A 57,671-nucleotide genomic window follows, 5' to 3' on the forward strand; every position below is an offset into this window, starting at 1 on the left:
CCCTTTGTAGTAGTTTTTGGTTCATTCTTTCTACTACTTCGAAAGGGTTACAAAAAATTCATTGAGCCCAGACGAAAAAACAAACAACAATCAAAACCACCAAAACCACCACTAGAATAAATAAAAAATCTTCGGATAAGATCCGAAGAATTTTTGTTCTATCTATTGACTAATACGTGCAGCTGTTAAAAATCGAGGTCCCCAGTAAGAGGGGTCCTCTACATCATCAAAGGAAACTGTGGTCCCAGCAGATGGAGCATGAATAAATTGACCATCGCCGGCATAGAACCCAACATGGGATGGACCTGCTTGATATGCTGTAAAGAAAACCAGGTCTCCTGGTTGCATTTCATCTTTGGAGATATGTTCCACAGACTGATACATATCTGAGCTGGATCGCGGCAATACAATGCCGTGCTTTGTTAAGACATAAGATACATACCCTGAACAATCAAATCCTATGTCTGGGTTGGAACCACCAAATCGATAGGGGGTGCCTTTTAAAGCCAAGGCTTCTTCCAGAATACTTTCTCGCATATCTTCAATGGCGGCTGCTTCTTCCTGCAGGAGTCTTTCTGCTTCTTTTAGCATTTTGTCCACGGTTTTTTCTGCTTGTTCTCCCATGGATTTTGTCAACATTACAGAAGCTTCAGCTCTGGTGACTGGATGAGTTGGCTTAAAATCACCATCAGGATAGCCAGAAATCCAATTTTTTTCAAAAGCTTTCAGTACATAAGCTTGATACTCTTCAGAAATATCATTATAATCCATGATTTGTTCTATGAAGGATTCGCATCCTTGTGTGTCTTTTGAAAGCTGTGTTCGTATGAGAATCCTTGCGGCTTCTTCCCGAGTAATTTCCTCATCTAAGGCCATACTTTCTGACCCTCCCGCCTCAATGGCACCTATTTCTTCTGCACCACGTATGTAATTCATTGCCCAATGTTCCTCTTCTGCTATCTGATAATGGCGATGACTGGTTTTCATTGCTAAAACAATGAATTCTGCTTTACTAATGGAATCGTTTGGTCGAAAAGTCTGATCATTGTATCCTCTAACCACATTCATATCTGATAACGTTAACACATACCCTACATGCCAATCTCTTAGATCCACATCGGCAAATCCAGATCCGTTATTGGATGCAAAAGCCGAAGTCCTACTTATGCTCATGACTAGGATGACGAGAACTAAAATTTTTGTAAGTCTCACACTGTCACTCCTTTTAATCCTTTATTACGACTTAAACAACAAAACCACTCTCACAGCTTAAGTCCTTCCAATTTAAAGAAAATTATATCATAAAATCATCTTTTGTAAACTGTTTTCCTTGGTTTCTACGTCCTTTCATTTAGGACATTTGCCATGCATAAAGCCACGACTCCTTATGTCTCCCCTTGACACCCAAAGGCCGTATGATTGATAATAGTTCCAAGTATAGGATTTCTATCCTATGAAAAAGAACCGATAGGAATGATGATCATGACAAAAAAACGAGTTGTTTTTTTGGTGGATATGAATGCGTTTTTTATTAGCTGCGAAATGAGCCGCAAAAATGCATTGAAAAAAGTTCCTGCTGCTGTTGCTGGTGATCCTCAAAAACGAACTGGCATCATTTTAGCAGCAAATTATTTGGCCCGAGATTATGGTGTTAAAACGGCGATGACCTTGCATGAAGCCTGGAAAAAATGTCCCCATTTAACAACGGTTCCCCCTGATCATTCTTATTACAGCCAACGATCCAAAGAAGTCATGGATTGTTTGTCTGGCTATACTCCAGTGGTTGAGCAAAACAGTATCGATGAAGCTTGGCTGGATATGACTGGATCAGAAAAACTTTTAGGTCCGCCACATCAAACAGCTCAAAAGATTATGGAGAAGCTAAATACCCAACTGGATTTATGGTGTTCCATAGGTATTTCTGATAATAAATTTTTAGCTAAAATGGCTGCAGATATGAAAAAACCCCTAGGAATCACGGAATTGTGGCCTCAGGATCTCCCTATAAAACTCTGGCCTTTACCTGTACAAGCAATGCATGGAATCGGAAAAAAAACCATGGAAAAACTTCACCAGTTGCACATTTATACCATCCGTGATTTAGCCCATTTTCATCCTGCAGACTTATTAAAACACTTGGGTAGTCAAGGGATGGACCTGCACCAAAAAGCCAATGGGATTCACCCATCTGAAGTAGTTCCACATTTAAAAGAAGATATGAAATCCATTGGTCGGTCTATGACTTTAGTGACAGATGCATGCACAGCAGCATCTGTCCGTTCCATTTTTTTATCCTTAGCGGAAGAGGTAGGAATACGAGCCAGAAAACACCATAAAAAAGGGACGAAGATCCAAATTGTTCTGAAGTTTCATGATTTCAGCACCATTACCCGACAAGCTACAGTCCCTGCCACCTATTATACAAAGGATCTTTTTGATATAGGCTTTCGTTTATTGAAAAACAATTGGCCCAGCAACAAAAGCGTTCGTCTAATTGGCATTAGCCTTTCTGGGTTTACTCTTCAGGAGTCAGGAGAGCAAATGAGTATTTTTGATGCCTTAGAGCATTCTCATCCAAATAAACCAGTAGACAAGACCCATCAACTTGATGAAGTACTGGATCAAATACGAAAAAAGCACGGCTCTCAAACTATCAGCCGTGCTTCTTTGCTCCGTAAGAATCGATGAAATTCTTATAAAATACTATTGAGTGCTTGATCCAGATCCGCTATGATATCTTCCACCTCTTCGAGTCCCACAGATAGCCTGATTAAATCTGGTGAAATCCCTGCCGTTTGGCATTCTTCTGGAGAATAGGTAGAGTGGGTCATACTGGCTGGATGCTGGATTAAGGATTCTGCATCTCCTAAACTCACAGCTAAGCCACATAATTCCACTTTGTTCATCACTTGTTTTCCTTTTTCCAAATCGCCGTGAATCAGAAAAGCAATCATGGCACCTGGCTGTTTCATTTGCTTTTTTACCAATTCAGCTTGTGGAAAATCATCAAATCCTGGGTAATAAACTTCTTTTACTGCTGGATGATTGCGAAGGAACAGAGCCACTTTTCTTGCATTTTCACAGTGTTTATCCATTCGCAATGTAAGGGTTTTTAACCCTCTCTCAATCAAGAAAGAATTGAAAGGACTAATGGCAGCACCAGTCATGTCTTTTAATCCAAAGGTTCTCACTTCTGTCAAAAATTCTGCCTCCCCTACCACAAATCCCGCAATCACATCTCCATGGCCATTAAGATATTTTGTAGCAGAATGCACTACCACATCCGCTCCTAGTTCCAAAGGCTTTTGTAAATAGGGAGTGCAAAAGGTATTATCCACCATCACTAAACAATTATCTTTTTCATGGGCAATATGACTGATGGCTTCAATATCGGCAATTTCCATGGTTGGATTCGCTGGACTTTCCATGTAGACGATTCGCGTATTAGGTTTCATGGCTTTCCGAACATTTTCAGGATCTTTCATATCCACAAAGGTTACTTCGATATTAAACCGACTTAGGCCATGGCTTAACAAGGCAAAGGTGCATCCGTAAAGTGCTTTGCCTGCAATGATATGATCTCCACTTTTGACCGCTGTCCATATGGCAGAGGTAATGGCTCCCATCCCTGAAGCCGTTGCTAAGGCAGCTTCGCCCCCTTCCAATAAAGCCATTTTTTCTTCAATAACTGTATTGGTCGGATTTCCTATTCGTGAGTAAATATATCCTTCTTCTTCCAAAGCAAAGCGTTTTCCACCTTGATCCGCCGAATCAAATAAAAACGTAGCCGTTTGGTAAATCGGTGTTGCTAATGTCCCTTGTTCATTTCTTATGGCTCCGGCATGAATGCTCTGTGTTGCAAAACCTTGCTTCTTTAGCTGTTCTTTTTTCATGGTACACAAACCCTCCTGTTTTCATTCCATAGTAGTGAGAAGTCTCTTTCTATCTTAACTAATTCGACAATTTTTTTGAAACACCTTCTTTTTTGTTGAAATTTTCTTTTGACCTACTGATTAGTCGTTTATAATGATTTCATCTAATAGGTAAAAGCTCTTTAAATCATGGCGTTGAACCTTATGTCTAGAAGTAGTTAACAAAGTATCTCCTACATACATAATTCGATCAATGTTTTTGGAGCTATTGTACCAACGATGACCTGCTTTCTTATAATCCGTTGGGCTTACGTGTGTAATCCTGTTTTTAAGATGAAATCCAGCTTCCAAATCAAGGCTATATAGATGAGCCCCTTGAAATGTAAACTCCCCCCATTGCCATGGATTTTCTTGATTATCGACTGGTTTCTCCATGACGGTAATCGGAAATGCAATGATATCTCTTTCTTTTGAAAAAAGGAGTGCCCTGTGGTTTCTCAGTAACTCCGAGTCTGTGCCTGTATCTCCAATTTCTATCTTAAATGTCTCTATGGGTTCTTCTACATTAGTTACATCAAATACCCCTATCTTGAACCCACCAGGAATGGCATTGCCTTTCACATCATATACTTCTTTGCCAAAGCCTAAAATATGATTTTCATCATAGGGATGTAAGTAGTCGCTGTATCCTGGAATTTTAAGATATCCTAATATTTCAGGTGATGTTGCATCCGTCAAATCAATTACATAGAATGGATCTATTTCTCTAAAAGTCACTAAATAAGCTCGTTCTCCCATGAATCTAGCGGAATAGATTCGTTCTGTCGGAGCAATGTTTTCTATGGAACCAACTTGATGGAGATCGAGATCTAAAACGAAAAGATGATTCTTAGATGTATGTTCATCGGTTCGCCACATTTGACCCGTAGTGGTGGCAATCCGAAAGGTTCCATCGAATTCATCCATAGAAAATTGATTCAACACTCTTCCTGGAACACTGCCCGTTGCCTTATGTTCTATCTCACCTTCCTCTAAGGCAAAACGAAACAAATCTGTTTCAGAATCTCCTGCTCCCCATTTTTCCATGGCCATATAAAGATTGTCTCGGGAAGCATACAGATTATCTCCTCTACCTAAAAACACTTCTGTGTTCACTGGTTCACTTGGTCGACCCAGATTCACACCTGCTACGGTAATATAGTTAGATGCAATGGCCTCTGGAAAATATCCAATTCGATCATATTGGATGGTTTGCAAATCTCCATTTTCCAAGGCTGAATCTATAAAAACCGGCTGCATCAAGCTTTGGGCTTTCTCAGGAAAATGCTGCATAATCCTGTAATAGTCCAAGCTTCTGTTGGTCACAAAATAAATCGCTTGATCAATTTTTCTGGAAGACACGATGCGGCCTTCTAGGATCACTTGTCTCAACAAAGATGGTTTATTAGGTTTTTCCACATCATAGATTAATAAACAAGTTGTTGTTGGCTGGTGCCAGTAGGGCGGTGGATATATCCTTTTTCCCTCCACCTGTGGCAACACATTTGCTATGGGGGCCTCCTGTTCCACGGCAGAATCATAAATCACCGGATCTGGCATAGGCCGAATTGGTTTTCCTGTCCCCAAGACGATTAAATGGTTTTCATCCAAATATATTTCTTCCGTCCCAAATCCTTCCTCTAGCTGGATGACGCTGGTTAATTCCATTGGATGTTCTGGATCTACTTTCAAAATGACAATTCGATTTTCATCCACTCGATAAAGATACTCGCCATCAGTTTTAACCAAATCTCCTTCATCCACTCCTTCTACCTGAAGATTGGTGCTTGAATGATCTGCAGTCTGACTTTCAATGCTTTTGGTAACTGGTGTCGCCTCCATGGCATCTTCCATTAAAATGTTTGGTTCTATGGCGTGTCGGTAGTCCCCATGAGGCTTATGGGCTTCCATTAATTCCTTGAATTCTTCAAACCCCCTAAGCTTTTCAATGCCACCTGTTTTTTCATTCTCTATGCCCATACTGAAATACGGAAACATCCAGATCAAAATCACCATTCCCAAAAGGCTGATTCTCTTTATATTGCTCGGCATCCCAATTCCCCCCTCCATATATTTTTACTCTGCATTCTACTCCTTACCCTTAAAGACGTAAATTCCATCCTTTGGTTTCAACAATTTTAAAGCCACCGAAATTATTCGGTGGCTTGGTCTTCATCATAAATTAATCGATACTGGTTTTCCTCGATACGGTACACTTTTTCTATCTCATCATTTAAAAGGTTATGAATTTCTCCATCATAGGAAATGTGTGCACTAACGCCGCAATTAGAACTCAGCTGTCTGGGTACTGGCATCAACTCACAGGAAAAAGAGTCTTTTTTAGACTTTCGTTTAAATTTCATAGCTCCTGAGTGAGTAAAAAATAACACCATGTAATCATGCATATACTTCTTCCCTTCAATTGGTTTTCGCAATGAGTTGCAGATCTTCTCCCTCTTCTACGATAGAAACAGTATACCCTGAGCTATTAAGAAAACGCAAGACATTATTCTTAGCAGTTTCGTTATCAACAGAAACGGTCAAGGTTTCAGGCTTCTTTTCTACTGCTTTTTTTGTCATCAAGACTGGCTGCGGACATGATAAGCCCCTTGCATCTACATTAACCAACTTTAACGTCCCCTTTCACTTTTGAATCTGCCAGTTCAGAATTTAAATATGCAATTCCAATCAGAATAATCATCCCCACCATGACCACAATTTTCCCACCACTGGTAGCACCAGCAGGGCTGGAGGCCAAACTCATATTATGAGCAAAAGCTGCTCCTACCATCAGACCCATCACTGTAATGGCTGAATCTGTATTGCCTTCGCCAGCCAAAATCAAATGCCTTAGAGGACAGCCACCTAACATGACTGCTGATAGTCCTACTACCACCATTCCCATGAAATTCCATAAGGTTTCTGTATGTGCCACTGGCTGATTTTCAAATCCTAAGGAAAATTGATTGGTAGCCAAGTTTCCTATTAAAGCAACTACAAAAATGCCAATAAAACTCATAAGCAGCAAGTGATCTCGAAACAAAAAAGCATCCCGAACACCACCCATGGTACACATTCTAGTTCTTTGAGCCACAGCTCCTACAATAAGGCCACTCCCAAGAGCTAACACAAGTGGAGCCCTCATAGAACCAGGTCCTGTTTCACTGAAGATAAGCACACCTGGGAAAACAACCAGCACAAACAGCAATATGGCGTTAAGCATCGGAAAAATATACCCTTCTGATGAAACTAAACTATAATTTCGTTTAAGATTGAAGCCACGGTTTAGGAAAAATATTCCAATGCCAATACCTGCTGCGAAACCAGCCGCTGCTGGCAATGCGTTTAAATCTCCTCCTGCTAAACGCAATACCATTCTTAATGGACAACCTAAGAACACCAAAGCCCCTATCATCATCAGTGCTCCCAAGAAAAAACGAATAAAAGGAGCCGATCCGCCTTTTGATGCAAACTCATTTTTTGTTTTAGCCATGATAAATGCTCCTAGCACCAATCCCATTACTTCGGGCCTAGCATACTGTACAACCTCTGCACGATGCATTCCAACTGCTCCGGTTACATCCCGCACAAAGCAGGCAATGCAATAGCCCATATTAGCTGGATTCCCAAAATAGCCGAGAATCACTGATAATAGACCCACCACACCTCCTGCCATAAGCAACTCTTTCTTACGGATCAATGGTAAAACCTCCTCTTCACATAACATTTCTTATGATAATATCGTCTTCATTTTAACAATCTTCTTCCTAAAATAGAAATAAAGATTTTCTATCCCTTTCTTAAATCTCATTCAAAAAATCAATTGTAATTTCAAAAGAAAAGAATCATAATCAAAAGGAGAGGTGATTAAAGATGAAAAACATCTATTTTGATAACGGTGCTACTACCTTTCCAAAGCCAGAAGGCGTGGGAGAGTCGATGATTCATTATTTAAACCAAGTGGGTGGCAATGTAGGACGTGGAAGTTATGAAGCCTGTTTTGATGCTGGTAATATGGTGTTTGAAACCCGAGAAAAATTGGCAGCACTCTTTGATTTTTCTTATCCAGAAAATGTGATTTTTACTCGCAATGTAACAGAAAGCTTAAACTTAATTCTTAAAGGTTTCCTACAGCCTAAGGATCACGTATTGGTTTCTTCCATGGAACACAATGCAGTAATGCGTCCTCTTACCCGTCTGACAAAAGACGGAATTAGCTACACACGAATTCCCTGTAGCCATGAGGGATGGTTGGAAACAGAAACATTGAAGGATTCTTTAACCCCAAATACACGAGCTATCATTATCACCCACGCGTCTAATGTGAGCGGTACCATCATGCCTTTGCAACTTCTATCAGATTTTTGCTGCCAACATGGATTGCGTCTTATTATTGACGCAGCGCAAACAGCTGGTGTCATTCCTCTTTCCATGAAAAAATTAAAAGCAGATGCCATTTGCTTCACTGGACACAAAGGCTTGCTGGGTCCACAGGGTATAGGTGGAGTGGTGTTGACACCAGAGTTTTCAAAATTGGTAGCTCCTTTTACGGAAGGTGGCACGGGAAGTCTTTCCGATGAAGAAGTACATCCAGATTACATGCCTGACAAATTCGAAGCAGGCACCTTGAATCTTCCTGGAATTTATGGTCTTCATGCAGCTCTTGAATATATCGAAAAGATTGGTCTTTCAAAGATTCATGCCATAGAGATGGATTTAACAAGAGTATTTCTTCAAGAGGTTTCTCAGATTGATGGCATAGACATAATCGGCTCAAAAGAGATCTACCAACGAACCGCTGTGGTTTCTTTGGTTTTTAAAAATCAAGATCAGGGACAAATTTGCCACCAATTACAAAAAAAGTACGGTATTATGACTCGCTCTGGAATGCATTGTGCTCCTTCTGCCCATAAAACCCTTGGTACTTTTCCAGAAGGAACGGTCCGATTTAGTTTTGGTCATTACAACACAAAGGATGAAGTTGCCTATGCCATAAAAGCATTGAAAGAAATTCTTTCAACGCCTCTATGATCGGTTTTTACAATACACACCAGAGCAATTCTCCGACAGTCGCCTCTGTTTTTTCTAATATCTCGCCTGCTTCTTGGTGGCTGTCCAGAAAGCTCTGGATCTGTTCTGTTTCTTTTTCCGATAGCGCCTGCTTAATTCGTATTTTCTGAGTATAGTGTCGGAAAGCTTCTTCCACTGGCATTCTCATTTCCCATTTTCGCTGATTGATATGGATCTCTGGATGAATTCCCTTAAGCCTGAGAATATTTTTTATGCATTGAATTTTATCTGTTTGATGGGCTTTCTCCTTCCCCATCCGTTTGTGTATTTCATCTCCCACCAAGTCTTTCCTTTCAATAAAAGCACTGACATAGCAGTACCCTCTGCTGGCTTCCATCATTTTATCAAAGGTATTTCCATCATGAATGGCCGGAGACATGGATGCGATGACCAAATCAAACTGTTGATGCCATCCATATTGCTGCAAATTAATTTCATCCCAGTTTCCTTTGATCGGGGTAATCGTCTCTAGATTTTCTTGAGTCGCCTTTTCCTTTAGATGCTCCAGCATTTTCGAAGAAATATCCATCGCTACCACTTCTTGACATTGTTTAGCAAAGGCCAAGCTATAAGTGCCTGGTCCACAGCCTATGTCCAAAATGCGGCTATTTTTCGAAAGATACCCTCTCGAAACCATGTCTTCAGCCAATTCATTGGCTTTTTCTTGTCGTTTTTCCGATCTCTGGCTAAATTCTTCTGCCCGATCATCCCAAAACGATTCACACGTCTTCATATCTAAATCTTGCTGTAGCATTTCCTTCCAGTAGGTCATCTCTTTTTCCATTTTTTCACTCCTCTATATTTTTCCGATCCCTATTTATCCTTGCCTGATCCGGTGGTCAGCCATTCCTTCCAAATCACGCCCTAACAATGCTAAGGCTGTTACCAATAAGGTGATAAAAATCCATGGAAACAGCAGCCACCACTTCCAAAAGGAAGTGAGGTAAATCCCCTGAAAATTGACGGCATGATGAATAATCATCCCCCAACTTCTAGAAGCCGGATCTCCTAATCCCAGAAAAGCCAAAGAAGCCTCTGTTACAATGGCCATGCTGGCTAATCGAATCATACTGATAGCAAGCAATGGAAACAATTCTGGTATCAAATGCTTTTTTAGAATATACCCGGTTCCAGCACCGTAATGAGCTGCCATTTTAATATACGGCTGTTCTTTCAGAGATAAGGTGCCAGCTCTTAAAATTCTCGCTGGTCTAGACCAAGAAAACAGTGCTAATACTAGGATAATATTTCTTAAACTGGAGCCAAAAAAGGCTGCAATCACAATCATTGAAGGCAAATCAGGTAGTGCCAACATCACATCCATTAATCGCTGGATGAACCCATCAATTCGCCCCCCTTTCCAGCCTGCCACCATGCCCAACATCCCACCGCCAACACCCGCCAATAACGATGTCCCTATTCCAACGGCCAAACTAATGCGAGCACCGTAAGCGATCATGGCCCATATATCTATCCCTAGTTGATCCGTACCCATGATATGGGGCCAACCAGGAGGTTCCAGTGCTGGACCAGAAGAACGATGATGAGGCATTGTTGTAAGGAAAGGCGCAAAGATTGCCATGGTCAGTAGCAGCAATAACACCACTAAGGATATCTTTCCCAATAGCCTTCTTTTCAACCAAAATTCTTGCCAGTTTAACCAGACCGTATTCATCGTTTTTTTCCCTCCTGCCCTATTCTCGGATCCAGTTTATGATAAAGTCGTTCAGCAAAATAGTTCCCTAGAATTACCGATGTCCCCGTCACCAGAAAAATTCCTTGAAGCAGTGGATAATCCCGTTGTGCTACGGCAGTTGTCATCAATGTGCCTAATCCAGGATAAGCAAACACATTTTCTACTAGCACCGCACCACCCACCAGTCCTCCCAATTGTAGGGCAATTCGTGTAATAAGTGGCACTAGTGCATTGCGCAGTGCATGCAGGTATCGAATTCGATATTCCTTCAATCCCTTGGCCTTGGCGGTTCGCATGTAGTCTTTTGTGAGCACTGTACTCAAGCTATTACGAACCATGAGGTAAATACTTCCAGTCCGAGCAATCGTTAAGGTGGCTACTGGCAACACTGCATGGCTTCCTATATCCCACCATGACTCCCATACATTCTGATAAATAGCAAAGTGGGTTTTAGCTCCGGATAGAGGAAACCATCCCAATGTGGATGCAAAAACCACCAACAAGGCAAGTCCAATCAGAAAAGCTGGTATTTCTGATATCACCATCACCAAGGGATACAACATGGAGTCATTCCATTTATTTCTTCTCCAAGCCGAATAACTTCCCAATAGCGTTCCTGCCACCAAGCTAAGGATCATTGATGAAGTAACCAGCAGCATCGTCCATGGAAGCCGATTCAAGATCAGTGTACTCACATTTTCTCTATGGGAATAGCTAAATCCCAAATCCCCACTGGCTATCTCTCTTAAATAATAGAAATACTGAGTTAAGATGGGCTGGTCCAGCCCGTAGTACTCTCTATAGTATTCTAATTGATCCTGTGAGTATTGAACTGTCATATCATTTTCTTCGCCGCTGATATAAAGAAATGGATCTCCTGGCATCATTCTGGGCAAAGCAAAATTAAGGGTTAGAATAACAAAAAAAGTCAGCAGATATTGCCATGGTTTATCCATCAGCAAGCCCGGCTTTCAATAAATCATCGCTGCTTTTTTTACTAGCATTTTCAAAAATACGACTCGCTTTCCCTTCCTCTATCATTTTTCCTTTTTCCATCACGATCAATTGATCCGCCACTTTTCTAGCTAGATTTAAATCATGAGTGATCAACAGCAATGCAAAACCCATCTGATTCTGTAATTGTTTAAGGAGCCTTAACACATTCGCCTGAGTAGAAACATCAAGCATTGAAGTAATCTCATCTGCTATCAGAACTTTTGGTCGCATGACCAAGGCCCGAGCTAGCGCTACCCGTTGTCGCTGCCCACCACTTAGACTGGAAGTATATCGTTTTAGAAAACCATCGTCATAATTAAGTTGGAGGGACTCAAGGGCTTTTCTAATTCGTTGGATGATTTCGTCTTCCGAAGCGAGTCGGTTGATTCGCAGCGGTTCTCCTACTGCTTCTTCTACTGTAAGACGATGGCTTAGGGCACTAAAGGGGTCTTGAAGCACTAGCTGGATCCCCCTTTCGCAGCATGCCACTTGATTGTTTTTCAATGGTTTTTCTTGGTAAAAGAGTGTACCCGTATCTGGTGACAAAAAACCAGCCATTATTTTTGCAAAAGTTGATTTCCCTGATCCAGATGAACCGATTAAAGCCAGGGTTTCTCCATGGCGAATATTCATATATCCTTTACTAAGTGCATGAATTTTTCTATCTCCTACCCAATAGGTTTTTGATACGGCCTCTGCTTTCAGTATGCTAGTGAGGCCCTTTTGATGACAGGCGACTTCTCTTTCAATAGATACTCCTTGCAATGCTGGTACATGAGACTGGCAAGTATCTAAAGACTGGGTGCAGCGTCCTCTAAACACGCACCCCTCCTCTCCATCCTCATTCCTGGTCTCTCCTGGAATCCCCCATAGATCTTTATAGGGAGCCATTTCTACCGAGGCATTCATGAATCCACAGGTATATGGATGCATGGGTTTTTCAAGTACAGCATCCGTCAATCCTTTTTCGATTACTCGCCCTCCATACATAACCATGATTTCTTGTGTCAGTTGACTGACTAATTTCAAGTCGTGAGAAATCACTAACATGGCAAAATCCAGTTTCTTTTGAAGAAACTTTATAGTTTGGATCATTTCCCGTCGAGCAATTCCATCTAAGGAGCTGGTTGGCTCATCCAGAATAAGAAATCGTGGCTTGCAGCCAATTGCCATTGCCAACAACACACGTTGCTGCATTCCTCCAGATAACTGGTGCGGATAAGCACTAGCTTCCCATCCCTCTAATCCTACAAGTTTTAGTAATTCTTCTGCTTCTTCTCTTGCTTCCTTAGATGTAATGAATCCTTTTTCTATCAGTGGCTCCGTTAATTGATTCCCTATGGTCATAACGGGATTCAATACTTCTGACGCATTCTGAAACATCATGGCTATGGTATCCCAGCGATATTTTTTTTGCTCGTCCTTCTGAAGACTCAGATAGGGATTTCCAAATAGCGTTACCTCTCCAGCTGTTTGATGAGGCTTATCCACGAGCCCCATCAACGCCATCCCTAAGGTTGTCTTTCCACTTCCAGACTCACCAACAATTCCAAGGCTCCGTCCTTCCCGAAGTGTAAAAGAAGTGTCCTTTAATGCCTTAAACAGATTTCCTGCTGTATGATATTCCACTTGTATGCAACTGGCTTTTATCCTTCGATCCATGACGTCCTCCTTGCTTATTCTCTTCCCTTTACCGTTCTAAGTAAGATAATTTATTATGCGTCATATTATGATGATCAAACACATGCATCCATCCATCGTATGCTTCCAGATTATATACCGTGTATCCAGTCCGTAGAAATAGAGGAATTTCTGGTATTTCATCTGCCAATATTCCTTGTATTTCCATCATTTGATTCCGGCGCTGCTCTTCATCCATGATTCGAATTTGTTCCTCTAATTTGTCTGTAAGGAGGGCGTTATGATAACCCGGCACGCTATTGACCCAGTCTTGATCTGCATCTGTAAATCGAGCTCTCAAATAGTCAGCATCTCTGGCCCAACCTCCGTGTCCTACAATGACCATTTCATATTGACCATCAGCAATTTGCTGATCTCTAGACTGACTATCCATAGATCGAAGATTAACTACAATACCAATATCTTCTAACTGTTCTCGAATCAATTCGCCCATTCTAGATTCCTGATCTTCTCCGGTTAATAATTCAAAAGATAAAATTCCTTCTGACCACTGACTCTTCTCTAATAATGCCCTCCCTTGATCCAAGGAGTGTTCGTAGGCAGGAAGATCTGGGTGAAACCAACGATGATCTGGAGGAAGAATGCCCATACTTCCTGGAATTGCTCCTCCTCTGGCTATTTTCTCCACCAAAGATTGACGATCAATGGCGTATGCCATGGCTTGCCTTACATTCCGATCCTGTAATTCTGGTCTTTTTTCCATATTAAAACGCAATCGATATCCCCATACGCCAGGCTTCTCTACCAATTTATAATTCGCCTCTTCCATGAATCGATCTAACGAGTCCATGGGAATGTCCGTAAGATGAATCTCACCATTCTGCAATGCCAGTACTGGATCGCTTACGGGTATAAACTCAATTACATCCACCTGTTGCCTGGGGCCCCAAAAGTTTTTTGACGCTACAAATCGGTAGGTACCATGTTCTTGTTCATAATCCGTAAGACGGTAAGGACCTGTTCCCACTAAAGATTCTGGATCCGAGAAGGACTCTGGTGCTTGGACCTCTTCCCATATATGCTTAGGTATTATGTTGATACTATACAATTCTTCGATAAAAATTGGACTAGGCTCCCCTAAAGAAACCCTTAGGGAATGTTCATCAAGAACTTCAACTTCTTTGACAAACTCCTCGTCCATCAAGTGAGCTGAAGACACCACTGGTTTGAATTTTTTAGCGTATTCCAAGGTAAAGGCAACATCTTCTGCTGTAAAAGGGGTTCCATCATGCCATTGGACACCTTCCTGAAGTTTAAATTGGTATTCTTTTCCATCTTCAGAGATTTCCCAGCTTTCTGCTAACCAAGGAATATATCCTTTTTCATCCTTTTCTACCAGTTTGTCAAATATCAGATTCACTTTATAACGACCAGGTCCCCGAGAGTGGGTGGTGTAAGGTTGAGGTAACCCGTAGTCTCCACCTTCTAACCGTATGACCGTTTCTTGAGATGCTTCTTGGTCTGCTTCCTGACTCTCTTGTTGTGATACGGAATTGGTGCAGCCACTTAGAATCATCATCATGATCAATACACCTATCCATAATCCCTTGAACTTTTTTCCATTCATCTTTTTTCTCTCCTTTTTTATTCTATTTGATTCTCTTTCATAGCCATAGACAATCTAATTCCACCCTTTGGAGAGATGAGAAAAATATATCCGTCAAAAAAAGCCCCTTGATTTTATCAAGAGACTTTTCCCATTGTAAGTCTGCTTTTATAACGAATAATGAACATTTTCCCCATGTTCATTGGCTCTCATCCAAAGGCAGGTCTCCTGGCTTACGGTTCTTCCTCTTCCCCGCCTTCCCAAAAAAATTCAGTGGCCTTGTGGGGATTTGTCACCGTTTACAGTGGTGGGTCCGCGCCGGATTTCAACCGGTCTTCCCTATTCTCCCTCTTTTTCAAGGGCACCTTTGATGCATTTTAATCATATGTTATTATATCAAGTTCAGGTTCCTTATACAAGCCCGTAGAAAAAACGACTTCTGCCTATGCAAAAGTCGTTCTAAACAAAGCATAAATATCTTGTTACTCTAATCCTCTTCCAGTATTTCTTTTTTGCGACGTAGAAAAAAGAAGATCGAAAGAATAGTGACAGTCCATAGACCAATAGAAATCGGACTCCCTACAAAATACAGATAGTTTCCTCTGGCAATGGTTAAGGCCTGTCGAAAACTGGCCTCAAAAAGAGGTGTTACCAGAAATGCTAGGATCAATGGACCATCTGGTAGCTTATACCATTTGTAGAAGTACCCAATGAATCCAGATACAATTGCTATGATCGTATGGTAGGGCATATTGCTATAGGCATAGGTTCCTATCACAAGAAAAAGTGCAATGATAGGCCATAGGACTTCCGCAGGTATCTTTGAAAGCTTTGAAAATACAGGAATCAGTATCCATCCAAAAATCAAATTAAGTGGATTCGTCATCAGCATTAAAATAAACAGCGTATAAACTACCTGGGTATGATCAACCACGACCCTGGGTCCTACCGGAACTCCTTCCATAACCAAAGCAGCCATCATTAAAGCTGCAATGGAACTGCCTGGTATCCCGAAGGTTAACATAGGAATAAAGGTCGCTCCACAGGTAGCATTGTTAGCAGCTTCCGCAGCTGCTACCCCATCTAGGGATCCTTTGCCATAGTTTTTATCTTTGGTTATTTGACTATAAACAGAATAAGATGTGTAAGAAGCAAGTGTGGCTCCTGGTCCTGGAAGTGCTCCTAGGAATGTGCCTAGTACAGACCCAATGCCAATAGCCTTACCAGATTTAAATAATTCTTTGAGGGTAAGGCCTTTTTCTTTCTTTTTTGCTTCATCTAGGATGCTATCGCCCAAATCCCCAGATTTATCTGGATCTTTGATAAAACCATGTATTTCTTTCACAATCACCGGCAATGCAAAAAAGCCCATAAGCAGTGGTACCAAAGGAAATCCTGATTGCATTTGTCTTATGCCAAAAGTAAAGCGTAAACCACCAGTAATAATATCCCGTCCAATAATGGCTAAAAAGAAACCAATTCCTGCAGACATAATCCCTTTTCCTGGGTTTTCTGCGGAGAAAACAACGACTAAGGATAGTGCCAACATATAAAGGGCCGTTAATTCTGCTGGCCCGAAACTTGGCGCCATTCTACCTATCGGTACGACTAGGAAAATCAATACAAAGGACCCGAAAAAACCTCCTAAAACAGATGCATAAAGGCCCATTTGAAGGGCTTTTTTGCCTTTTCCCATCTGGGTTAAGGCATAACCATCTGCTACAGTTGCTGCCGCTCCAGAGGTTCCTGGTGTTCCAAAGGCAATGGCCGTTATGGATCCACCGTAGGTCCCGCCCACATATGTACCGATTAGCAATCCCATGGTTTGTGCCAGTGGTAAAATAAATGAAAAAGGCAATACAAGTGCAATAGGGAGGCTGTGTGCAAGGCCTGGAATAGCACCTACCGAAATCCCTACAACGATTCCCATCATAATAAAAAGGATGGTTTGAATCGTAAATACATCCGATACTGCTCCTGTTAATGCGACGGTATCAATAGCCATATTCTATCCCTCCCTTTATGGCAATGGTGTTCTAGGCATATACATGGATAATAACTCGATAAATAAGATGTGTATGACAATAGAAACCACCACTGCTAATGCAGCCATTTTAGCTACTCTTTTTCCCATTTGCTGAAATTCGTTTTTCCGTTTTACATCTCGATATACACACCAAAGCCACCATACAAACAGAAAAACAAAAGTTGATGTTACGAGCCCTATATTTCGGAAGGACCAAGAATATGCCCACATATATACTGCTATACCAAAGGCATATGGAAGTTTTCCAGTAAACTTGAACTCAATCTTAGTTTCTGGTTTCATCACTTCTCTAATCGGAACCAAGATGCCTCCAATAGCCATCAAAATCAAAGAAATACGGGGTACAAATAGCTCCATGGTTCTTAAGGGAGAAGTAAATGTCCATGCATACCCACCTAAGGATATAATAGCAATAAGAATTCCAACTTTTGAGTTTAGAGATAATAGGTGTTTTGAGCTCATGTTTACACGCTCCTGACTCATACTTTTTTAAAGTCCGATATTTCTGTCTTTTCAAAATAGACCAAAGCGATTTCCAATGGCTTTGGTCTATTTTTTCATAGAAAACTAATCTAGTGTTTGAATCCATTCCATGTAATCTGGAACCATGGTTTCTTTAACATCCATATAAAAATCCCAAGTCTCTTCTGCATTTAAATAATGTGCCACTACTCCCATATCTTTAAAACTTTCCTTTAGTTCTGGCTTTTCAGCAATTTCGCCAATTGCATTGGAAATTCGATCTTTTATGGCCTGCTCCGTTCCCTTCACAGCCCATAACGCGATGGGATGTCTTTCCCTTCCATCTTCTATGCCATATTCTGATACATTCGGAACTTCAGGCATCAGTTCATCTCTTTCCGTTAGTGGTTGAGTATTGACCATTACGGTCATATCTCCATCTTGATGCAGCGGAACCGCCGCAGCCAAACTCAAGTGTCCAACATCCACATGCCCGCCTGTTAGATTTAACGCTACATCAGCTCCACCTTCCAGTCCCACAAAAACATAATCAAATTCGTCTGGTGGTAAGATTTTTTCTACGATATAATGACGAACATTACCTTCCCCCTGTCCTCCAAAGGTTACTTCATTGGGGTTTTCTTCCATATAGGCCATTAAATCGTCTAAGGTTTCCCACGGAGCTCCCTTCCGGTTTCCAATAACAAAGGTGGGACTTGCCAAGGTAGCAACTGGCTCAAAATCATCGATGGTATATCCTCTGTCTCCAGCCGCAGGTTCAAATAATAAAGGTCCCGTATGACCCCAAAAAAACATATTAGCATCTGGTGTCTGGTTGGATACGTAGTAAGCCGCTTCTGTACTCATGCCTCCTGGCATGTTTACAACATTAGCGTTAATGCCAAATTCCCTCATATGTTCTGCCATATACCTTGCTGTCAGGTCATTTGAACCCCCAGCACCAAATCCTACCACAATATCAATATCAATTTCTTCTTCCAGTTCTGCTGACGGTTCTGCTGTAGCTTCCGCCGTTTCTTCCGTATCCACTGGTGCTTCCATTTCTTCTGAAGGCTCTTCTCCTCCGCATCCAATTAACATGGTCCCAGCCATTATCAGCACTAGCAGCATAATCAACCTTTTTCTAATCTTCATCTCTTTTCCCCCCTTTTCGCTCTCCACTTATATACAGCCCATTAATCGATTGATCTCTCTACCAATCATAAGGAAGGGTACTGCAATAGTTACATAAGGGGCTTGGCCGGAGCACATATTAAGGCTCCTGTGCTCCGTCACTTCATGCTTTTGGATCCCAGCGTTGACCAAACCTATGCCTCAGATTTCTAATTGAATCTATTTCTGGGATGGTTCAGTTCAACAACTAGTCTTCAAATCCATCTAACCATTCAGTAAATCGAGGGATCATTTCATCTTCAACTTCCATAAAGAAATCCCATTGTTCTTGTGGATTCAAGTAGTGGGCAACCACTCCAATATCTTGGTAGTTTTGAACAAAATTCTCGTCTTTAGAAATCGCTTCCACTGTGCTGCTTACACGATCAATAAGTTCCTGGGGAGCTCCTTTAGGTGCCCATAAACCCAATGGATGCGGCTCTTTTGCATCAATTCCAAACTCTTCGATATTTGGGATATCTGGCATCAACGGATCTCTATCCATTAAAATTTGTGTATTCACCAGTACTGAAAGGTCTCCATCTTCATGGAGCGGTCGTGCTGCAGCCAAACTCATATGTCCTAAATCTACGTGTCCCCCTGTCAGATTTAGTGCCACATCCGCACCGCCCCCAAGACCCACATAGGTGTAATCTAGTTCGTTAGGATCCAGAATCAGTTCTGCTATAAAGTGCATCATATTTCCTTCCCCTTGGCCTCCCAGCACTACTTCGCCTGGATTCTCACGAATATACTCTACTAGTCCATCCATATCTTCCCATTCAGCATCTGCTTTTGAAGCAAGGGCAAAAGTAGGGCTTGCTACTAAGCCCGCTGGGTCAAAGTCATTAATGGTATACCCTCTATCGCCTGTTGCTGGCTCAAAGGACATAATCAACGGATGTGCCCACATAAACATATGTGAGTCTGGTGCTTGTGTCGAAACATGATACGCTGCTTCTGTTCCCATTCCACCTGGCATGTTAACTACATTTGCATTGATGCCATGAGCATGCATTGCCTCTGCTAGGTATCGTGCCGATAAATCATTAGATCCACCTGCACCAAATCCTACCACAATATCTATATCAATATCTTCAAGGTCTTCCGCTGTTTCGGCTGGCTCTTCTGAAACGTCTGCAGGATCATCCGCAGGTTCTTCTGTTGGAGCTGCTTCTTCACCACCGCATCCTGCCAGTAAAGAAACAACCATCACCATGGCCAACATTAGCATAAAAAACTTTTTGTTTTTCATTTGTAATAATCCCCCTTTTTTATACCTTGCATTCAATTCTTCCAGTAAATGATTTTACGTTTACCTTGCCACCTCCCTTTAATGCACATCCGCTTCAGCAGGATCTTTGTGCATCTAAACTTGAAGTCATTATACAATAAACGTAAGAATATTTCAATCTTTAATCAAATCCAAATCATCAAAATATATTCAATATACCGTAAAGTAATTAAATTACGTAACTAACGTTATGTTCTTTGCTTCCAGTCCCTTCTCAAAGGGTATCTAAAAAGAGATCTCCTTAGCAGAGATCTCTTGCATCCATCCTATGAAAATAAACCTTAATTAAGGGTTTGGTGCCACTCTTGAAACAACGGTACCATTGTTTCCTGAATTTCCATATAAAATGCCAAGGTGTCTTCTGGATTTAGATAATGGGCAATCAAACCACTATTGAAATAGTTTTCCTGTAGTGTTTCATCTTGTGCCACTTCCTCCATAGCACCGCTGATTCTATGGATTAGCTCTTGATCTGTCCCAGGTAACGCAAATAATGAAATCGAATGTGGCTCTGCCGGAGCACCAGATACTTCTGTAATGTTAGGGATATCAGGCATGAGCGGGTCACGATCCATTAGAATCTGTGTGTTCACTAATACCGTCATATCTCCTTCTTCGTGAAGCGGTCTTGCAGCAGCAAGACTCAGATGACCCAAATCCACATGTCCTCCTGTCAAATTCAAGGATACATCTGCCCCTCCAGCAAAGGCTGTATAAGCATAGTCTAATTCATCAGGTGGAAGCATCCGCGTTAGATAAAAATGCATCATACTACCTTCTCCCTGACCTCCTACACTGACTTCTCCTGGATTTTCTTGAATATATTCAATCAACTCATCCCAGTCTGACCATGGTGCCTCTGCTCTTGATCCCAAGCTAAAAGTTGGGCTAGCCAACATTCCAACTGGTACAAAGTCATCAATGGTGAATCCTCTATCATCAATCGCTGGCTCAAAGATCAAGGTCATAGCTTGACTCCAAAAAAACAGGTTCGCATCAGGTCTTTGTTGCGTCATATAATAGGCCGCTTCAGTTCCCATTCCTCCTGGCATATTAACCACATTAGCCATAATGCCATGGGCTCGTAAGGCTTCTGCCATGTAGCGAGCTGCTAAATCATTAGAACCCCCGGCTCCAAATCCAACAATAATGTCGATTTCTACCTCTTCTTCCAATTCCTCCCTTGCTTCTTCTGTAGCTTCATCTTGATCTTCTGCAGCCGTTGTATCCTCAGCAGGGGCATCTTGGCCCCCACAACCTATTAGCAGTGAAAACATCATCATTAACGCCAATATCATGATTCCTAATTTATGGCTTCTCATCCTTTTTCCCCCTTTTGTTCGTTGATATTTAAATTTCTTTGTTTTCATATTGATTCAGGATTGTTATTTTCACCGCCTTTCCATTTTTATGTTACACAAAATATGTTTACATGATAATTGCTTATTATACACCCGATCCTAATTAATTGCAATATTCTAACTAATTTAAATTTTCATTTATTCGCTTTCCAAAACCAATAATCTAACCTTTCCTCTTACCTCCTATTCCCTCCACAACAAAAGCCCAGCGTATACTGGCAGCATCTTTCTCTGCACCTACACGCTGGACTTTCACTAATCTTTATTATCTTTTACCAATCATTATTCTTATTCACCAGTCTTTATTTTGATTCGACAGATTCGACAACAACAACAAGATTCTCAGATTTTTTATTATTCTACCGTGACACTTTTTGCAAGGTTTTTAGGCTTGTCTACATCGGCTCCTCTGGCAACAGACATATAGTAAGCAAATAACTGAAGTGGCACCACTGAGAGAATTGGAGCAAGGATGTCTGAGGTGTCTGGAATACTCAGAACAATATCCGCCGACTGTTCCACTTCTTTCTTAAGAGATTCTTTTGTCACCGCCACCACATAAGCCCCTCTCGCTTTTACTTCTTTCATATTGGAAAGCATTTTATCGTATAAACGTTCCTGGGTTGCCATCGCCATTATTAGGGTTCCTTCTTCTAGCAATGCAATGGTTCCGTGCTTAAGTTCTCCAGCTGCTATGGCTTCTGAATGAACATACGAAATTTCTTTTAGTTTTAGGGATCCTTCTTTGGCTGTATAGTCGTCCAATCCTCGACCTATATAAAAGGCATGATGTTGGTGAATCTGTTTATTAGCTATTTCTTGAATGGTTTCCTGATGATCCAGGATGTATTGAATTTTATCTGGCATCGATTTTAATTCTTTCACTATCTTAGCCACTTCTTCTTGGCTCATAATACCTTTTAACTCTGCCATAAACAATCCTAACAAATAAAGTACGACCACTTGAGTGATGTAGGCTTTCGTAGAAGCAACTGCAATTTCAGGTCCAGCCCAGGTATAGAGAACATCCTGAGCTTCTCGTGAAATACGACTGCCCACGACATTCGTAACTGTCATGATATGAGCTCCTCTTGCTTTCGCTTCTCTGAGGGCTGCCAATGTATCTGCTGTTTCCCCGGATTGACTAATGGCAATCAAAAGGGTCTTCTCATCCACAAAAGGGTCTTTGTACCGAAATTCTGACGCAATTTCTACTTCTACTGGAATACGAGCAAACCGCTCAATCGCCTCTTTTCCAATAAGACCTGCATGCCATGCAGTGCCGCAGGCTATCATTACAATTTTATTGAATTTTTTAAATTGATCTGGGGTAAAACTCAATTCATCCATCACAATACGATTTTGTTGGTCAAGACGTGGCATCATGGTATCCCGAACTGCTTTGGGTTGTTCATACATTTCTTTTAACATAAAATGTTCGTATCCACCTTTTTCGGCAGATTCTAAATCCCACGTTACTTTAAATATATTTCTTTCCATAGGCATTCCTAGTTCATTAAAAATATCTATATGATCTTTTGTTAATACAGCCATTTCACCATCTTCCAAAAAATATACATCCCGTGTATATTTTAGTAAGGCTGGAATATCCGATGCAATGAAATTTTCACCCTGACCTATGCCTACCACTAATGGGCTATCCTTCCGTACCGCAACAAGGGTCTCTGGTTGTTGCTTGCAAATAACTCCTATGGCATAGGCACCTTCCATTCGCTGAACTGCTTTTTGAACAGCCTCGACAATATTTCCTTCATAATAGTATTCTACCAGATGAGCAATTACTTCCGTATCTGTTTCGGTCGCAAAGGCTATGCCCAACGTATTTAACCATTCTTTCAATTTCATATAGTTTTCAATAATCCCATTGTGAACCACAGCAATGTTCCCAGCGGAGCTAGAGTGTGGATGGGCATTAATATCGTTAGGTTCACCATGGGTTGCCCATCGTGTATGGCCTATTCCAAGACTTCCTGAAATCCGGTTTTTATTCAGATGCTCTTCCAACACTGATAATCGGCCTTTAAATTTTTTTACGGCTATTCCTCCATTTGAATAAATAGCAACTCCAGCCGAATCATACCCTCTATATTCCAACTTACGTAACCCTTCCATCAATATTGGAGCCGATTCTTCTTCTCCAATATAGCCTACAATTCCGCACATTATGACTTCCCCTTTCAACAGTTCTCTGCTCATCTATTCTTATTTTTGACATAGCAAAATGACCTCTGATTTACATCACAGGTGTTCACCCAAAACCTTTTGTACTGCCAATCGCTTGCCAGTTTTATGGTTTCTTTTTCGGTGGTGATATCACCGCAGGGCATCCGCCGATTCCTCGATAAACCCTGTTCCTCGTCAACTCATGAATCCCATGAGTTCAGGCGCTTGGTTTTGCTATTCAGTTTTGCTCTTGTGCATAGCATCACCTCTTTCCATGTAATTGTATCACATTTTAACCAAGTCTTGCTTCAATGAGCTCTGCTAGCCCTTGGGCCATTCGATTTAATTCATCCTGATTCTCTCCTTCAAGCATCACCCTAACCAAAGCTTCTGTTCCCGATGGACGAATCAGTACCCTTCCTCTTCCATCCATTTTTCTTTCCAATGCGCCGATTTCCTGGCGAATCTCTTCGTCTTCCATGTAGGCATTTTTAAAAGCATTTTGAACCCTGGCATTCACCAATACCTGAGGATAGTGATCCATGACAGTAGCCATTTGAGAGAGAGTTTCCTTCTTTTCTGCCAACAGGGACATCAGCATCAGTGAGGTTAACAATCCATCTCCAGTGGTGCTTTGTTCTAGGTAAATAATATGTCCTGATTGTTCTCCACCTAAAACATATCCTTCTTTTCTCATTTCTTCTAAGACATATCGATCCCCAACTTTTGCACGTATGAGTTGGCACCCTTCTTTTTTCATTGCCAGTTCAAGGCCGAGGTTACTCATCACGGTGGTTACCAAGGTGTTTTTAGGAAGATGTCCTTTTTCTTTTAACCACAAAGCCAATAATGCCATAATGGCATCCCCATCTACAATGGAGCCTTTTTCATCTACCGCTATGAGTCGATCTGCATCTCCATCGTAGGCGAAGCCTATATGACTCTTTGTTTCCACTACTTTGCGTTGCAATTGATCTGTATGTGTAGATCCACAGTTTTTATTAATATTGGTGCCATCCGGTTGATCGTTAATGGTATGGACTTTAGCTCCCATTGCAGCAAAAACTTCTGAAGCAATTCGACTGGCCGCACCATTGGCAGTATCCAGGGTAATTCTGAAGGACGATAAATCACTTAGCCCACAAGTCTTTAGGTGTTTGACATATTGTTCTACACTTGCATCCCTTGGCCTCCAATTCCCTATGTCTTTGGTTTCTACGGTCGTTGCCATTTTTATGGGATCTTTCATCACTTCTTCTATTTCATCTTCCATGGCGTCATCTAACTTGAATCCTGCTTCATTAAAAAACTTAATCCCATTGTATTCAGCAGGATTGTGTGAAGCTGAAATCATCACGCCGCAGGAAGCACTGGTTGATTTTGATAAATAAGCCACTCCTGGCGTCGGAATCAAACCCAAGGAGGATACATCTACTCCCATGCTAAAAAAACCAGCACTCAATGACGCTTCCAGCATATCACAAGATTTTCGAGTATCTTTTCCTATAATAACCAATGGTTTTTTTATGTGTTTTAACATAACAATGGCGCAGGCCTTAGCTAATTTATAAGCCAGTTCTGCTGTTAAATCATCTCCTGCAATTCCTCTTACCCCATCTGTTCCAAAGAGACGCCCCATGGATCATCTTCCCCCTTTGTTTTCTTTATGAATGTTCATTGTAGCATAGCCTTTGGAGAAACTCAATAAATGCTTAAAACAAAGGTGCAGCCATATTAGGCCTGCACCTTTGTTCTCAAACTTAATAGACGGTTTTACTTACTTCTTGTTTATTCTGCAGCTAATTTTTTGTAAATCTCATATCGTTCTTTTGCATCTTGTTCCGACATCTTGAATAGCTTTTCTGCATCTTCTGGGAAGGTTTTCTTCAAGGAAGCATATCGTACTTCGCTACTAAGGAAATCTTGGAAGGATTTTTTAGGTTCTTTGGAATCCAGGATAAATGGATTCTTACCTTCTTCTTTTAATAATGGGTTGTAGCGATACAGATGCCAGTAACCAGCTTCCACTGCATTTTTCGTTTGTTCTTGTGTTTTACCCATTCCCGCTCCAATTCCATGAGCGATACATGGCGTGTATGCAATCACAAGGGATGGACCTGGGTATGCTTCTGCTTCTTTCATGGCTTTCATGAGCTGATTTTTATCAGCACCCATTCCTACCTGTGCTACATAAACGTATCCATAAGTCATGGCCATACGACCTAGATCTTTTTTAATGATTTTCTTTCCAGAAGTCGCAAACTTAGCAACGGCTCCGGCTGGAGAAGCTTTTGAGGACTGTCCACCTGTGTTAGAGTACACTTCTGTATCCATTACTAGAATATTAATATCGTCACCAGATGCCAGTACATGGTCTAAACCACCGTATCCGATGTCATAAGCCCATCCATCGCCACCAAATACCCACTGAGATTTTTTAATCAGGAAATCTTTCTTCTCAATGATTTCATCTACAATAGCGTTGCCTGCAGCTTTATCTAGAAGTGGAAGCATCTCGTAAGTGGCTGCTTTTGATGCTTTTGCATTATCTTTTCCTTCGATCCAAGCTTTAAACGCCTCTTTCAATGCTTCTGGAAGATCAGCTTCCAATCCTTCTTTCATCAGGTCTTCCAGTTTATTTCGAATCTGAGTTGTGGCTAATACCATACCATAACCGTATTCCGCGTTGTCTTCGAATAGGGAATTAGCCCAGGCTGGTCCTTGACCTTTTTCGTTGACACAATAAGGAACTGATGGAGCACTGCCACCAAAAATAGAACTACATCCGGTTGCATTAGCAATCAACATACGATCTCCAAACAATTGAGTAACCAGCTTGACATATGGAGTTTCACCGCATCCTGCACAAGCGCCGGAGAATTCAAACAGTGGCTGAGCAAACTGACTGCCTTTCATATTTTCGATATTGGTCAAATGAGATTTATCCTTAATGGTTACGGCATATTCCCAGTTTTCTTTTTGTGCTTCGATTTGTGGCTCAATCGGCTTCATTTCAAGAGCTTTGTTTTTTGCTGGGCAGATATCCGCGCAATTTCCGCAGCCAGTACAATCCAGTGGCGCAACCTGAAGGCGATACTGAAGTCCGTCAAACTCTTTGCCCATGGCTTTCAACGTATCAAAGTTTTCTGGTGCAGCCTTCACTTCTTCTTCGTCTGCTAAGAAAGGTCTAATCGCTGCATGAGGACATACAAAAGAACACTGATTACACTGGATGCAATTTTCTTTGATCCACTCTGGTACATTCACTGCAATTCCACGTTTTTCATAGGCTGAAGTACCCATTGGAAAGGATCCATTTTCTCTACCAACAAATGCGCTTGATGGCAAGTTATCGCCTTCCTGTGCATTCATAGGTCGTAATATATTTTTAATGAAGTCCGGAGCATTGTCCTCTTTTGCCACTTCTTCTGTTACATTGGCCCATTCAGCCGGCACTTCTACTTTTTCAAGGGCATCCATACCCATGTCAATGGCTTTTTGGTTCATTTGAACGATCTTTTCACCTTTTGAACCATAGGTGTCTACAACAGCTTGCTTCATATATTTAATAGCATCTTCTACAGGTATTACTTCTGCCAGTTTAAAGAAAGCGGACTGCATAACCATGTTGATACGATTTCCAAGACCAATTTCTGCCGCTATATCGGTGGCATCAATCATATAGAATTTGATCTTTTTTTCTGCCAATGCCTTTTTCAGACTAGCTGGCAACTTCTGATCTAACTCTTCTTTTTTCCATATGCAATTTAGCAGGAAAGTTCCGCCTTCTTTGATTCCTTTTAGTAAATCATACTGATTCACATATGCCTGATTATGGCAGGCAATAAAATCTGCTTCACTGATCAAATAGGTAGACCGAATTGGTTTTTCTCCAAAACGAAGGTGGGAAATCGTAACACCACCAGATTTTTTGGAATCGTAAGAGAAATACCCTTGTGCATACATGTCTGTATGATCTCCGATGATTTTAATGGAGTTTTTATTGGCTCCAACGGTTCCATCCGATCCCAGTCCCCAGAATTTACAGCGCACGGTGCCTTTGGGCTCTGTACTAAGGGTGTCGGTCACAGGAATAGAGGTATTGGTTACATCTTCATTAATCCCTACGGTAAATCCATTCTTAGGCTCTGCTTGGTTGAGGTTTTCAAAAACAGCTTTCATTTGAGCTGGCGTTGTGTCTTTAGATCCTAATCCATAACGTCCACCTACAATAACTGGTGCATCTGCTTTTCCATAGAACATATCTTTAATATCCAGATACATTGGCTCTCCTGGTGCACCTGGCTCTTTACATCGATCTAATACAGCAATTTTTTTCACGGTTTTAGGAAGTACATCCATAAAATAATCAGAAACGAAAGGTCGATAAAGATGTACTTTAATCACACCAACTTTTTCGCCTTTTTCCATCAGATAATCCACGGTTTCTTCCAAGGTTTCTGTGACAGATCCCATGGCTACAATAATATGCTCTGCATCTTTGGCTCCATAGTAATTAAACGGCTTATAGTCGCGTCCAGTAATTTCACTGATTTTGTTCATGTAATCTACTACGATTCCTGGTAATGCATTGTAGTACGGATTAGCCGCTTCTTTAGCCTGGAAAAAGATATCTGGATTCTGTGCTGTCCCACGTAATTCTGGATGCTCTGGGTTTAAGGCATCTGCACGGAAAGCTTTAATCGCATCCCAATCTACTAACTCTTTAAAGGTATCGTATTCAATTGCTTCAATTTTTTGCACTTCATGAGATGTTCTGAATCCATCAAAGAAGTGAACAAAAGGAATTCTCCCTTTAATCGATGCAAGATGAGCGATGCCGCCAAGATCCATTACTTCTTGAACACTTCCTGAAGCTAACATAGCACATCCCGTTTGTCGAGCTGCCATCACATCGGAATGATCTCCAAAAATTGACAATGCGTGAGCTGCTACTGCACGTGCACTTACATGAAATACGCCAGGCAATAATTCACCTGCAATTTTGTACATGTTTGGAATCATCAATAGTAATCCCTGAGAGGCTGTATAAGTAGAAGTGAGTGCTCCTGCTGCCAAAGACCCATGCATTGCACCTGCTGCACCTGCCTCAGATTGCATTTCTGTAACCGTTACTCGTTGTCCAAAAATATTTTTTTGTCCATAAGCACTCCACTCATCAACACTTTCAGCCATGTTGGAGGAAGGGGTAATTGGGTAGATGGCCGCCACATCGGTAAATGCATAGGATACATATGCCGCGGCAGTATTTCCATCCATGGTTTTCATCGTTTTTGCCATTGTATTGCCTCCTTCTTGATATTGTTTTATTTTTAACTATATTTGGGCAGGTATCTAATGTCGTCACTTTCTAATTATAATGCATTCATATGGCATTTACTAGTATGATGATCAAAAAACAATAAGTCTTTTTTTTCAAACAATAGCATGATTTGTTTTTTTTATTTCATTTTTCACAACCCTATACAAGCCAAGCAATTTAACTCATTAAAACCTTGTTTCTTTACGCTTCTTCTTTTATAATATCCCTAAACATGCAAGAACTTTACCTTTTTTCAGACATATCGAATGTAATCGAAGTAGCTTCTTTCATGTATGCCTTAACGAAGGAGGACTAAGATGAAAAGCCTTGATGTTTTTATCTCAAAGGATCGTTTAAAGGTGCTTACGAAACGTTTTTGCATCCCATGCACGGATTCCCATGAGTATCGAGTAATCCAATATGCTTTATCTATTTTCAACACCCTCTGTACTGCCTATGCTTTGAACAGTCAACAAAAGTTTTTACTTTATTATAGTGCTCTTTTCCATGATATCGGTTATGAAATAAGCCCTCAAAAACACGATCAACATACTCTTTCCATCATTAGGAAAGACCCTATTTTTGATTTTCTACCCCAAAGAGAACGGCTAGCCCTATCCTTAATAGCCGGTGGACATCGGAAAAAAATGAATCCTAAAATCAAGGAATTCGATCACAAGGATCAATTAATTATAAAACGATTGACTGGGATTCTCCGAGTGGCCGATGCCATCGACTTCCCAAGAGATATACACCTTCTAATGGATAAACCTCAACAACAGGATCAAGTTTTCCTATTAAATATACAGTCGGATGCTTTTGATATTCTCTCAACCCGCATTTTCAAAAAATCAACTTTATTTGAAGAAGCTTTTGGCTTAACCATCAAAACCATGGAGATTAGTTAGACTTTTCGGTCTACATTCTATTTCTGCCAATTTATTGGACATCTGTGGGCTTTTTTGATATCATGAGCCCAAACGTAGATAAAGGAGCGATCTCATGGATGAGAAAAAAGTGCTGGCCGTTGTAGAAGGTCGGGAAATTACACAGGAAGATCTAGAACTAGTTATTCAAAGTTTAAACCCTCAACAAGCCAACCAGTTTCAGTCAGACGAAGGAAAACAACGATTACTTCAGGAATTGGTGAATCAAGAACTGATTTATCTAGATGCTGTTGAAAAAGGGGTAGAATCTAACCTGGATTATCAGCGATCCCTTAAAAAAATGAAGGAAAACTTCTTAAAGCAATATGCTATGAACGCAATGTTCCAGCAGGCGGAAGTATCCGAGGACGAAATTCAAACTTTTTATGAAGAAAACCCAGATCAATTTCAGCAACCAGAACAAACAAAAGCAAGCCATATTTTAGTGGATGAAGAAGAGGCTGCCAACAAAATCAAAGAGGAGTTAGATAACGGCGCTTCCTTTGAAGAAAAAGCGAAGGAATCTTCTGGTTGTCCATCAAGCCAAAAAGGGGGAGATCTTGGATTTTTCTCTAAAGGCAAAATGGTTCCTGAGTTCGAAGCGGTTGCAATGGAATTAAAGCCTGGTGAAATAAGCGAACCAGTTAAAACACAGTTTGGTTATCATATTATTAAGGTAGTAGACCGTAAAGAAGGAACCACTAGTGCTTTTGACGATGTTAAGGATCAATTACGCCAGCACTTAGCCGCACAAAAACAGCAATCTATTTACTTGGATACCGTCAACAACCTTAAAGACAAGTATTCCATCGAAATTAAGTAACTATAGTAGCTAAAAAAAGACTTCTTCCCCTATTGGGGAGAAGTCTTTTTTAATAGGTAATATCCACTCCATCAATAGTCACTTCATGGGTCAGAAAAAACTTCCGAAGGTCCATATTAATGGTTTCACGTTTAAAAACAATTCTATGGTCAATATATACATGAATACCCTCGGTTTCCTTCTGGATATATCCTTCTAATGATGTTGGTTTTCCTTCCTTCACCGAAGGAAGATTTGGCCCCAGTCAACAACGCTTGATTTCCACTTGCTCCACTGTCAAATGCTGGACATGTTTTTTTGTAAGATATTTTTTCAGTTTATCCGATAGGATGATTTGCATCTTTACACCGCCTTTCCATTTCAATAACCCTACACGGTATATTGATTCATAATGGCTTCAGCCACTCGAATCCCATCCACTGCTGCAGACATAATCCCTCCGGCATACCCGCTCCCTTCCCCAGCAGGATAAAGGCCTTGAATATTGCTTTCCATTTCGTCATTCCGCTTAAGCCTTACTGGTGAAGAACTTCTGGTTTCTACTCCCGTTAAGATTGCATCCGCCAAGGTAAATCCTTTCATTTTCTTGTTCCACTGAATTAGTGCTGGTTGTAACACCTCATTGACATAGGGTGGAAGACAGAGAGATAAGTCTGTTGGCCTTACGCCTGGTCTGTAGGTAGGCTTCACATCCCCTATATGTGTTGAAGCCTTTTGTCCAATATAATCTTCTAGGCGCTGGGCAGGTGCCTGATAATTCTTTCCGCCTAATTCAAACGCTCTTTTTTCCCATTCTCGTTGAAAGGCCACGCCAGCTAAAGGACCTTTTTCATAAAAATCATCTGGTGTTACCGATACCAATAGTGCACTATTAGCGTTCTTTCCTTTACGTCCGTAGGCACTCATTCCATTAGTCACAACCATTCCAGCCTCCGAAGTAGAAGCTACTACCATTCCTCCTGGACACATGCAAAAGGAATAGGCACCTCTGCCTTTAGGGTGATGCCAGGATAGGCGGTAGTCTGCTGCTCCCAGTGTTGGAAGGTTGTTTTTTCTTCCATACTGAATTTGGTTAATCTTTTCCTGAGGGTGTTCAATACGCACCCCCATGGAAAAGGCCTTTGCTTCCATCTCTACTCCACTTTGATAAAATGAATGAAACAAGTCTCTTGCACTATGACCCATAGCAGCTACCACAACTTTCGTTTCAATGGAATCTTCCCCTTGAACAGAAATACCACAAATTTGATTTTTTTCAATTTGGAGATGATCGACGCAATGGCCATAGAGAATACGACCACCCATTTGTATAATAGCTTTCCGTATGTTTATGACTACTTGACGTAACTTATCTGTTCCCACGTGGGGTTTGCTATCATACAGTATTTCCTTAGGAGCACCATATTCACACATTTTTTTCAGTATATAGCGACACTTAGGATCATTAATTCGTGTAGTCAGCTTTCCATCCGAAAAAGTGCCAGCACCGCCTTCTCCAAACTGTACATTCGACTCTGGATTTAGAACGCCTTCCTTCCAAAAGTGATACACATCTTTTACCCTTTTTTCTACGGACTCACCTCTTTCCAGTAAAACTGGTTGGTATCCCTTTTCTGCCAGCAGCAGTCCGCAAAAAAGACCAGCCGGTCCTGTTCCAATAATCACTGGTGGCTGATGTAATAGCTGGTCCCCTATCTTGATGTTAAAGACAGGTTCTTTAGGGGTTTTCATGATTTTTTTATTTTTATTACGTTGAAGAACGAGCTTTTCGTTGCGAAGGCACACATCAACGATATACACCAACATAATCTGATTCTTTTTTCTGGCATCTACGGATCGTTTATGGACATGATACTCTAATAAGTCCTCCACTGAAACGTCAAGTACTTTTATAATGGCTTCTTCAAGGTTTTGTTGTTGATCTGCTGGTATTTTTAATTCATGGATGCGTAACATTCCTATATTCCCCTTTTTCCTTATTATAAGGATCTTGCGGCACTTTTTCCAGCAATTAAGCCAGTACACCAAGCCCAATGCAAATTATATCCTCCGCAGTCTCCGTCCACATCTAACACTTCACCCGTTAGGTAGAGTCCAGACGTTTTGATAGATTCCATGCTGGATGCCTTAATTTCGCTTGTCTCAACACCACCTGCTGTCACTTGTGCGTGTTGCCAAGCTAATGTTCCAGATACCTTCATTTCCCATTGACAAAGAAATTGAATCAGTCTCTTGATCTGTTGCTCTGGCATTTCTGCTGAGGGTCGAGATACTTTTTCCACCCCTGCCAACTTCAAAAGTATAGGAATCATTTTTTTATGCAGTAAGCCAGTCAAGGCAATATCCATTGGTTTTTCGGGACATTTCCTGAGACGTCCAAAAATTTCTGCCTGAATGGCTTCTATGGACCAATCCGGAAAAAGCCTTAGAACTACTTTCATCTTGGATCCACCTTCTCCAACCAAACGACCAAGTTGTAAAATCGGTGGACCTGATAGGCCATATTCTGTAAATAATATTTCTCCTTTTTCTTTTCGCTTTACTACACCATCAGAAATAAAGATCGCTTCTCCCTGCCATTTCACTCCATTGAGAGCTTTCAACCAGTTTTCTTGTAATTTAATCTGTACAATGGCAGGAGAAGGGTTCACAATTGAATGACCCAGATTTTTTGCCAATTCGTAGCCACTGCCATCTGCCCCGAAAGGACTCCCGGCTTTCCCGCCTGTAGCGATAATGACTTTCTTCACTGGGATTCGATCCCTTTGGTTGGTCTTTATCAGAAACCCCTTTTTCCCTGGTTGAATCGCCATGACCTTGGTTTCTGTTTCGACTTTTATAGGCAATCTTTCCATTTCATACCTCACTATATCTAGAACTGAGGATGCCTGGTCAGAGTATGGATATACTTTTCCAGCTTCTTCCACTTTATGAGTAATCCCCAGCTCATGAAAAAAAGCCAGAATTTCTTCTATCGACTTTTGTCTGAGAACCGCTTGAATTTGACGAGGGTTTTGACCATGGTAGTAACGTAAATCCGGATCCATATTGGTAATATTACACCGACCATTTCCAGTAGCCAGTAATTTTTTTCCTATTCTCTTTTCTTTTTCTAATACGAGTACTGATGCACCATTTCGAGCTGCCTCAATAGCAGCTGCTATTCCAGATGCCCCACCACCTATAATCACAATTGATTCCTGCATTTCCATTGGCTTCACCTGCCTTAGATGTGTTGAAAAAAGCTGGAGGCCATTGAGTGGCTCCAGCCTGGTTTTTTCCGATATCTTTCATTATTTTCTCGTGTTGATATTTAATTATAGCATATGTGACCACTTTTTAGGAGCCTTCCTCTTTTTCTCCAAGAACATTTTTTTTAGAGGATATGATTCTTGCTGGGATGCCTACTGCCGTACACTTGTCTGGAACATCTTCCAGTACCACTGCATTGGCCCCGACTTTTGCATGATTCCCAATGGTAATAGGGCCAAGAATTTTTGCCCCAGCTCCAATGGTGACATTATTCCCTACCGTGGGATGTCTTTTCCCTTTGTCTTTGCCCGTTCCACCCAACGTCACTCCGTGAAATAACGTTACATCATCGCCTACTTCTGCTGTTTCTCCGATCACTATCCCCATGCCATGATCAATAAAAAATCTTTTTCCAATGGAAGCTGCAGGATGAATTTCGATGCCTGTGAAAAAACGACCCACGGTCGAAACAATTCTTGATAACAATAACAATCGACAGCGATACAAGGTGTTTGCAACACGATGAAAAAAGATGGCATGTACTCCTGGATAAGTTAAGAGAATATCTACCCAGTGGCGAGCAGCTGGATCCTTCTCTCTTACAACGTCAAAATAGGACGACATTTGATCCCTCCATTTCTATACTCTAGTAATTCAGTCGGAATACTGATGTTTATTTTACCTATTTTCTGAAAGTCTGTCAATAAAAAGAGGTCTTTTCTTTTGTTCAAATCATCGCTATAATAGAATGTAAGACTGAGGAGGACTTTTATATGAAAACACATCTACAGAGTCAGCGATTGGGTTCTGAACCCATATTGCCTTTATTGTTTCGATTATCTATTCCTGGTATGATTTCTATGTCTGTTCAAGCTCTTTATAATATTGTAGATAGTTTGTTTGTTGCACGTGTGAGTCAACACGGTTTAACCGCTTTAGCTATTGCTTTTCCAGTACATATTTTTATTATCGCCTTGTCTACTGGCACTGGAATTGGAACGAGTTCTTTGATTTCACGATTGTTAGGTAAAGGAGAGCCCCAAAAAGCTTTTCTTGTTGCCCAACATGTTATCGCCGCTGGTTTAGTGTATGGAGTCCTATCTGCTCTTGTTGGGATGTTCTTAGCCGCACCTTTGGTTTCCCTCTTCACGGAAGATCCTCAGGTGCTTGCCTATGGCATTGAATACATAAGAGTCCTTTTGTTGGGATCTGTTTTTCTGTATATCACAATTATTGCTAGTGATATCATGAGAGGGCAGGGCAATACCTTTGTTCCCATGCTTGCATTGATGCTGGGCGCCATAACCAATATTGCTTTAGACCCTTTTCTTATTTTTGGTATTGGTTTTTTCCCACGCATGGAGGTGCTTGGAGCTGCGGTTGCAACTGTCATTTCTAAAGCAATCAGTTGTTTGTTTATTTTACTGCTTCTTTATAGAGGAAACAATGAAATAAAACCAAGAATAGAGCCCTTTGCTTTTGATTACCGAATTATGGGTGAAGTTTATAAAATTGGACTCCCCAATATGGTGATGCAAGTGATGTCTTCTTTTATGATTAGTCTTTTAAATGGAATAGTAGGTGCTTATTCTGAGGTTGCTATTGCTGTTAATGGGGTATATTTTAGACTACAATCTTTCGCCATTATGCCCGTCTTCGGCTTAACTCAAGGGTATATCCCAATTATTGGCTTCAATTATGGCGCTGGCAACACAGAGCGATTGCGTAAAACCGTGGTCTACGCACTTTCTGCGGGGCTATTGATCACTAGCATCGGCTCTATGGTGTTTCGATTTTTTCCAGTACAGTTAATGAGTCTCTTTAATCCTGGGGATGAAATGATGATGATTGGTGTTCACACTCTTCAGACCATTTCCATAGGCCTTTTTGTTGTTGGTCCTGCTATTATTGGCGCAACCACTTTTCAGGCAATTGGGAAGGGACTACCTGCCCTTGCCTTGTCTTTTTTACGTCAAATGATCTTGTTAATTCCTTTGGCCTATTTATTTGGAAAGCTTTGGGGGCTTTATGCGGTCTGGTACGCCTTCCCTGTTTCAGAGTTTATTTCTTTTTTCATTATGACCTTTTGGCTAGGCAATCGTTTAAAAAGAGTTTTCAAAGAAATGGATGCTCAACATCCATAACAGAACCCCCAGGAAAAGTTCGAAGGTATTTTTGGTACGCTACAATATGATAGGAGGATCTAAAATGAAAGAACAAAAGATAGTAGAGGAACAAAAATTAGTGTTAAGGGCCACCCTAAGCGGTATGTTAAGTATGCTCATGAAGTTTAGCTCGCTGCTACTAGTGACTTTACTCGTTTTTTTTCGTGTAAGAGGCTACCAGCATCAATTACTGGAAGCCTACGAAGTGACTTATATTTCTGCACTTACACAGATTTTTGACACGGAAATGGAGTTGATTGAATATGGGGTTTTAATCCTGTCCTATTTAGTGAGCATTGCATTATTTTTTCTTATTCTTTATTTCCTATACCGAATACTGGCTTTACTTTTCAATTTGTCTTCTACAACCGTTATTGATTTTCAACAAGGACGTATCCTACAGAAATCATTACGCTTTCCATTTCAACGTATCGAAGATGAAAACAAATTCCACAAGTTAATCCAAGTCCGTATTGAGCAAAGTTTAATTGATGGACTTGCTCAAAGCGGCACATTATATGTAGAGTATTTAGTACAGAGTCAGTTAGATTCTCAATTGCGAGTCCTGGTAATCCCCTTCCTAAAGGATCCAGACCGCGTCAAAAGAAGGCTCTTTTCACATTAAGAAAGGCTGATCTTTGCCAAAACAAAGATCAGCCTTTTTCTTTTTATGCTTCTATCAAACTTCGATAAGCGGCTTCAGCCATAGGCTTATAAAAATAGTACCCTTGAACCTCTTCACAACCAAATCCTTGAAGCATTTCCTTTTGTTCTTTTTGTTCAACCCCTTCCGCTGTCACCGTCAGATTCAGTTCATGAGCCATATTAATAATCTGTTTTACGATGGCCGCCTCTTTAGGATTTTTCCCTAAATGGCTAATAAAGGATTTGTCGATTTTCAAGATATCCAAGGGCAATGTCCGTAGATAGTTTAGTGACGAATAGCCTGTCCCAAAATCATCTAAAGCGACTCGTACTCCAAGGTTACGAATTTTTTCCAGCATATCAATACTATGACTCAAATTCTCCATGGCTATGGTTTCGGTAATTTCAATTTGCAGGGTTTCTGGTTTCATCTCATATTTCACAATCAGTTCTTTCATCCACTCATGCAAATCATGACGTTTGAATTGTGCTGGAGATAAATTCACAGATATCATTAGAGGGTCATGACTTTTACTATTCCATGTTTGATAATGTTTTAAGGCCGTTTCCATTACCCACTGACCAATGGAGACAATTTGTCCGGTTTCTTCTGCAATTTCTATAAAGTAGTAAGGGGATAAGATCCCTTTTGTAGGATGATCCCATCGAACCAAAGCTTCAGCACCTCTGATCCTCCCTGTCTCCACATCCAGTACAGGCTGATAATACACCAAAAACTCTTCTCGGAGAATGGCGTATCGAAGATCTTTTTCTTTCTCCATCCAGGTGGTTACACGTTCTCGTATATCTTGGTCGAAAAATCGGTACTTGTTTTTTCCCCCTGCTTTCGCTTCATTCATGGCTACATCCGCGTGCTGAATTAATGTATCTCTGTCATCTGCATCATCAGGATACAGGGCAATGCCTACGCTCGCACTCATAAAAAATTCAGATTCTTCTATGGTAAATGGTTTTTCAAAGGTTTTTAATATCTCCGATGCCAACATTTCAATTTCTTCTATGGATTTAGTCCCAGGTTTAAGAATAAAAAATTCATCCCCGCCGGATCTAGCCAACATTTCTCCAGTTCTTGTAATTTCAGAAAAACGATTTGCCACCTGTTTAAGCATTTCATCTCCCACTAAGTGACCTCGAGTGTCGTTTATCCGCTTAAAATTATCTAAATCCACAATCAGCAAGGCAAATTGCTTTTTTCGTCTTTGATGCGATAAGAGAATTTTTTTTAGGTGATCATAAAACAAACTTCTATTTCCAAGCCTTGTTAAGCTATCATAAAAGGCCATATCATACATTTCCATCATCATGCGTTTCTGTTCTGTTACATCTAAATGTGATCCTGCCATTCGAGTCGGATTCGCCTCTCCATCTAAAGCTACTTTCCCACGACTCTGAATCCAACGATACTCTCCCGCTTTGGATTTTAATCGATACTCACAATAATAATAAGGTACTTGCCCCGTAATATGTTGTTCTTCTGCTTTTCGTACTGTTAAAAGGTCTTCTGGATGAACAAGTGACTGCCACCCTTCTAAACTATCTTCTATTTCTTCTTCTGAATATCCAAGCATTTCTTTGGTGCGACTAAACAGCATAAACCCTGTACGCTTGTTGAAGTCCCATATGTTTTCATTGCTACCCTCAACAATCAATCGATACTTTTCCTCGGTTTCTTGTAGTACTTGTTGATTTTCAATTAATTCATCATACTGATGTGTCACTTCTTCTTCCATAGCAATTAATTCTTCATAGGCACTTTCCAACTCTTCATAACTAGATAAGATTTTTTGCCTTGAATCTTTCAATTTTTCCATGCGATTCTTCAACAGCAGGTACAGCATCACTGTTGTCATCACAACATAAAACCAACCTTTATAGGTTTGAAGAGACTGATATCGCTCTGCATCTTGAACCATCATAAACAAAACTTGATCAGACAAAAGAATCCAGAGAGTCCCTAAAACCAAATAAAGAACTGGTATTACCCATATAATATTATCTAAATTAGATATCTCCAATGAATAACTCCATGTTATTTCTCTGTTATTTCCATGCCTCTGTTTCGCCATGCGTAGCCTCCCTTCATACGATGTTCCTTGTCAGTATTTTGTGTTATACCCATCTATGAAATTTTCACGCTTTTTTCATCTTTTTATGATGATACATTTCATAATAAGAGAAAAACTCCTGCTTTCGCAGAAGTTTTAATTTTTACTCCCTATTTACTTATTTAAAGCCCTTCCGTTACAGGTCTAAAGACTCGTTTTAATTGCAAGTAAGAGGTAAAGGCACCGCTGATAAGGCATACCAACCAAAAAGTGATGGTTCGAAATACAATAGCCAAGGCCAAGGCCTGTGAAGGCCCTATTTCTGCGTAAGCTAGCAATACCACCATGGTTCCTTCAAAGGTTCCAATGCCACCTGGGGAAATAGGAATCATCGCTGCCATGTATGCCATGAATACTACAGCTCCTGCTGCTATAAAAGATATTTCAATTCCTATGGAACGAGAAAGAATAATCATTTTTATTGGATACAGCAACCATATAAATCCACTTAACATAAACTGAACTTTTTTTTCTCTTTTTCTTTGATTCAAGGCATTCCAGTGACTCTTAATGGATTCTATCATTTCAGACAATCGATCAATTGCTTTTTCTATGAATCCTCTTGGATTTTTAAATTGAAGCAATAGCATGAAGACCACTATGGCTGAAAAGAAAAAAAGTAACCATCCACCCATTCCACTAGGCAAAGAAAAATCACTAGACCACTGAGCAGAAAAAAGACTCCATTGACTACTCATAAAGAATACTGTAAATAAAAGGGTTACTAGTATAAACATCGCTCCGCTTATGCTCTTTTGCAACATCAACAAAGACGCTGCTTTTATTCCAGACCAATTATAGCTGGTTTTCAACCACCATATTTTAACAGCTTCTCCACCAAATTTCACAGAAGGTGTAATGGACTCCACAAAACTTCCCACCATGTTCATCCGAAGCATTTGCATAAGGCTAACCTGAGGATCCATGATCTGGGCCAGTCTCTTCCACTGATAGGAAATTAAGATCTGGGTTAAGGCTTGCAAGGCTACCAAAAGCATAAGGACTTTAAAATCAATCTGCTTAAATGTGTTTATTACCAATGTAATGTCCGTCTGCCAGTATAGCACCAGTATTAATGGGATTCCAACCATTAGAAGGGCCCAGTTTTTCCATGTTTTCATTTGCATTTCCTCCCTGGACCATAACACAAGTTCCTTTAAGGGTTTTTTCAGGGTTCACAAGTAGATGATTACTCTGGTTTAGCATTTTCTGACTAATGCTTCCGCAGGATTTATGATAAAACTGTTCCATAGATTCCCGTGGAAACCTTGCCAAAATTCGTGTTCCAGGAAGCGCATGTTGCTGAAGATGCTCTAAGATTTCTTCTCTATCCCGAACTTGCAATGCAATATGAACCACTTCATATTCTTTAGGATCAAAATTTTGACCACACCCACAGAATACGTTAATTTTCTTATCTAAATGCATGCGTTTTAGTAAATTTACGGCATGTTTCACTGCAACTCCATCACAATCAAGCACATCCACCTTTGCACCAGTCTGCCGATTAATCTCAATTGCCGTCGCCGGAAATGCCCCTCCACCTATACAAAGAACACGTTCATGTTGCTTGATGTCTCCTAACAAGATTTCCTTTGCCACAATTCTTTCGTAATAGCATTTGAAAATATGATAAGTGTTGGAGAAATGAGATAACGTAATTTCTAAAACTCGGGTCACTGCCGGAATCATAAACAAACTCCCTCCTTAGGTCAGCACTCTACTGACCATGCTAATGGTCTGAAAAAACAATCCCCCGAGAATAAATGCACTCACGGTAGTAGCAACAGCCATTAGTAGTCCAATTTTTGCACCAAACTCCTTGATTAGAATCCCCAAAACCGCAAGACAAGGCATATAAAACAAAGCAACCACCGCGCCAGTGAATAACTGGGTCCCTGTTAATCCAAGTTCCAGCAATGGAAGTACCGCCAGTTCCCTGCGGACAATTCCTAAAATTAACCCTAAGGTAGCTTCTGGTGGCAAACCAAGCCACCCTTCCACCAAGGGTGATAAGAAGACCCCTACTTGGACAAGGGCACCTGTTTCAGCTAATAGTGCGGCAAAACCTACACCAAGTATCATAGGTAGTTCCGCTTCCACAATAAAATGCTTCACTCGAATTCGTATTTTCTTTATCAATGTTTGTCTATCAGGCATCAGTAGATTTGGAATCTCTAATAGCATGGGGTCGCTTTTTCCTGGAATAAATCGATTCAGCATCAACCCAGCTAGAAAAATAGCAATAAATGAAACTAAATATACTGAAAGTAGTAGCCATACAGAATGATCGCCTAATAATGCGATAAAGGCACCAGTCTGTGCGGCACAAGGTACACCAAAAGTAACCATAGAGGCAACCATCAGTCTTTCTTTCTTGGTAGTAGCTGCCCTAGTCCCTAAAATTGCAGGTATAGCACATCCATAACCCATAATCATCGGCACAATATTACCACCTTGAATACCGATTTTTCTAAAGAGACCATCCACCAAAACTCCTAATCTCGGTAGATATCCGCTATCCTCCATAAAGGACAAGACCACGTAGAACAAGAAAACATAAGGGAGAATTAATGCAAAGGGCCATTCTATCCCTTTGACCAACATTCCATATTCTCCCATCAGCACATTGTATAAAATCCCTTCTGTTACAAACATTCTTACCACTTGATCCATGAGCGGAACAATCACTTGATGCACCAGTGGCAGTAAAATTAAACCACGAAGTCCCTTTCCGCCCCCAACAACAATTCCAAGTGCCACGGCCATTACCAGCAGCGCTATTGGAATCCCAGGAAAAGGCTTCATCGTAGCATCGCCTAACTTTTCTAGCCAAGTTGAATGGCGGTGCTCAACTTCTTGGACCTGACGGATCACTTTTCCAACCCAAACCCAGCGATCTTCTTCTGTATCTGGCCAATCTTCATGTTGATAGACTTCTTTTTCTTCGATGGCTTTTATAGATGCCTCCATCACCTCAGACAAACCTATATTGCGAACTGCTACCGTTGGAATTACAGGTGCTTGAAGGGTTTTTGACAGCTCTTGAACATCTATTTGTATCCCTTGCCGCTCAGCCACATCAATCATATTAAGCGAAAAAATAACTGGTATGGGTTTTTCTGTTATTTTAGTACTCAAATATTGTATTTGAGATGCAAAAAATAAATTTCTTTCTAGATTTGTTGCGTCAAGGACTACAACAATCGCATCTGCCGTTTCTTTTTTCATCATATCTACGGCCACTTTTTCAGCTTGTGAGGATGCATCTAAGGAATAGGTACCAGGGACATCTATCATATCTCCCTGTTTTCCACGGAATTGCCAGTCCCCTTTCGTAAAGCTTACGGTAGTACCGGTGTAATTAGCACTTTCTACTTCTACACCTGTCAGCTTGGAAAAGACTACACTTTTTCCTACATTAGGATTTCCCATTAACAGAATTCTATATCCTGACTGTTTAGGCTCTAATTCGCCTTGTTCAGTATGACATTTCAATTATGCATCCTCCTTGACTGTAATCTGCTCTGCCAGTTCTCTTGCTAAAGCAAAGTTTCTATTTCCCAAACACACCACAACTGGCCCACCAAAAGGCTGCTTGGATTTTATTGCGATACATTGTCCAATTCTAAAGCCCATTGCATCTAGGAGTGGTACACTTGGCAGGGATTCGATAATGCAATTGCATTTTCTTTTCATTTTATATAGTGACATGGATAAGCCCTCCCGTATAGGTAAAATGTCAAACAATGATTATCTTTCTCATTTGCATCTTTAGCTTATCACTAATCAAATAAAATTTCAACAACAATTTATTTTTTGTTGAGACCGAGCTTTAATGTTTTCGTTTGTTCGTGTCTTTGTATGGGTTTAAAGGACAGTGTTTACACCTTTCCAATCGAGAAATCAAATCACTGCTGGCTCTTTTAGAAAAGACACAAGGAATTTTCATTTGTTTTGCTTTTTCTTTAACTAATTGGGTTATGTTATGTTCGATGAAGTCTGTAAAGACTATAATTAGCTCTGTTTGTTCTGGAATATCCATTTTTCGCATTCCTTTTTTTCTTCCAGTCCAGTGGGTGTAGTCGTTAATTCCAAAGGACTCTAATGCACTTGGTATGTTCCCTAATCGATCTGCTCCTACTAATAATGCTTTCATTTCGACACCTTCCTTCCATCATTTGAACCATGGAATCTTATAGTGTATTTGATTTTGATTCCATAAATCCTGATTGTTGATAATGATTATCATTATTATATTATACTGTTTAGAATTTGTCAAAATAAAAAAACAAGGGCATATGCTCCTTGTTTTTTACTAGCCAATATTAGAGTTCTTTTAGTGCTCAATAAAAACCTTGTTTCTCTTTTCTGAAAACCCTTGCAACTGGATATTACGGATGAAGAATTCGTTGAATTACTGCTACTATAATTAAAATGCCCACTGAGGTCATAACAATGGTACCGCCGGGAGCCAGAGAAGCATAAAAAGAAATAGTGAGACCCACCAACACCGAAATAAGACCAAAGAACAAGGATGTAATGAAGGTAATCAAGAAACTTTTTTTCAACTGAAGACTTGTTGCAACTGGAATCACCATCAAGGATGAGACCATCAAAATCCCAACAATTCTCATGGAAATAGAGATCGTTACAGCCACCAAAATGGTGAATATCATATTGATCTTTTTTACTGGTACCCCAGCCAATCTTGCTGCCGTTTCGTCAAAAGCCATATAAAATAATTGGCGATAGTAAAACAAAATCGTCCCGATGATCATAGCTCCTAAAATCACAATACTAAGCATATCACGAGAAGAAACTAAGGTGACGCTTCCAAAAAGATAGCTGAACACTTGGGCACCAGCACCTCCTAGGCTTATTAGTATCGTTGCTAGCCCTATACCAAAAGAAAGCACGACTGCCAAAGATATTTCAGCATACTGGTGAAACTCTTTACGTAATAATTCTATACCAAAAGAAGCTAAAAGCGTGAAGGCAAGGGCCATATAAATGGGATAAAAATTTAATAGTATGCCACCTGCTACCCCGGCTAAGGCTACGTGGGATAAGGTGTCTCCAATCATAGAAAGCCTTCTTAAGGTCAAAAATATGCCTATGGCTGGACAAATCAAGGCGACCACCACTCCCGCCAGAAATGCTCGTTGCATAAATCCATATTGTAAAATTTCCGGCATATATTCCACTCCTTTTCAATGGGCGTGATGCAGCAATCTGGTTTTTTCTCCATATATGCTTCCCAAGTATTCTTCTGGGTTAAATGACTTAGCGTCGTGTACAAAAAGTTTTTCTTTCCCCATGCAAGCAATATGACTGGTTCTTTCGCTGACAACTCCTATGTCATGGGAGACCATTATTAAAGTGATGCCCATTTCCCGATTCAGTTTTTCCATTAACTCGTAAAACTTTTCTTGGGATTCTACATCTACCCCTACTAATGGTTCATCCATAAAAATAACTTTCGGCGAATTTACCAGTGTCCTCGCAATAAAAACTCGTTGTTGCTGGCCTCCAGAAAGGTTTCCTATGAGTCGATGAGCATAGGATTCCATCCCAACAATACGGAGGGCTTCTAGGACTTTCTTTCGATGATGAACTTTCATCCATTTAATGATACCCATTTGACTAATTAAGTTGGCACTTACCATTTCTTGGACCGTAGCCGGAAATCCCATATTAAACTCTCTGATATTTTGAGGAATATACCCGATTTGATTCCATTTCCGAAATTCACCAACAGGGGTTCCTAACAGCATGCAGGAGCCTGACTGTGGCTTGAGAAGCCCTAGTATCAATTTTAGTAATGTACTCTTAGCCGATCCATTAGGCCCAACAATCCCCCAGAATTCTCCAGTTCGTACTGTAAAGTTCACCTCCTTTAAAAGTGTTATTTCATCATATCCAAAGGTTAGGTTTTCCAGTCTTACCATCTCAGGCATCTAGTTCACCAACTTTCCAGGTTGTATTTATCATTCCATCAAGGCTTTTCTAAGAGCGGTTACATTCTTTTTCATTAAACTAACGTAGGTTTCACCAGCTTCTTTCTGCTCTTTTGTCAGCCCTTCTACATTATATAGCATCAAAGGTTCAAGACCAGCTTCTTCGGCTAAAACTTCCGCCGTTCTTGGATTCGCTAATGTCTCAAAAAAAATGTATTCCAGCTCATAGCTTCTGGCAATTTCAGTGAGTTCTGCTAGTCTTCCTGGATTGGGTTCCGCATGAGGAGAAATTCCAGTAACGGCTATTTCCGTAATTCCATGGCGGTCAGCCAAATATCCAAAAGCAGAATGAGAAACAAGAATAATATCCGTATGCGCTTCTTCCATTATCTTTTCCAAGGATTCATGGATTTCCATTAATTCTTCGACCAACACTTCGAAGTTTTTTTGATAAGACTGGCTGTTATCTGGATCTTTTTCCTGCAATACTTGATTGATCTTTTCAGAAATAACCATGGCATTCATAGGATCCGTCCAGATATGCGGGTCATATTCGCCGTGATCGTGATTGCAACCATGATCGTGGTCATGGTCGTGGTCATGGTCGTGGTCGTGGTCATGATATCCTCGTACTTCGACTAGTTCGCTAGCATTGATCACCAGCACCTCTTTATTTTCCAACATGGATAATACTCCATCAATCCACGGTTCCATGTGTAAACCGTTATAGATAAATATATCCGCTTTTTCAAGGGCAACCAAGTCCTTAGGCGAAGGTTCATAACTATGAGGATCTGCACCATCTGCCACCATCTGATTGACATGAATATGATCCCTTCCTATAAAAGAAGTAAAATCATAATAAGGATAAAAGCTTGCAATGACATTAATCTTTTTGCTGGACTCTTCATTTGCTTCAACGGTTTCAGCGAGACCGTCTTCAAGCTGATTTCCCTGATCTGTTTCTATTTTTCCATTGCCGCAACCCAGTAAAACAATGGATAAAATCAACACTACTGTCCACGTAAAATAAATCTTTTTCATCTTAATCCTCCCTTTTGCAAGTCATTTGCATTTAGCATATGGATATTATACCCTGTTATTTACTTTTAAACAATGTTTCTTTTGAAGAAATTAAGAAAAGTTCCATCTATTTTCATATTTAAAGATCAACTGAAAATCCCTGTTGACATTTCGGTACTCCAATGTTATTATTTTTAAAAAGAGGAGGTGAACAGATGGCCGGTGTTTTCCACTTATCAGAAATGCTCTCACTGGCATTGCATAGTATGGTTTATATTGCAACATCCGATGATGATTATGTCAATGTTAAGCAAATAGCGTCTTCCACTGCAGCTTCTGAAGCGCATTTGTCTAAGGTGTTGCAACGCCTTGTTAAAGGACGCCTAATTCGTTCAGTCAGAGGTCCACGTGGCGGTTTCGCTTTGGCTAAGGAGCCTGAGGACATCACTTTTCTTAACATCTATGAAGTTATTGAAGGGCCTGCTGTCATCGAAGGGTGTCCAAACCATCGTAAATCATGTCCTTTTTCTATTTGTATTTTCAAAGGAATTCCAGAAAAAATGAATAGTCAATTTTTCAAGTACCTGGAAACCAATAGATTAGTTGACTTTTTGGGAACAAGAAAAGCAAAGGATGAAAATTTAAAGGTTATTTAGATTGTTCTAGACTTATTTAAGAAGAAGCTTATACGTGTCTTACAGGATCATAAATGTAAGACACCCGTATCATCAGGAATCTATATTTTTTATGTTTATTCTGGTATTTAGATACCTTTTAGCCTCTATTTTGTTTTAAAGAATAGCCAAAAGGTATGTAAGTAATAGATCTTTATTCACGTAACACAATTTAAAGGAGGAGTTAATCAATGAGTATGTTTTGTTATCAGTGTCAAGAAGCTTCTAAAAATAAGGGTTGTGAAGTTCTAGGAGTTTGTGGAAAAAAAGAGAATGTGGCAAACTTGCAAGATCTACTAATCTACACAGTCAAAGGTATTGCTCAAATTGTTCAGAAAAGTCATATGGCTACCAAAGATCTTCAACGTGTTAATCAAGAAGCATTTACTAGTATTTTTATGACAATCACCAATGCAAATTTTGATAGCAGGGCTGTGGAAGCACAGATCAAAAAAATGATATCCCTTCGTAATGCTTTAACTCATAATCTATCTTCGGAAGAACTCCACGATGCTGCTAAGTTTCAATTAAATAGCATGGATGATATGGAAAAAAAAGCAGCTAGTACAGCAGTTGGCGTTATGGCCACTCAGGATGAAGATGTGCGTTCTTTGCGAGAGCTGATTACTTACGGGGTAAAAGGCATCGCTGCCTATGGCGAACATGCCATGAACTACGGGAAATCAGATCAGGAAATCATCAGTTTTGTCTATGAAGCCCTAGCAGCTACTCTGAATGATAACTTATCTGTGGATGAACTGGTGGCTTTAACCATTAAAACAGGCGACTATGGTGTGAAAGTAATGGCATTATTGGACGAAGCCAATACATCTAAATATGGCGATCCTGAAATTACGGAAGTTAATATTGGTGTTCGCCACAATCCTGCTGTCCTCATCTCTGGACATGATTTAGTTGATTTGGAAATGTTATTGCAACAAACTGAAGGATCAGGCGTAGATGTTTATACGCATAGTGAAATGCTCCCTGGCCATTATTACCCTGCCTTCAAAAAATATGATCACTTTGTAGGAAACTACGGCGGATCATGGTGGCAACAAATTACAGATTTCGAATCCTTTCATGGACCCATTTTATTTACAACGAATTGTATCGTACCTCCCAAAAATGAAGAAGTTAAACATCGAATTTACACAACAGGTGCCGCTGGTTTTCCTGGATGTACTCACATTGATAGGGATGCAAGTGGAAGCAAAGACTTTTCAATCATCATTGACCATGCAAAAAAACTTCAGGCGCCAAAAGAAATCGAAACTGGCAGTATCCTTGGTGGCTTTGCCCACAATCAAGTCATAGCTTTGGCTGACAAAGTGGTGGACGCAGTTAAATCTGGGGCCATCAAAAAATTCGTTGTGATGGCAGGTTGTGACGGCCGAATGAAATCTAGAACTTACTATACGGATTTTGCACAAAAATTACCAAGGGATACGGTTATCCTAACGGCAGGTTGTGCGAAATACCGCTATAACAAGCTAAACCTTGGTGACATCGGTGGAATCCCAAGAGTACTAGATGCTGGCCAATGCAATGATTCTTACTCCCTAGCCGTCATTGCGCTTAAACTAAAAGAAGTTTTTGAACTAGAAGATATAAATGAACTTCCCATCGCCTATAACATCGCTTGGTATGAACAAAAAGCAGTCATCGTTCTATTAGCTCTACTTTCTCTTGGCGTTAAGAATATTCACCTCGGGCCAACGCTTCCAGCTTTCTTGTCTAAAAATGTTGCAAATGTATTGGTGGATACCTTTGGAATAGCAGGTATCAATTCCGTCGACGATGATATGAATTTGTTACTTGGATAAAAAAACACGACAAAAAACCTTCTCATTAATTGAGAAGGTTTTTAATTTTGGCAGGGGTGGCAGGATTTGAACCCACGGCATACGGTTTTGGAGACCGTCGTTCTACCAGACTGAACTACACCCCTATGTTTTTATTTTTTAGATATTCTATTACTTACCCCTAGTTTATTAAAATATGGTGGGCCTTCAGGGACTCGAACCCCGCACCTGCCGGTTATGAGCCGGATGCTCTAACCATCTGAGCTAAAGGCCCTCTCTTTGCTATCTAGCTCAATATATTATGTTGAACTTAAGTACGTCTCCTCAAGCAAAAAGCAAGGATGGTATTAGGTTTTTATGTGGCGGAGAGGGTGGGATTCGAACCCACGGCCCCTTTCGGAGTCACTGGTTTTCAAGACCAGCTCCTTAAACCACTCGGACACCTCTCCTGGTGACCCATCCGCGACTCGAACGCGGGACACCCTGATTAAAAGTCAGGTGCTCTGCCAACTGAGCTAATGGGTCTATGATGGCTGGGATAGCAGGACTCGAACCTGCGCATGACGGAGTCAAAGTCCGGTGCCTTACCGACTTGGCTATATCCCAATGAAAATGGCGTGCCCACAGGGATTCGAACCCCGGACACACGGCTTAGAAGGCCGTTGCTCTATCCAACTGAGCTATGGGCACATATTTGATTAGTTTGGTTGCGGGGACAGGATTTGAACCTGCGACCTCCGGGTTATGAGCCCGACGAGCTTCCAGCTGCTCCACCCCGCGTCATTATTCTATTCGTATCATCAACTTACTGGTGCCGAAGACCGGAATCGAACCGGTACGATCGATTAGGATCGCAGGATTTTAAGTCCTGTGCGTCTGCCAGTTCCGCCACTTCGGCTTGTTGGCCTATCTTTTTATATAAGGTAAGAAGACGCAGCGACCTACTCTCCCGGGAAGTCTCCTTCCAGGTACCATCAGCGCTGAAGGGCTTAACGGCTGTGTTCGAGATGGAAACAGGTGTTTCCCCTTCGCTATGGCCACGCCTTCTATTGTTCCCTCAAAACTACATGAAACGTTCTGCACAGGTTAGGTCAAGTCCTCGTACCATTAGTACCGGTCAGCTGCATGCATTGCTGCACTTCTACCTCCGGCCTATCAACCAGATCGTCTTTCTGGGGTCTTACCTCCTTACGGAGTGGGAAATCTCATCTTGAGGCGGGCTTCGTGCTTAGATGCCTTCAGCACTTATCCCTGCCATACGTAGCTACCCAGCGATGCTCTTGGCAGAACAACTGGTTCACCAGCGGTATGTCCATCCCGGTCCTCTCGTACTAAGGACAGATCCTCTCAAATTTCCAACGCCTGCGACGGATAGGGACCGAACTGTCTCACGACGTTCTGAACCCAGCTCGCGTACCACTTTAATGGGCGAACAGCCCAACCCTTGGGACCTACTTCAGCCCCAGGATGTGATGAGCCGACATCGAGGTGCCAAACCTCCCCGTCGATGTGGACTCTTGGGGGAGATAAGCCTGTTATCCCCGGGGTAGCTTTTATCCGTTGAGCGATGGCCCTTCCACGCGGTACCACCGGATCACTAAGTCCGACTTTCGTCCTTGCTCGACTTGTAGGTCTCGCATTCAAGCTCCCTTGTGCCTTTACACTCTACGCACGATTTCCGACCGTGCTGAGGGAACCTTTGAGCGCCTCCGTTACTCTTTAGGAGGCGACCGCCCCAGTCAAACTGCCCGCCTGACAGTGTCCCAGAACCGGGTTACGGTTCGTGGTTAGAATTCCAGTACGAAAAGAGTGGTATCCCAAAGGCGACTCCTCCGAAACTGGCGTTCCGGGTTCTTAGTCTCCCACCTATTCTGTACGTTCCGTACCAAAATCCAATGTCAGGCTGCAGTAAAGCTCCACGGGGTCTTTCCGTCCTGTCGCAGGTAACCAGCATCTTCACTGGTATTACAATTTCACCGGGTCTATTGTTGAGACAGTGCCCAAATCGTTACGCCTTTCGTGCGGGTCGGAACTTACCCGACAAGGAATTTCGCTACCTTAGGACCGTTATAGTTACGGCCGCCGTTTACTGGGGCTTCGGCTCCGAGCTTCGGTTACCCTAACTCTTCCCCTTAACCTTCCAGCACCGGGCAGGCGTCAGCCCCTATACTTCGTCTTTCGACTTTGCAGAGACCTGTGTTTTTGCTAAACAGTCGCTTGGGCCTATTCACTGCGGCCGGGGGAGGCTCCTAAAGTTTTTTATTCACCTCTCCCGGCACCCCTTCTCCCGAAGTTACGGGGTCATTTTGCCGAGTTCCTTAACAATAGTTCTCCCGTTCGTCTTAGGATTCTCTCCTCACCCACCTGTGTCGGTTTGCGGTACGGGCACCTTGATTCTCGATAGTGGCTTTTCTTGACAGTGTGGATTCAACCGCTTCGCTACTTATATTTCGCTCCCCATCACTTCTCAGGATTGAACCAGCGGATTTGCCTACCGGTTCTCCCTACCTGCTTGGACGCGCTCAACCAACGGCGCGCTCGGTCTATCCTCCTGTGTCCCCACTTCTCTCAATCGAATCTCGGTGGTACAGGAATCTCCACCTGTTATCCATCGCCTACGCCTTTCGGCCTCGGCTTAGGTCCCGACTTACCCTGAGCGGACGAGCCTTCCTCAGGAAACCTTGGGTTTTCGACGGGCAGGTTTCTCACCTGCCTCTCGTTACTCATGCCAACATTCTCTCTTGTGTGCGGTCCACCAGATTTCACAATCCAACTTCGCTCCGCACGCATTGCTCGCCTACCATGTACCTTAGTACATCCAAAACTTCGGTGGTATGTTTTAGCCCCGGTTATTTTCGGCGCAAGATCCCTGGACCAGTGAGCTATTACGCACTCTTTAAATGTATGGCTGCTTCTAAGCCAACATCCTGGTTGTCTATGCAATCTCACATCCTTTTCCACTTAACATACACTTGGGGACCTTAGTTGTTGGTCTGGGCTGTTTCCCTCTCGACTACGGATCTTATCACTCGCAGTCTGACTCCTGGATTTCTCGATAGGCATTCGGAGTTTGATAGGTGTTGGTAACCGGTGAAGGTCCCGCGACCATTCAGTGCTCTACCTCCTATCGAGGTTTGTTCCAAGGCTAGCCCTAAAGCTATTTCGGCGAGAACCAGCTATTTCCGTGCTCGATTGGAATTTCTCCCCTACCCACAGCTCATCCAATGACTTTTCAACGTCACCTGGTTCGGTCCTCCACGAGATTTTACTCTCGCTTCAACCTGGCCATGGGTAGATCGCACGGTTTCGGGTCTGCAACCGGTAACTATTCGCCCTATTAAGACTCGCTTTCGCTACGGCTCCGCTCCTGAAGAGCTTAACCTTGCTACCAATCGCAACTCGTTGGCCCGTTCTACAAAAAGTACGCGGTCACATTCGTTAAAAATGCTCCCACAGCTTGTAAGCAAAGGGTTTCAGGTTCTATTTCACTCCCCTCCCGGGGTTCTTTTCACCTTTCCCTCACGGTACTATTCGCTATCGGTCACTGGGTCGTATTTAGCCTTGGGGGGTGGTCCCCCCGCGTTCCCACCGGGTTTCTCGTGTCCGGTGGTACTCTGGAGCATTCTCGTTGTGGTTCGCAATTTCGTCTACGGGATTGTTACCCTCTTTGACTCGCCTTCCCAGACGATTCGACTATCGCTACTTCTCAACTTAATGAAAATGTCCGAACCCCAAATGGCCGTAACCATTTGGTTTGGGCTCTTCCCGTTTCGCTCGCCGCTACTCGGGGAATCGATGTTTCTTTCTCTTCCTCGGGGTACTTAGATGTTTCAGTTCCCCCGGTCTCCCTTCCAACCACTATGTATTCATGGTTGGATACGCCAGGTTCTCCTGACGTGGGTTTCCCCATTCGGATATCTACGGATCAATGCTTGCTTGCAGCTCCCCGTAGCGTTTCGCCGCTTACCGCGTCCTTCTTCGGCGCCCAGTGCCAAGGCATTCGCCCTTTGCTCTTTCTTTCTTGACCTGTTTTACTGCTTTTCTGTGCTTTCTTCGTTTCATGTAGTTTTCAAGGAACAGTCTAAAAAATCAAGCACGGTTGTTAACTCTGTGGTGGAGACGAGGAGATTTGAACTCCTGACCCCCTGCTTGCAAGGCAGGTGCTCTCCCAACTGAGCTACGCCCCCGTTGTGCTTGTCTTTTGGTGAGCTGATTCGCTCAAAACCGAACAGCAGATGTTCGAAACCTTTTTTTACTCCTTAGAAAGGAGGTGATCCAGCCGCACCTTCCGATACGGCTACCTTGTTACGACTTCACCCCAGTTATCGGCTTCACCTTCGACAGTTCCGTCCGTTAGGTTCGGTAACTGGCTTCGGGTGCTTCCGACTTCCGTGGTGTGACGGGCGGTGTGTACAAGACCCGGGAACGCATTCACCGCGACATGCTGATTCGCGATTACTAGCAACTCCAACTTCATGGGGGCGAGTTGCAGCCCTCAATCCGAACTGGGACCGACTTTATGGGGTTCGCTCCAGATTGCTCTTTCGCTGCCCTTTGTATCGGCCATTGTAGCACGTGTGTAGCCCTGAACATAAGGGGCATGATGATTTGACGTCATCCCCACCTTCCTCCGGTTTATCACCGGCAGTCTCATTAGAGTGCCCAACTTAACTTGCTGGCAACTAATAACAGGGGTTGCGCTCGTTGCGGGACTTAACCCAACATCTCACGACACGAGCTGACGACAACCATGCACCACCTGTCTCCTCTGTCCCGAAGGAAAGGCAATCTTACTTGCCGGTCAGAGGGATGTCAAGCTCAGGTAAGGTTCTTCGCGTTGCTTCGAATTAAACCACATGCTCCGCTGCTTGTGCGGGTCCCCGTCAATTCCTTTGAGTTTCACTCTTGCGAGCGTACTCCCCAGGCGGAGTGCTTATTGCGTTAGCTCCGGCACTGAGGTTTGACCCCCAACACCTAGCACTCATCGTTTACGGCGTGGACTACCAGGGTATCTAATCCTGTTCGCTCCCCACGCTTTCGTGCCTCAGCGTCAGTTACAGTCCAGTAAGTCGCCTTCGCCACTGGTGTTCCTCCTAATATCTACGCATTTCACCGCTACACTAGGAATTCCACTTACCTCTCCTGTACTCAAGCTAAGCAGTTTCAAAGGCTTACATTGGTTGAGCCAATGCCTTTCACCCCTGACTTACTTAGCCGCCTACGCACCCTTTACGCCCAGTGATTCCGGATAACGCTTGCCCCCTACGTATTACCGCGGCTGCTGGCACGTAGTTAGCCGGGGCTTCCTCCTATGGTACCGTCACTTCTTCTTCCCATAGGACAGAGCTTTACGACCCGAAGGCCTTCTTCGCTCACGCGGCGTTGCTGCATCAGGGTTTCCCCCATTGTGCAATATTCCCCACTGCTGCCTCCCGTAGGAGTCTGGACCGTGTCTCAGTTCCAGTGTGGCCGGTCACCCTCTCAGGTCGGCTACTGATCATCGCCTTGGTGAGCCGTTACCTCTCCAACTAGCTAATCAGACGCGGGCCCGTCTTGATCCGATAAATCTTTCTCTATTAAAAGATGCCTTTCAATAGAGCTATGCGGTATTAGCACTGGTTTCCCAATGTTGTCCCCCTGATCAAGGTTGGTTGCCCACGCGTTACTCACCCGTCCGCCGCTAAGTAACTTCTTCTTCCATCCGAAGATTTCCGAAAAAGTACTCCGCTCGACTTGCATGTGTTAGGCACGCCGCCAGCGTTCATCCTGAGCCAGGATCAAACTCTTATATAAAGTCTTCCCTAACCCAAGCCTAAGCTTGCGTTTCTTACTATCACGTCTTTGACGTGTGGTTTCGTTCTTTTCTGCTGTTCAGTTTTCAAGGAACCATTTTGTCGCCGCTGTTTTGTTAGTAAAATCTTTGTTTTTTGCGGCTCATTTAATATACCACTTTTAACGGGGGGTGTCAACAATTTTTAAATATTTATTGTCTTTTTTTTTAAGCACCCTTTATTTCATCATGTATTCCTTTACTTTCCTACTATCTTATCATATGATATTAGCAGAGGCAGAGTAGACATTATGCGTTAAGTGTTGAGAGATGGGAGGTTGCTCTCAAACGAAGAATTGTTCGTTCGCGTTATGATGTTGCTTCCGCTGCCACATTGGAGAAATCATCCCTTTATTTCTCTTATGTGGGGTCATCATTGCCTCACCAAAGAGAAAGGAGGTGTGCATATGTTTCTAACAAACACCGGACGTATATCCACTAAAGTTTTAGTGATGGCGTCTTTTTTTGTGGGCATCAACATTATTCTTTCCCGCATCGGAGCCATTATGCTTTTCAACAACAGTGTTCGTATGAGTTTTGGGAATGTTCCTTTAATCATTTCAGGCATTATGCTAGGGCCATTAGCTGGATTTTTGACTGGTATCGTAAGTGACTTGCTGGGATTTTTGATCAACTCCCATGGAGGCGCTTATCATCCTGGATTTACCATAAGTGCTGGGTTAACTGGTCTTATACCAGGATTTGTCGCCTTACTTGGGACTCGGTTTGGATTCCAAAAATTCTCTCTACCTACGGTTATATCATCTAATCTGCTTGTTTATTTCTTAATTTCTGGATTTTTAAACACCGTCTGGTTAACTCATTTGCTTGGCACTGGTTTCTGGGTTTTGTTCCCAGCAAGACTAGCCAGCCATGGTCTTGTTACGATTGTCAATACAATGCTGGTTTATGCCGTGGTCAAGTCTTTCCAAAAGACCAATCTGATTCCTGGCTTAGTATAGGATAGGATAGATCCTCATTCAATGCTATTCCTAAAAAGCTCCTGCTCTTTGGCAGGAGCTTTTTGCTGCTAACATCGTTTTCTGAAAACGCTACTTTCCTTTTTCCAAGACTCTCAGGGCTTTGATTTTCATCTCCCATGTGTTGTAAGGAGCTGTTTGATTTGCCTTCTCAAAACCCTGTCTTCCATGGCTTCCTTGGAACATCTCCACTGCCAATTATTGGTGGTGGTTCCAGGGAAGTTCATTCTAGCTTCCGTCCCAAGACATAAATAATCCTGCATTTGAACCATAGCGACGCCAGCATTTGTCTTAAACAACAAATCCAATAGCAGCCAGCAAGTCTGTTCTAGTGATCCTTTAACATTAATCTGATGGTATTGATTCAAACGTCGGCTAATGGTTTTATCTTTTCTGGCTTCTGCTTCAATCCAACCGACCATCGTATCATTGTCGTGAGTACCACTGTAGGCAAAGGTGTTTTTTTCATATTCAAAAGGTCTTTCCTTTTTGCTGATTTTAGAATAGAAGGAAAACTGCAGTATTTTCATTCCTGGCAGCGAAAACTTTTTTTTCAACGCTTTCACCGGAGGTGTAATGATCCCCAAATCTTCGGCAATAAATGGGAGTTTAGGCCAATCTTTTCTTAGAGAATTTAAAAAAGCTTCTCCTGGGGCTTTCACCCATTTACCCTTAACAGCTGTTTTTTCATCCGCTGGTATCTCCCAGTATGCTTCAAAACCACGAAAATGATCGATTCTTATAAGATCTACCAGTTCCAACAGATGACTAATTCGCTTTTTCCACCAGTTGAAATTGTTTTGTTTCATTACTTCCCAACGATAGTGTGGGTTTCCCCATCGTTGACCAGTTTCAGAAAAATAGTCTGGTGGTACACCAGCCACCACCGTTGGCCTTCCATTTTTTTCTAATTGAAATAAACCAGGACTCGACCAAACATCCGCACTATCATGGGCTATAAATATTGGTAAGTCACCGATTACTTGGATATTATTCTTTTGAAGGGTTCTTTTCATATGTTCCCACTGGGTAAAAAAACAATATTGTAAAAACTCATAATAACGAATAACTCCTTGGTTTTCTTTTTGAAAGGCCTCTAAGGCCTCTTTTTCACGATCTCTTAGTCCCGATGGCCATACATGCCATGGTTTCCCCTTTTCTTGGTCTTTTATCGCTCTAAAGAGACAATAATCTTCCAACCATCCTTTATGATGTTCCAAAAATGTTGAATAGCTTTTCTCACGGACTCGACTATTAAAACGTAAAAATGCTTGTTGAAATAGTTTTTCCTTCCATTGTCTACATGCTTCGTAGTTAACTTTGCTTTCACTAAAATCCGGTGCCGCTTCCAGCTCTTGTTTCTTTAAATATCCATCTTCATATAACCACAACGGGTCTATGAATAATTCTTCTCCAGCAAAGGCAGAGTAGCTTTGATAAGGAGATTCTCCGTATCCAACAGGATGAATGGGAAGTATCTGCCAATACCGATGCTCTGTTTGAACTAAAAAGTCAAGCAACTCTCTTGTCCCACTGCCTATATCCCCTATTCCATGTTTAGTTGGTAATGAGCTTATATGCAGGAGTAAGCCGGCACTTTTTTCAGAAATAATCATGCCAATCCTCTACCTTTTTTCGGTTTATACATTTTATCCCAATATTCCTGTACCATTCGAGATGCGGAAAAAGCTTCTTTTACTGATGTTATGCTTTCCATCATCATGTTTACCCATTTTTCATGGTTTTCATAATAGGTCGGTATCACTTCATCAAGCAAAACTTCATATAGGGCTTGTGCATCTTTATGATTCTGCTTTTCTTCGGTCTGAGGAACGATTTCATCTCCAATAGCCCATCCATTATAGCCATGTTGGCAGGCTTCCGGCCACCAACCATCTAAAATACTCAAATTAAGCACTCCATTCATAGCTGCTTTCATCCCAGAAGTTCCACAGGCTTCTTTGGGCCTCTGGGGATTGTTCAGCCAAACATCACATCCTCTGGTCAATTTAGCGCCCAGATCCATATCATAATTTTGTAGTAATACAACGGATTTGGGATGCTTTTTCTGCATTTCATGTAAAGTGCTTAGCATTTCTTTTCCCTTGGCATCCATTGGATGAGACTTCCCTGAAAACACCAGTTGAATCTTTCCATTCTCTAGCAGTGATTGCACTTTTTCTGGCTGACTAAAAATCAAATTACTTCTTTTATACGGGGTCATTCTTCTAGCAAACCCTATAAGCAATTTATCTGTTTCTAGCTTTGTACCTGTTCTTTTAAAAATGGTTTCGATAAGCGTTTTTTTATTTTCCTGATGGATTTTCCAACATTCACTAGAATCCAAGAATTCATTCATGAACCGTTGATCCATCCATGTTTTCCCATGCACTCCATTGGTTATATTAATTAACGGAGCTTTCTCTGGAACCTTACGCCACATTTTTTTGGTTGTCTCTAGGTGAAGAGCCGCCACCGAGTTGGCTTTTCTGGAAAGACGAAATCCCGCCACGGTCATATTAAAGGGAATCCCTCCAATTTCAGCTAGTTGTTCAATGGTGAGGCCAATATTGGCACTCATGTATCGAAGCCTTGAAATGGGATGAATTTCATTTCCTGCTTCTACTGGTGTATGCGTCGTAAAAACGATTTGTTTTCTTGTCTGTTCCCAAGCTTCATAAAATGAAAAGCCTTTTTT

At 41.6% G+C, this 57,671-nt stretch carries 44 protein-coding genes, 9 tRNA genes, 3 rRNA genes and 2 riboswitches (2 of these 58 cut by a window edge); of the genes, 10 read left to right on the forward strand and 46 right to left on the reverse strand.

Translation table 11 applies throughout. The features are described 5' to 3' along the window. Window positions 1–120, forward strand: the 3' end of a protein-coding gene (locus ACZ47N_RS03260) for a DUF4349 domain-containing protein (protein ID WP_464887715.1). The gene continues 867 nt to the left of window position 1, outside the view; the window shows 120 of its 987 coding nt (coding positions 868–987); the start codon falls outside the window, past its left edge; its stop codon occupies window positions 118–120. Between the two features lie 42 nt (window positions 121–162). Here the strand turns inward: ACZ47N_RS03260 and ACZ47N_RS03265 are convergent, their stop codons facing one another. After that, window positions 163–1,212: an NlpC/P60 family protein gene (locus tag ACZ47N_RS03265; protein WP_464887716.1), complete on the reverse strand. Its 1,050-nt coding sequence runs from the start codon at window positions 1,210–1,212 to the stop codon at window positions 163–165. Window positions 1,213–1,482: 270 nt separating this feature from the next. Between ACZ47N_RS03265 and dinB the strand changes: the two genes are divergently transcribed. Beyond that, the gene (dinB, locus tag ACZ47N_RS03270; protein WP_464887717.1) at window positions 1,483–2,688 is read left to right on the forward strand and encodes a DNA polymerase IV; all 1,206 of its coding nucleotides are present in this window, start codon (window positions 1,483–1,485) and stop codon (window positions 2,686–2,688) included. A gap of 5 nt (window positions 2,689–2,693) precedes the next feature. Here dinB and megL read toward each other — a convergent pair whose 3' ends face one another. The 5 genes from megL to yedE form a co-directional block, all read right to left on the reverse strand. Continuing rightward, on the reverse strand, window positions 2,694–3,893 hold the full coding sequence (megL, locus tag ACZ47N_RS03275) for a methionine gamma-lyase (protein WP_464887718.1): 1,200 nt from the start codon (window positions 3,891–3,893) through the stop codon (window positions 2,694–2,696). 120 nt (window positions 3,894–4,013) lie between these two features. Beyond that, window positions 4,014–5,963 carry a beta-propeller domain-containing protein gene (locus tag ACZ47N_RS03280; RefSeq protein WP_464887719.1) on the reverse strand — a complete coding sequence of 650 codons (1,950 nt, stop codon included), beginning with the start codon at window positions 5,961–5,963 and terminating at the stop codon, window positions 4,014–4,016. A gap of 101 nt (window positions 5,964–6,064) precedes the next feature. Next, complete coding sequence (locus tag ACZ47N_RS03285; protein ID WP_464887720.1) at window positions 6,065–6,316, reverse strand: putative Se/S carrier protein; 252 nt, start codon at window positions 6,314–6,316, stop codon at window positions 6,065–6,067. 13 nt (window positions 6,317–6,329) lie between these two features. Beyond that, on the reverse strand, window positions 6,330–6,539 hold the full coding sequence (locus tag ACZ47N_RS03290; protein WP_464887721.1) for a sulfurtransferase TusA family protein: 210 nt from the start codon (window positions 6,537–6,539) through the stop codon (window positions 6,330–6,332). Then, the gene (yedE, locus tag ACZ47N_RS03295) at window positions 6,532–7,611 is read right to left on the reverse strand and encodes a YedE family putative selenium transporter (protein ID WP_464887722.1); all 1,080 of its coding nucleotides are present in this window, start codon (window positions 7,609–7,611) and stop codon (window positions 6,532–6,534) included. The genes ACZ47N_RS03290 and yedE overlap by 8 nt, the downstream gene beginning before the upstream one ends. Window positions 7,612–7,784: 173 nt before the next feature. Between yedE and ACZ47N_RS03300 the strand changes: the two genes are divergently transcribed. Further along, on the forward strand, window positions 7,785–8,942 hold the full coding sequence (locus tag ACZ47N_RS03300) for an aminotransferase class V-fold PLP-dependent enzyme (protein ID WP_464887723.1): 1,158 nt from the start codon (window positions 7,785–7,787) through the stop codon (window positions 8,940–8,942). Between the two features lie 7 nt (window positions 8,943–8,949). Here the strand turns inward: ACZ47N_RS03300 and ACZ47N_RS03305 are convergent, their stop codons facing one another. From ACZ47N_RS03305 to nifJ, 13 genes are all read right to left on the reverse strand, one after another. Continuing rightward, window positions 8,950–9,765 carry a class I SAM-dependent methyltransferase gene (locus ACZ47N_RS03305; protein WP_464887724.1) on the reverse strand — a complete coding sequence of 272 codons (816 nt, stop codon included), beginning with the start codon at window positions 9,763–9,765 and terminating at the stop codon, window positions 8,950–8,952. Window positions 9,766–9,798: 33 nt separating this feature from the next. Beyond that, window positions 9,799–10,656 (reverse strand): ABC transporter permease, encoded by an 858-nt coding sequence (locus tag ACZ47N_RS03310; RefSeq protein ID WP_464887725.1) that lies wholly within the window; start codon window positions 10,654–10,656, stop codon window positions 9,799–9,801. Continuing rightward, window positions 10,653–11,633, reverse strand: a complete 981-nt coding sequence (locus ACZ47N_RS03315; RefSeq protein WP_464887726.1) for an ABC transporter permease — start codon at window positions 11,631–11,633, stop codon at window positions 10,653–10,655. Before ACZ47N_RS03315 ends, ACZ47N_RS03310 begins: the two co-directional genes overlap by 4 nt. After that, window positions 11,626–13,335, reverse strand: coding sequence for an ABC transporter ATP-binding protein (locus ACZ47N_RS03320; protein WP_464887727.1), 1,710 nt, complete (start codon window positions 13,333–13,335; stop codon window positions 11,626–11,628). Before ACZ47N_RS03320 ends, ACZ47N_RS03315 begins: the two co-directional genes overlap by 8 nt. A gap of 28 nt (window positions 13,336–13,363) precedes the next feature. Next, window positions 13,364–14,941, reverse strand: coding sequence for an ABC transporter substrate-binding protein (locus tag ACZ47N_RS03325; RefSeq protein WP_464887728.1), 1,578 nt, complete (start codon window positions 14,939–14,941; stop codon window positions 13,364–13,366). A gap of 180 nt (window positions 14,942–15,121) precedes the next feature. Next, window positions 15,122–15,304: riboswitch (cobalamin riboswitch) on the reverse strand. Window positions 15,305–15,407: 103 nt separating this feature from the next. After that, complete coding sequence (locus ACZ47N_RS03330; RefSeq protein WP_464887729.1) at window positions 15,408–16,925, reverse strand: tripartite tricarboxylate transporter permease; 1,518 nt, start codon at window positions 16,923–16,925, stop codon at window positions 15,408–15,410. 15 nt (window positions 16,926–16,940) lie between these two features. Beyond that, window positions 16,941–17,429 carry a tripartite tricarboxylate transporter TctB family protein gene (locus ACZ47N_RS03335; protein ID WP_464887730.1) on the reverse strand — a complete coding sequence of 163 codons (489 nt, stop codon included), beginning with the start codon at window positions 17,427–17,429 and terminating at the stop codon, window positions 16,941–16,943. 105 nt (window positions 17,430–17,534) lie between these two features. Continuing rightward, the gene (locus ACZ47N_RS03340) at window positions 17,535–18,584 is read right to left on the reverse strand and encodes a tripartite tricarboxylate transporter substrate binding protein (RefSeq protein ID WP_464887731.1); all 1,050 of its coding nucleotides are present in this window, start codon (window positions 18,582–18,584) and stop codon (window positions 17,535–17,537) included. Window positions 18,585–18,810: 226 nt separating this feature from the next. Further along, on the reverse strand, window positions 18,811–19,857 hold the full coding sequence (locus ACZ47N_RS03345; protein WP_464887732.1) for a tripartite tricarboxylate transporter substrate binding protein: 1,047 nt from the start codon (window positions 19,855–19,857) through the stop codon (window positions 18,811–18,813). 320 nt (window positions 19,858–20,177) lie between these two features. Further along, entirely contained in the window at window positions 20,178–21,218 is a 1,041-nt protein-coding gene (locus ACZ47N_RS03350; protein WP_464887733.1) for a tripartite tricarboxylate transporter substrate binding protein, read from the reverse strand. Between the two features lie 393 nt (window positions 21,219–21,611). Beyond that, a complete protein-coding gene (glmS, locus tag ACZ47N_RS03355; protein ID WP_464887734.1) occupies window positions 21,612–23,441 on the reverse strand; it encodes a glutamine--fructose-6-phosphate transaminase (isomerizing) in 1,830 nt (609 codons plus the stop codon). 292 nt (window positions 23,442–23,733) lie between these two features. Then, a complete protein-coding gene (gene glmM / locus ACZ47N_RS03360) occupies window positions 23,734–25,080 on the reverse strand; it encodes a phosphoglucosamine mutase (RefSeq protein ID WP_464887735.1) in 1,347 nt (448 codons plus the stop codon). Between the two features lie 149 nt (window positions 25,081–25,229). Then, window positions 25,230–28,742 carry a pyruvate:ferredoxin (flavodoxin) oxidoreductase gene (gene nifJ / locus ACZ47N_RS03365; protein WP_464887736.1) on the reverse strand — a complete coding sequence of 1,171 codons (3,513 nt, stop codon included), beginning with the start codon at window positions 28,740–28,742 and terminating at the stop codon, window positions 25,230–25,232. Window positions 28,743–29,081: 339 nt separating this feature from the next. Between nifJ and ACZ47N_RS03370 the strand changes: the two genes are divergently transcribed. Then, a complete protein-coding gene (locus tag ACZ47N_RS03370) occupies window positions 29,082–29,672 on the forward strand; it encodes an HD domain-containing protein (RefSeq protein ID WP_464887737.1) in 591 nt (196 codons plus the stop codon). 94 nt (window positions 29,673–29,766) lie between these two features. After that, window positions 29,767–30,513, forward strand: a complete 747-nt coding sequence (locus ACZ47N_RS03375) for a peptidylprolyl isomerase (protein WP_464887738.1) — start codon at window positions 29,767–29,769, stop codon at window positions 30,511–30,513. Window positions 30,514–30,562: 49 nt separating this feature from the next. Here ACZ47N_RS03375 and ACZ47N_RS03380 read toward each other — a convergent pair whose 3' ends face one another. From ACZ47N_RS03380 to epsC, 4 genes are all read right to left on the reverse strand, one after another. Further along, window positions 30,563–30,736 (reverse strand): hypothetical protein, encoded by a 174-nt coding sequence (locus ACZ47N_RS03380; protein ID WP_464887739.1) that lies wholly within the window; start codon window positions 30,734–30,736, stop codon window positions 30,563–30,565. 146 nt (window positions 30,737–30,882) lie between these two features. Continuing rightward, a complete protein-coding gene (locus ACZ47N_RS03385; RefSeq protein WP_464887740.1) occupies window positions 30,883–32,469 on the reverse strand; it encodes an NAD(P)/FAD-dependent oxidoreductase in 1,587 nt (528 codons plus the stop codon). Window positions 32,470–32,492: 23 nt separating this feature from the next. After that, entirely contained in the window at window positions 32,493–33,725 is a 1,233-nt protein-coding gene (locus ACZ47N_RS03390) for a BaiN/RdsA family NAD(P)/FAD-dependent oxidoreductase (protein WP_464887741.1), read from the reverse strand. Window positions 33,726–33,852: 127 nt separating this feature from the next. Next, on the reverse strand, window positions 33,853–34,389 hold the full coding sequence (epsC, locus tag ACZ47N_RS03395; RefSeq protein ID WP_464887742.1) for a serine O-acetyltransferase EpsC: 537 nt from the start codon (window positions 34,387–34,389) through the stop codon (window positions 33,853–33,855). A gap of 149 nt (window positions 34,390–34,538) precedes the next feature. Here epsC and ACZ47N_RS03400 point away from each other — a divergent pair, with 149 nt between their 5' ends. Both ACZ47N_RS03400 and ACZ47N_RS03405 read left to right on the forward strand, forming a co-directional pair. Next, a complete protein-coding gene (locus tag ACZ47N_RS03400; RefSeq protein ID WP_464887743.1) occupies window positions 34,539–35,909 on the forward strand; it encodes an MATE family efflux transporter in 1,371 nt (456 codons plus the stop codon). A 64-nt stretch (window positions 35,910–35,973) separates the two neighbouring features. After that, a complete protein-coding gene (locus tag ACZ47N_RS03405; protein WP_464887744.1) occupies window positions 35,974–36,555 on the forward strand; it encodes a hypothetical protein in 582 nt (193 codons plus the stop codon). Between the two features lie 43 nt (window positions 36,556–36,598). On the opposite strand, the gene ACZ47N_RS03410 is transcribed toward ACZ47N_RS03405, so the two are convergent. The 9 genes from ACZ47N_RS03410 to ACZ47N_RS03450 form a co-directional block, all read right to left on the reverse strand. Further along, window positions 36,599–38,662: a putative bifunctional diguanylate cyclase/phosphodiesterase gene (locus ACZ47N_RS03410; protein ID WP_464887745.1), complete on the reverse strand. Its 2,064-nt coding sequence runs from the start codon at window positions 38,660–38,662 to the stop codon at window positions 36,599–36,601. A gap of 161 nt (window positions 38,663–38,823) precedes the next feature. Next, on the reverse strand, window positions 38,824–39,822 hold the full coding sequence (locus ACZ47N_RS03415) for a lysylphosphatidylglycerol synthase transmembrane domain-containing protein (protein ID WP_464887746.1): 999 nt from the start codon (window positions 39,820–39,822) through the stop codon (window positions 38,824–38,826). Beyond that, window positions 39,722–40,393: a class I SAM-dependent methyltransferase gene (locus ACZ47N_RS03420; RefSeq protein WP_464887747.1), complete on the reverse strand. Its 672-nt coding sequence runs from the start codon at window positions 40,391–40,393 to the stop codon at window positions 39,722–39,724. The genes ACZ47N_RS03415 and ACZ47N_RS03420 overlap by 101 nt, the downstream gene beginning before the upstream one ends. A gap of 15 nt (window positions 40,394–40,408) precedes the next feature. After that, a complete protein-coding gene (locus ACZ47N_RS03425) occupies window positions 40,409–42,199 on the reverse strand; it encodes a FeoB small GTPase domain-containing protein (protein ID WP_464887748.1) in 1,791 nt (596 codons plus the stop codon). Further along, a complete protein-coding gene (locus tag ACZ47N_RS03430) occupies window positions 42,200–42,415 on the reverse strand; it encodes a FeoA family protein (RefSeq protein WP_464887749.1) in 216 nt (71 codons plus the stop codon). A 121-nt stretch (window positions 42,416–42,536) separates the two neighbouring features. Next, complete coding sequence (locus tag ACZ47N_RS03435; protein WP_464887750.1) at window positions 42,537–42,860, reverse strand: DUF2325 domain-containing protein; 324 nt, start codon at window positions 42,858–42,860, stop codon at window positions 42,537–42,539. A 235-nt stretch (window positions 42,861–43,095) separates the two neighbouring features. Then, window positions 43,096–43,899: a metal ABC transporter permease gene (locus ACZ47N_RS03440; RefSeq protein ID WP_464887751.1), complete on the reverse strand. Its 804-nt coding sequence runs from the start codon at window positions 43,897–43,899 to the stop codon at window positions 43,096–43,098. A 15-nt stretch (window positions 43,900–43,914) separates the two neighbouring features. After that, window positions 43,915–44,661, reverse strand: coding sequence for a metal ABC transporter ATP-binding protein (locus ACZ47N_RS03445; protein ID WP_464887752.1), 747 nt, complete (start codon window positions 44,659–44,661; stop codon window positions 43,915–43,917). Window positions 44,662–44,691: 30 nt separating this feature from the next. Continuing rightward, the gene (locus tag ACZ47N_RS03450) at window positions 44,692–45,705 is read right to left on the reverse strand and encodes a metal ABC transporter substrate-binding protein (protein ID WP_464887753.1); all 1,014 of its coding nucleotides are present in this window, start codon (window positions 45,703–45,705) and stop codon (window positions 44,692–44,694) included. 194 nt (window positions 45,706–45,899) lie between these two features. On the opposite strand from ACZ47N_RS03450, the gene ACZ47N_RS03455 reads away from it, so the two are divergent. Beyond that, entirely contained in the window at window positions 45,900–46,340 is a 441-nt protein-coding gene (locus tag ACZ47N_RS03455) for an RrF2 family transcriptional regulator (RefSeq protein WP_464887754.1), read from the forward strand. Window positions 46,341–46,549: 209 nt separating this feature from the next. Then, a complete protein-coding gene (gene hcp / locus ACZ47N_RS03460) occupies window positions 46,550–48,184 on the forward strand; it encodes a hydroxylamine reductase (protein WP_464887755.1) in 1,635 nt (544 codons plus the stop codon). A gap of 48 nt (window positions 48,185–48,232) precedes the next feature. Here the strand turns inward: hcp and ACZ47N_RS03465 are convergent. The 12 genes from ACZ47N_RS03465 to ACZ47N_RS03520 all read right to left on the reverse strand — a co-directional run bounded on the left by ACZ47N_RS03465 (window position 48,233) and on the right by ACZ47N_RS03520 (window position 53,956). Then, window positions 48,233–48,309, reverse strand: a tRNA-Trp gene (locus tag ACZ47N_RS03465). Window positions 48,310–48,360: 51 nt separating this feature from the next. Continuing rightward, window positions 48,361–48,437, reverse strand: a tRNA-Ile gene (locus ACZ47N_RS03470). An 86-nt stretch (window positions 48,438–48,523) separates the two neighbouring features. Then, a tRNA-Ser gene (locus ACZ47N_RS03475) sits at window positions 48,524–48,612 on the reverse strand. After that, a tRNA-Lys gene (locus ACZ47N_RS03480) sits at window positions 48,613–48,688 on the reverse strand. It abuts the tRNA gene before it with no gap. 5 nt (window positions 48,689–48,693) lie between these two features. After that, a tRNA-Gln gene (locus tag ACZ47N_RS03485) sits at window positions 48,694–48,769 on the reverse strand. 7 nt (window positions 48,770–48,776) lie between these two features. After that, a tRNA-Arg gene (locus ACZ47N_RS03490) sits at window positions 48,777–48,853 on the reverse strand. 14 nt (window positions 48,854–48,867) lie between these two features. Next, window positions 48,868–48,943, reverse strand: a tRNA-Met gene (locus ACZ47N_RS03495). A gap of 29 nt (window positions 48,944–48,972) precedes the next feature. Then, window positions 48,973–49,061: transfer RNA gene (locus ACZ47N_RS03500), tRNA-Leu, on the reverse strand. Between the two features lie 30 nt (window positions 49,062–49,091). Next, window positions 49,092–49,208 (reverse strand): 5S ribosomal RNA (gene rrf, locus ACZ47N_RS03505). A 42-nt stretch (window positions 49,209–49,250) separates the two neighbouring features. Then, a 23S ribosomal RNA gene (locus ACZ47N_RS03510) occupies window positions 49,251–52,190 on the reverse strand. 84 nt (window positions 52,191–52,274) lie between these two features. Further along, window positions 52,275–52,350: transfer RNA gene (locus ACZ47N_RS03515), tRNA-Ala, on the reverse strand. A gap of 76 nt (window positions 52,351–52,426) precedes the next feature. Beyond that, a 16S ribosomal RNA gene (locus ACZ47N_RS03520) occupies window positions 52,427–53,956 on the reverse strand. Together the 16S, 23S and 5S rRNA genes with 9 tRNA genes alongside form the textbook arrangement of a ribosomal RNA operon. Window positions 53,957–54,229: 273 nt before the next feature. After that, window positions 54,230–54,324: riboswitch (THF riboswitch) on the forward strand. Between the two features lie 76 nt (window positions 54,325–54,400). Between ACZ47N_RS03520 and ACZ47N_RS03525 the strand changes: the two genes are divergently transcribed. Next, on the forward strand, window positions 54,401–54,955 hold the full coding sequence (locus ACZ47N_RS03525; RefSeq protein WP_464887756.1) for a folate family ECF transporter S component: 555 nt from the start codon (window positions 54,401–54,403) through the stop codon (window positions 54,953–54,955). A 128-nt stretch (window positions 54,956–55,083) separates the two neighbouring features. On the opposite strand, the gene malQ is transcribed toward ACZ47N_RS03525, so the two are convergent. Together malQ and glgP are read right to left on the reverse strand one after the other, a co-directional pair. After that, entirely contained in the window at window positions 55,084–56,589 is a 1,506-nt protein-coding gene (malQ, locus tag ACZ47N_RS03530) for a 4-alpha-glucanotransferase (protein ID WP_464887757.1), read from the reverse strand. Then, window positions 56,586–57,671, reverse strand: partial view of an alpha-glucan family phosphorylase gene (gene glgP, locus ACZ47N_RS03535; protein WP_464887758.1) — the 3' portion only. The gene runs 555 nt beyond the window's last position; only the last 1,086 of its 1,641 coding nucleotides appear in the window; its start codon lies off the right edge, out of view; the stop codon is at window positions 56,586–56,588. Before glgP ends, malQ begins: the two co-directional genes overlap by 4 nt.

It is taken from the genome of Tindallia texcoconensis, from assembly GCF_055383815.1.

What these genes read in the sequence shown, in the direction of transcription:
- ACZ47N_RS03330 (WP_464887729.1), bottom strand. Translation starts at nt 16,925, where the DNA reads ATGGCTATTGATACCGTCGCATTAACAGGAGCAGTATCGGATGTATTT.
- ACZ47N_RS03340 (WP_464887731.1), bottom strand. Translation starts at nt 18,584, where the DNA reads ATGAAGATTAGAAAAAGGTTGATTATGCTGCTAGTGCTGATAATGGCT.
- ACZ47N_RS03525 (WP_464887756.1), top strand. Translation starts at nt 54,401, where the DNA reads ATGTTTCTAACAAACACCGGACGTATATCCACTAAAGTTTTAGTGATG.
- megL (WP_464887718.1), bottom strand. Translation starts at nt 3,893, where the DNA reads ATGAAAAAAGAACAGCTAAAGAAGCAAGGTTTTGCAACACAGAGCATT.
- dinB (WP_464887717.1), top strand. Translation starts at nt 1,483, where the DNA reads ATGACAAAAAAACGAGTTGTTTTTTTGGTGGATATGAATGCGTTTTTT.
- ACZ47N_RS03345 (WP_464887732.1), bottom strand. Translation starts at nt 19,857, where the DNA reads ATGAAAAACAAAAAGTTTTTTATGCTAATGTTGGCCATGGTGATGGTT.
- ACZ47N_RS03420 (WP_464887747.1), bottom strand. Translation starts at nt 40,393, where the DNA reads ATGATTCCGGCAGTGACCCGAGTTTTAGAAATTACGTTATCTCATTTC.
- ACZ47N_RS03445 (WP_464887752.1), bottom strand. Translation starts at nt 44,661, where the DNA reads ATGCCTGAGATGGTAAGACTGGAAAACCTAACCTTTGGATATGATGAA.
- glmM (WP_464887735.1), bottom strand. Translation starts at nt 25,080, where the DNA reads ATGGGGCGTCTCTTTGGAACAGATGGGGTAAGAGGAATTGCAGGAGAT.
- ACZ47N_RS03285 (WP_464887720.1), bottom strand. Translation starts at nt 6,316, where the DNA reads ATGCATGATTACATGGTGTTATTTTTTACTCACTCAGGAGCTATGAAA.
- ACZ47N_RS03350 (WP_464887733.1), bottom strand. Translation starts at nt 21,218, where the DNA reads ATGAGAAGCCATAAATTAGGAATCATGATATTGGCGTTAATGATGATG.
- ACZ47N_RS03370 (WP_464887737.1), top strand. Translation starts at nt 29,082, where the DNA reads ATGAAAAGCCTTGATGTTTTTATCTCAAAGGATCGTTTAAAGGTGCTT.
- ACZ47N_RS03455 (WP_464887754.1), top strand. Translation starts at nt 45,900, where the DNA reads ATGGCCGGTGTTTTCCACTTATCAGAAATGCTCTCACTGGCATTGCAT.
- nifJ (WP_464887736.1), bottom strand. Translation starts at nt 28,742, where the DNA reads ATGGCAAAAACGATGAAAACCATGGATGGAAATACTGCCGCGGCATAT.
- ACZ47N_RS03435 (WP_464887750.1), bottom strand. Translation starts at nt 42,860, where the DNA reads ATGAAAGCATTATTAGTAGGAGCAGATCGATTAGGGAACATACCAAGT.
- ACZ47N_RS03315 (WP_464887726.1), bottom strand. Translation starts at nt 11,633, where the DNA reads ATGGATAAACCATGGCAATATCTGCTGACTTTTTTTGTTATTCTAACC.
- ACZ47N_RS03325 (WP_464887728.1), bottom strand. Translation starts at nt 14,941, where the DNA reads ATGAATGGAAAAAAGTTCAAGGGATTATGGATAGGTGTATTGATCATG.
- ACZ47N_RS03450 (WP_464887753.1), bottom strand. Translation starts at nt 45,705, where the DNA reads ATGAAAAAGATTTATTTTACGTGGACAGTAGTGTTGATTTTATCCATT.
- ACZ47N_RS03400 (WP_464887743.1), top strand. Translation starts at nt 34,539, where the DNA reads ATGAAAACACATCTACAGAGTCAGCGATTGGGTTCTGAACCCATATTG.
- ACZ47N_RS03390 (WP_464887741.1), bottom strand. Translation starts at nt 33,725, where the DNA reads ATGGAAATGCAGGAATCAATTGTGATTATAGGTGGTGGGGCATCTGGA.
- ACZ47N_RS03405 (WP_464887744.1), top strand. Translation starts at nt 35,974, where the DNA reads ATGAAAGAACAAAAGATAGTAGAGGAACAAAAATTAGTGTTAAGGGCC.
- ACZ47N_RS03430 (WP_464887749.1), bottom strand. Translation starts at nt 42,415, where the DNA reads ATGTCACTATATAAAATGAAAAGAAAATGCAATTGCATTATCGAATCC.
- ACZ47N_RS03300 (WP_464887723.1), top strand. Translation starts at nt 7,785, where the DNA reads ATGAAAAACATCTATTTTGATAACGGTGCTACTACCTTTCCAAAGCCA.
- ACZ47N_RS03375 (WP_464887738.1), top strand. Translation starts at nt 29,767, where the DNA reads ATGGATGAGAAAAAAGTGCTGGCCGTTGTAGAAGGTCGGGAAATTACA.
- ACZ47N_RS03385 (WP_464887740.1), bottom strand. Translation starts at nt 32,469, where the DNA reads ATGTTACGCATCCATGAATTAAAAATACCAGCAGATCAACAACAAAAC.
- malQ (WP_464887757.1), bottom strand. Translation starts at nt 56,589, where the DNA reads ATGATTATTTCTGAAAAAAGTGCCGGCTTACTCCTGCATATAAGCTCA.
- epsC (WP_464887742.1), bottom strand. Translation starts at nt 34,389, where the DNA reads ATGTCGTCCTATTTTGACGTTGTAAGAGAGAAGGATCCAGCTGCTCGC.
- glmS (WP_464887734.1), bottom strand. Translation starts at nt 23,441, where the DNA reads ATGTGCGGAATTGTAGGCTATATTGGAGAAGAAGAATCGGCTCCAATA.
- ACZ47N_RS03415 (WP_464887746.1), bottom strand. Translation starts at nt 39,822, where the DNA reads ATGAAAACATGGAAAAACTGGGCCCTTCTAATGGTTGGAATCCCATTA.
- ACZ47N_RS03410 (WP_464887745.1), bottom strand. Translation starts at nt 38,662, where the DNA reads ATGGCGAAACAGAGGCATGGAAATAACAGAGAAATAACATGGAGTTAT.
- ACZ47N_RS03440 (WP_464887751.1), bottom strand. Translation starts at nt 43,899, where the DNA reads ATGCCGGAAATTTTACAATATGGATTTATGCAACGAGCATTTCTGGCG.
- ACZ47N_RS03310 (WP_464887725.1), bottom strand. Translation starts at nt 10,656, where the DNA reads ATGAATACGGTCTGGTTAAACTGGCAAGAATTTTGGTTGAAAAGAAGG.
- ACZ47N_RS03320 (WP_464887727.1), bottom strand. Translation starts at nt 13,335, where the DNA reads ATGGATCGAAGGATAAAAGCCAGTTGCATACAAGTGGAATATCATACA.
- ACZ47N_RS03305 (WP_464887724.1), bottom strand. Translation starts at nt 9,765, where the DNA reads ATGGAAAAAGAGATGACCTACTGGAAGGAAATGCTACAGCAAGATTTA.
- ACZ47N_RS03280 (WP_464887719.1), bottom strand. Translation starts at nt 5,963, where the DNA reads ATGCCGAGCAATATAAAGAGAATCAGCCTTTTGGGAATGGTGATTTTG.
- hcp (WP_464887755.1), top strand. Translation starts at nt 46,550, where the DNA reads ATGAGTATGTTTTGTTATCAGTGTCAAGAAGCTTCTAAAAATAAGGGT.
- ACZ47N_RS03335 (WP_464887730.1), bottom strand. Translation starts at nt 17,429, where the DNA reads ATGAGCTCAAAACACCTATTATCTCTAAACTCAAAAGTTGGAATTCTT.